The sequence below is a fragment of the Micromonospora taraxaci genome (genome assembly GCF_007830095.1).
Lineage (GTDB): Bacteria > Actinomycetota > Actinomycetes > Mycobacteriales > Micromonosporaceae > Micromonospora > Micromonospora taraxaci.
This window is the reverse complement of the sequence record NZ_VIWZ01000002.1, coordinates 400,313-455,058: the sequence shown is the minus strand read 5'-3', so window position 1 is coordinate 455,058 and position 54,746 is coordinate 400,313. Positions and strand designations below refer to the sequence as shown.

The window sequence follows — 54,746 nt, the reverse complement described above, 5'->3', positions numbered from 1 at the left end:
CACCGGCGCACCGGTGGACGCGGTACCGCGTCGGGTGCCCGTCCGGCAGCAGAGCCGCCGGCACCGGGGCCGACGGGCCGACGCTGACGCGCCAGACGGTGACGACGCCGTCTGGGCGCCGATCGAGGAGGTGCACTGGGACGGCACCCCGGTCCGGGAGGATCCGGCGCCGGACCGGGACCTGGACTTCCGCCCGATACGACGCCAGCCGCCGAGCCGGACGCCCCCGCCGCCCGATCCGCTGCCCGGCCTCGCCGCGTTGGTGGCGCTGAGCCTGGTCGCGGCCTTCTTCGCCTGGGTCAGCGCCGGTCCGTTCTGGCTCGCGGTCGGGCACGCCCGGGCGGGCACCGTGGTGATCGACGGCTGCACCGGCGACGGGCTCACCCAACGGTGCCGGGGGACGTTCACGGCACAGGACGGACGGTTCATCGCCCACGGTGTACGGGTGAGCGGCGTGCCCGCCGTCGCGAACGCGAGCGGTACACGGCTGTCGGCGCGGATGACCGGCCCGGACGCCACCACCGCGTACGCGGACACCGGCGTCGGCCGGCACCTGCGCTGGCTGCCCGGTCTGCTGGTGGTGCTGGGCTGCACCGCCGGCATCGTCCGGTGGACCGGGTCGGCCCGGTTGCCGGGCCGTCGGAGCCGCCGTTGGTCCGTGACCGCCGCCGTCGCCGGCCCCGTGCTGATCACCGTCGGGTTCCTGGTCGCCGCCTGGTAGGCAGGCCGCCAGATTCGCGCGAGGCTCAGCTGTGCACGATCGTGTAGACGTCCCGGCGGCGCAGCGCGTACTCGGTGGCGACATCGGTGATGGCGTCCCGCCGGGACCGGCCGGCGGCCTCCCGCTCGGCAACCGCCGTGCGCAGGGTGTCGTCGTCCGGGCGTTCCGGGGCGGTCTCCGGCGCTCCGGCCACCACCAGCGTTATCTCGCCGCGCGGGTTCGCCTCGGCGGCCCATCGGGCCAGCTCGCCGAGCGGGCGGCGGAGCACCTCCTCGTAGGTCTTGGTCAGCTCACGGCAGAGCGCGGCGGGCCGGTCCGCGCCGAACGTGTCGGCGAGGTCGGTGAGAGCCGCGCCGATCCGGTGCGGGGCCTCGAAGAAGACGAGGGTGCGTTCCTCGGCGGCGAGCGCGCGCAGCCGGGACCGGCGGGCGCCGGAGGCGCGGGGCAGGAAGCCCTCGAAGCAGAACCGGTCGCAGGGCAGCCCGGAGACGGCCAACGCGGTGGTGACCGCGCTCGGCCCCGGGGCGACGGTGACCGGCGCCCCGACGTCCAGCGCGGCGCGGACCAGCCGGTAGCCGGGGTCGGAGACGCTCGGCATCCCCCCGTCGGTGACCAGCGCCACCACGTACCCGCCGAGGATGACCTCGACCAGCTCGGGGGTGCGTCGTTCCTCGTTGCCCTCGAAGTACGAGACGATGCGGCCACCGACGGTGATGTCGAGGTCGCGGGCCAGCCGGGTGAGCCGGCGGGTGTCCTCGGCGGCGACCACGTCGGCGCTGCTCAGCACCTCCCGGAAGCGGGTCGAGGCGTCGGCGGGGTTGCCGAGCGGGGCACCGAGCAGGACCAGGCGCCCAGTCTCGGACATTTCACCCACGGATTCGTCTCCTTCATCGACAGTGAATACCGGTATCAGGGACGACGGGCGCCACCGGACACCTTGGCAGCCTACGATCGCCGGGTGACGAGTGCGTCGACAGCGCAGAGCCCGAGCGCCGAGCCTGCCAAGATGGTCGAGGTGACGGGCGAGCCCAGCCCCAACCAGGAGCCGACGGCACCGAGTGCCGATGGCGGCGGCGTGTCCGCCGTGGTCAGGCGGAGGTTCGCCACCGTCGACACCAAACTGGACCGGTTCTCCTGGCTGGCCACGGCGGTGGTGGTGGCCATCGCGGCGATCCTGCGGTTCGTCGGGCTGTCCAGCCCGAAGGGCAAGATCTTCGACGAGACGTACTACGCCAAGGATGGCTACGGGTTGATCACCCGCGCCGTCGAGTGGAACTACAAGGACAACGTCCCGTCGTACGTGGTGCACCCACCGCTGGGCAAATGGTTGATCGGCCTCGGTGAGTGGGCCTTCGGCTACCAGGACGCCGAGTCGAAGGTCTCCGTGCCCGGCCACCTGATCACCACCGCGCCGGAGTTCGGCTGGCGGTTCTCGGCGGCCGTGATCGGCACGCTGTCGGTGCTGCTGCTGGTCCGCATCGGCCGACGGATGTTCCACTCGACGGTGCTCGGCTGCGCGGCCGGCCTGCTGCTCGCCCTGGACGGCTTCCACCTGGTGCTGTCCCGCGCGGCGCTGCTCGACATCTTCCTGCTCTTCTTCGTGCTGGCGGCGTTCGGCGCGTTGGTGCTCGACCGCGACGCCCGCCGTCGCCGCTGGGCCCGGGCCCTGGACGAGGGGCTCGATCCGAGTCAGCCGGGCCGGGCCGGCCGGCCGTCGACCGGGTGGCGCACCTGGCCGTGGTGGCGTCTGGCAGCCGGAGTCCTGATCGGTTGCGCCTGCGCGGTGAAGTGGAGCGCACTGTACTTCGTCCCGGCCTTCGCGCTGCTGGTGCTGCTGTGGGAGGTCGGCGTCCGCCGCTCGGCGGGGGTCCGCCGGCCCTGGCGGGACACCCTGCTCGACGAGCTGCCCTGGCTGGTGCTCGCCGGCGTGCTCATGGTGGGCACCTACCTCGCCACCTGGTCGGGCTGGTTGATCACCGACGACGGCTACTACCGGCTCGCGTCGGCCTACCCGAGCGCGCCGCTGAGCGACCGCCCGGTGATCGGCCCGCTGATCAACCTCTTCGAGTACCACCGCGCGGCCTACGGGTTCCACGCCCAACTCGACGACGCGCACAAGTACCAGTCCTGGCCGTGGCAGTGGCTGCTGCTCGGCCGCCCGGTGGCGTTCCACTACGCCAGCAACGGCACCTGCGGCGCTCCGACCTGCGCCTCCGAGATCCTGCTGCTCGGCACCCCGCTGCTCTGGTGGTCGTTCCTGCCCGCCCTGGTGGCGCTGGCCTGGCTGGGCCTGGCCCGTCGGGACTGGCGGGCCGGCGCGATCCTGCTGACCGTGGCGGCCGGGCTGCTGCCGTGGTTCTGGCTCGCCCTCGACGGCCGGACGATGTTCTCGTTCTACGCCGCGCCGGTGGTGCCGTTCCTGGTGCTCGCCGTGGTGTACGTGTTGGGCGCGCTGATCGCTCCCGCCGGAGGCGACGTGGGCGAGGTGGTGCCACTGGTGCCCGGCGACCCGAGTTACGAACGTCGACTGGTGGGCAGCATCGCGGCCGGGGCGTACGTGTTGCTGGTCGGGCTCTGCTTCGCGTACTTCTATCCGATCTTCGTCGGCAAGGTGATCCCGTACTCGGACTGGCTGTCCCGGATGTGGCTCGACGGTCGGTGGATATAAGCACCGACAGGCGACGCGCCGCACAGCGCGACGAGAAGGGCCCGCACGCCGAAGCGTGCGGGCCCTTCTGACAAAGACGCGCGCCCCGATCGCCTGCCACGGGGGAAGCGGGCGATTGGGGCGCGCATGAAGAGCTTAACCACCGCGCACCACCGGCACAACGGGTCGACTTGGGTCAGATTTCCGACGGACGATGACCGGACCGTCACCTACCCTTCGTCAGTTGACCGAGGGTGACCTGACGTGGACCCAGAGCGCCGAAACGCCCGGTCAGAGGCGGTAGCCGGCCTGGCCGGACGGCGCCTCGCGCCGATCGCCACCACCCAAACGATCATCCAAAGTGGATCTCACTACACTGCGGGCCGTGATCAACTTCAGACGATCGACGGCTGTCCTTCTCGGACTGCTGGCGACCACCGCGCTGGCCGGGCCCGCCCCGGCGTGGGCCGACGAGGAGCCGGCTCCCGAGCCACCCCGGGTCGAACTGGTACTGGACGTCAGCGGCTCGATGCGCGCCGCCGATATCGACGGACGCAGCCGGATCTCCGTCGCGCAGCAGGCCTTCAACGACGTGGTGGACGCGCTGCCGGAGGAGACCCAGCTCGGCATCCGCGTGCTCGGCGCGACCTACCGCGGCAAGGACAAGAAGGTCGGCTGCCAGGACACCCAGCAGATCGTGCCGGTCGGTCCGGTGGACCGAACCGCGGCGAAGGCTGCGGTGGCGACACTACGGCCGACCGGGTTCACACCCGTCGGCCTCGCACTGCGCTCCGCCGCACAGGACCTGGGCAGCGGGGCCACCACCCGTCGGATCGTGCTGATCACCGACGGCGAGGACACCTGCGCCCCGCCGGACCCGTGCGAGGTGGCCCGGGAGCTGGCCGCCCAGGGCACCAGCCTGGTCGTCGACACCCTCGGCCTGGCCCCCGACGAGAAGGTCCGCCGGCAGCTGCTCTGCATCGCCAGCGCGACCGGAGGCACCTACACCGCCGCGCAGAGCGCCGAGGAACTGACCGGCCGGATCAAACAGCTCGTCGAGCGGGCCGGCGACACGCACACCCGCGCCCCGACGGTGGTCGGCGGCGCGAACGCCTGCGACTCGGCCCCACTGCTCGCCCCCGGCGTCTACGCCGACCGGGAGGCATTCTCCGAGCACCGCTACTACCGGGTGCCGGTACGCCCCGGGCAGGAACTGCGGGCGTCGGTGAGCATCGCGCTGGACCGACCCGTGAACCGGGACTACGGGGTGCTGCTGCGGGCCACCGCGGCGGACGGTCGGGAACTGGTCCGGGGCGCGGACGCCGGCAGCGGACGCGCCGACGTGCTCTCCGCCGGGCTGCGCTGGTCGGCCACCGCCGACGACGAGGACGCCGCGGAGACAGCGGAGAGTTCCGCGCCGGTCGTCGAACCCACCACCGTCTGCCTGGTGGTGAGCAACTCGTTCGCCCCGCGCCCCGGCACCGCGGCCACCCCGGGCATGCCGGTGGAATTGACCATCGACGTGGTCGCCGCCGCGCCTGCTCCGGACGGCCCGGACCTCGGCCGGGGCTGGGTGCTGCTCGCCCTGCTCACCGTCGCCGGGCTGATCACCGGCCTGCTCGCCGGACTGCTCACCCGCTGGTGGGTCGCCACCTGGAGGGAGAACTGATGCGTAACGCGCTGTTCCGGTCACTGGCGGCGCTGGTCGCCGTCGGCGGGGCCGCTCTGGTCCCCGCCGCCGCCGTCGCCGCTCCGACCCCCTCACCGGGAGCCACGCCGGTGAACCGGGCCGGCACGTCGTTCCTCACCGCAACCCCGATCTCCGCCGGGCAGCCGGTGCGGGTGGATGCCTCGATCGGCGACCACCTCTACTGGGCGTTCTCGGCGACCGCCGGCCAGGTGCACGAGATCACCGCCACCGTCACCTTCCCGAAGGGACGCAGCGGCGCCTCCACCTGGACGGTCGACGTCTTCGACGGGCTGCGCCGCCGTCAGGCGTGCACGGCCGGGGCGCAGACCCCGACCGTGGACGCGAAGGCGTCCAGCGTGACACTCGGCTGTACGTTGCGCGAGGTGCGACCGTGGGCGGAGCCCTGGTCGGCGGACCCGCTGCCCGGCTCGTACGTCATCCGGCTCTCGGTGACCGACCTGCCGGAACCGGATCTCGGAGCACCTGTCGACGTGGACCTGCTGGTCGGCGAAGTCGCCGACCGGGGCGCGTCGGCCGACGACGGTGAGTTGGCCGCACCTCTGGTGCCGAACACCAAGGCGGGCACGGTGCTCAACGCCGTACCCGTGGCGGAGCCGGAGGCCGACGACGCCGACTCGCTCACGGACTGGTTGCCGGACCTCGGGTCGCGCTGGGTCTGGACCGGCATCGGCGGCGTGCTCGCCGCGGTGGCCGGCGTGTTCGGCTTCGCGGTGACCCGGCGGTCCCGGCGTCGCTGAACCAACCTGGACCGCTGGTGGCCCCGCCCGTAGCGGGGCCACCAGCAGTTCAGGCGCGTCGGGAACCGCGTGGCAACCAGCCGATGAACCGGTCCTGGAGCGACATCACCGGCGCGGCTCGCAAATCCTCAGTGGCAGCGGCGAGACAGGAGCCCAGGTAGACGCTGAGCATCGCCCGGTCACCCCCGTACTCCGCCAGCAGCCGGCTGCGCTTCGTCGCGCACGGCCACTCGTCACCGCAGGAGCCGCAGCTCCAGCAGGGGGTCTTCGGGGCATGATCGTCGACCCGCACCCCCGACCGTTCCGCACCATCGGTCATCGCACGTCCTTCCAGATGTCCACGGGGCTGGGCGACTACCGTGCCCGGCACGTTGTTGATGGTGGTCCCCCCGGAGCCATCAGAGAGGGCGCTGCACGTCCCTCCGGTGTTACATCTTTGCGGTACCTTCTCCGGTCGTGGGAGTCGGAAATTTGACGCTTGACCGCATGCTCCACTACTACCAATCAGTAGGCCGGCACCGTGCGTGACATTTTTCCGTCCGTCGTCGCGGTCGCCGTCGCCGGGCCGGACGACTGGCTCGGCGAGCTCCTCCCCGTCGAGCAGGCGTGCCTCGGAGAACGGGCCGTGGAGACCCGTCGGCGGGACTTTGCCGCCGGCCGGTCCTGCGCCCGCCGGGCCATGACCGATCTCGGCCTGCCAGCGGCCGCCGTGCCGGCCGCCGCCGACCGCTCGCCCGTCTGGCCCGCCGGGGTGGTCGGCACCATCACCCACACCACCGGCTACTGCGCCGCGGCGACCGCGCTCACCACCGACGTCCGGTCCGTCGGAATGGACGCCGAGCAACACCAGGAGATCAATCCGGGGGTACGCAGGATCGTGCTGCTGCCCGAGGAGGAGGCCCTCTGCGCGGGACTGCCCGGCGGCACGTCCTGGCCGGTCGTCATGTTCAGCGCGAAGGAGACCGTCTACAAGGTCTGGTATCCGGTAGTCGGAACGTGGTTGGGCTTCCGCGACGCCCAGCTCGACATCGACCCGGACGCCGGTACGTTCACCGCCCGGATCGCACCGGCCCGGCTGGACCAGGCGACGGTCGAGGATCCACCGGCCACCATCGCCGGCCGGTTCGTCGTCGCGGACGGGCTGGTCCGCACCTCGGCCGTGCTGCTGTTGCGCTGATTCCCCGCGTCCACGGTGGCCGAAAACGATCCGCCGACGGTCGTCCAGGTTGTCCGGACCAACGGAACACGGGCCGTGGGACGGGTTTGGCGCGACGACCGGGCGGTCCACCACGCACGGTAGCGTCGACAGGTTCCCCGAACCACACGTACCGAGGCGTCAAGGAGCACGGTGACCCACCCCCAGCCCTCCGCCGGGCCGCAGGACCCCCACCAGCCGATCCAGGAACCGCCGACGCAGCCGTCCTCGATGACACCGCCGCAGCCAGCCGCTGATCCGGCGGTCCCGCAGACACCGCTGCCACCCAACCCGTGGTCGGCAGCGTGGAGCGCGTCGCAGCCGCCGTTCTCGGGTGCCGCGTACCCGGCGGCTGGCGGAGGTCACCCGGTGGCCGGTGGACCCGGCTATCCCCTCGCCGTACCCCCACCGATGCCTGCGCAGGGGTCGAAGAAGACAGTCGTGGTCGTCGCTGTCACCGCGGCGGTACTCACCCTGCTCGCCTGCGCCGGCGGCATCGTGGCCGTCGTCATCGGCGCCAACCGGGCCGCGACCAGCGTGACCGAGGCAGGCCCCACCCCCAGGGCCAGCCGGGGCGTGGCCCAGCCGCCAGCGAAGATGCCCTCGTCGGTGGCGCCGGCCGGCGACACTCACAACATGTCGCCCGGCGACACCCTGGTCGTCGACGGCGACGAGGGCACCATCGAGATCACCGTGACGAAGTTCAGCACCGCCACCAAGCCCTGCAAGGCCTACGGTCTCAAGCCCGACGAGGGCATGTACGTGATCGCCGACGTGACGCTCACCGTCACCAAGGGCACCGCCTCGGCGAACCCCCTCTTCTTCAACTGGGTCGCCGCCGACGGCAGCCAGGCCAACGCGGTCGCCGGTGCCTTCTCCGGCTGCGGCAAGCCGATGCCGTCCGCGGAGGAGCTGACCGCCGGCACCAGGCGCACCGGCAGTGTCGTCTTCGACGTCCACGACACCTCGGGAGTGCTGGAGTACCAGCCGATGTTCGAGACCGCGGGCTCCTGGAAGCCGTGATCCGTTGACGCGGTGTGGGGCCGACCCCGACGGGCCGGCCCCACACCGTTGCGCCTGTCGGAGTGTCAGCAGCCCGTCCAGCGAACCGGGGTCACCCGGTCGGCAAGAACGTTGCGGAACCCGACGATGGTCCCCGTGTCGGAGATGGACCGGGCACCGACGGCCACCCCTTCGCCGCCGCCGGGCAGGACCCGGGAGGTGGTACCCCTGGCGACGCGGTCACCACCGACCACGACCCCCTTGGCGTTGACGTCCGTCAGTGCGGAAATCTTCTGGTCGAGCACAGTGTGCGAGCCGTGGCGGAGGTCCCACAGAACCTTCGCACTGTTGCCGTCGAGCCAGACCAGGCCGATCGCCCAGCGGCCCGCCGCCGCGCTGGCCGTGCTCCAGTCGGCGCCCGGGAACGTGAGCGCGTCGATCCGGCCGTTCGGCCGGCGGACCCAGCTGTTCCAGTCCCCGAAGGGCCCGGCACTACCGACGATGGTCCCGTTGTCGGTGATCCCGCTCGCCTGGGCGTTGGCCGGGGCCTTGAGCACCTCGACAGTGCCCGGACGGGCAGCCGGCCAGCGCAGCGCGACGGACTCCCCGGGGACGATGTCCGAGCCGTAACCGACGATGTCGCCGGAGTCGTTGATGGCGCTGACGAAGATGCCGGTGGACGGCAGCACCGGCAACTGCTCGAGCTTGCCGTCGCGGTAGATCCACGGTTGCCCGATGCCGGTGCCCGGTGCCGAACCGTTGCCGATCACGACGCCGTCGGCGTTGACGTCGACCGGGTCGGCCATTCCCGGCACCTCGACCTCGGTGACCTGCTGCCCGTCCCAGAACAACAGCAGGTACTGGTTGTCGACCTCGCCGACCCGCAGAGCCGTGCCGGCGACGTAACGACCCGTCGGGTCGATGACGCTCGCGTCGGCGCGGTAGGTGTCGGTCGGGTACGGCAGCGTACTGATCTTGCAGGTACGCAGTGCCGCGCCGCCGGGCGCGGCGCTCGCCGGCCCGGAGACAGCCACGCCGAGTGAGGTGGCCAGCAGTGCGGTGGCGGCGGCGCCGGCGACCATCCTGCGTCGAGTGCTTCGATTCATCCTTGCTCCCCGTGTCGGCCCGGTGCTCCGGGCGTCGGTCGATACGGGAACCACCCGCGAGTCGACCTCGCGGTTGCGGTATGTCGGGGAAGGGACAGAAGCGGGGCTACCTCGCCCAGGCCTCGGCGGTGGTGGTGACCGCCCGGCCGGTGCGTACGGACTCTCCGATGGCGAGGCTGATCAGGTGGTCCTGGCAGGCTTCGGCGAGCGGATACGGTGCCGGGCCCTCCTCCCGAGCCCAGGCACCGGCCCGGACGAGGATGTCGGCGACAGCGATGTCGTCGTCGGACATTCCACTGCCGACGAACGGGTTGCGATAGACCACGTCGCCGTCGAAGCTGATGTGCTTCAGGTCGAGCCCTTCCAGGTTGAGGTCGAGGCCGGTCTGCCGACGCACCAGCGACGACTCGACGGGCGTGGTCGGGTCGACCAGCCGGACGACCCGGTCGTCCACCAGCTCACCGCGCGACCCCCGCACCACCAACCGGCGTCCGCGCAGCGGGTTCCACCACTGGTTGTCGGTGAAGTCGTACAGACCCATCCGCCCACCGAAGTCGATGGTCGCCAGCGTGGTGGAGAGCTGCCGCGGGGTGTCGTCACCACTCCAGCCGGCCGGTGACAACGGGTCGGCCAGCGGCGCGGCGAAGGCACGCGCACTCACCTCGGCGGCGTCGAACCCGACCCCGAGCAGGCCACGGATCAGCGAGACCGCGTGGTAGAGGTGCGTCGAGGAGATCTGCACCGAGGTCGGCTCGCCGAGCACCCCCGCGCGGACCAACGCCAGACGGGCCGCGTGCCCGGGCATCAGCAGATACTGCTCGGCGACCTGCACCAGACCACTGCCGCCGACGTCGGCCCAGAGCGCGCGCAGCCCCGCCAGGTCCGGCGCGGGCGGCGTCTCGGCGAGCACGGGTACGCCGGCCGCGACCAGCTCACGAGTCACGTCGGGGGTCACCGGCCAGGGCACCGACACGATGACGAAGTCCGGTCGCTCGTGAGCGAGCAGTTCGGCCGTCGTGCGGAAGGCCGGCACGTCCCACGCGGCAGCGACCTCGGCACCACGTGATTCGGTACGCGTCACCACCCCGGTCGCCCGCAGCCGCTCCGGCAGGAGTCGTGCCAGACGGAGGAAGAACTCACCCCGCCAGCCACTGCCGACGAGGCCGAACCGGGTCTGCGCGGTGGAATCCATGTGCACTCCTCACGTCGAGACCCGGATGCTAACCGCTCCGGGGGTGGCGCTCCTCGCTACGGTTGCGGTCGTGACCGCCGATCCGCTCCGCGCAGTGCCCGTCGAGGTGGCCGCACAGCGACCGCCCCTGGACTACTACCTGGTCCTGGCCCGACGCGGGCACTCCGAGTCGACAGGCGTCGCGGAGGGGATCGTCGTCGAGGAGTTCACCCGCCACCGCGACTTCTCCACCTCGGGACTGGACAGCGTGGGATGGACGCCCAAGGCCGGCTGGTGGAGTTCCGCCTCGCTGAGCCGTGGCCTGCGTACCGATCCGGAGCTGCTGGCCTGTGTGGTTCCCGTCCCGCGCGGCGAGGCGGAGGACGTCTACCGGAGGCTGGGCGGCGGCCGGTTGCCCGACGAGGCAGCTCTGCGCGCGTCCTTCGGCGTGCACCAACCGTTCGCGACCGCCGCGCCGCTGCGGCTCGGACCCGCACAGGCACCCGCCGGGTTCTCCGAACGACGCGTCTACCGTGTCCTGTTCGCCAAGGACCTCCGGGAGGACCAGGTGGAAGATCTCCGGACAATCTGGTGGACGGCCGAACTCGACACCGGTCCGCGTGCGCCGGGTTCGGTCGCAGCCGGTCACCTGGAGCGGGGCGGTGATCTCTTCACCTGGGACCTGCGTCGGGTCGGCAACGGGCTCGCCTGGTGCCTCGACGTGACGGCCCTGTTGACGACGGACGCCTCTCCGGAGGTCGGACCGACCCTGTACGAGCTGACGAAGGCCGTACGGCAGCGCGGCCTGATACCCGTCACGACCGAAAGGTTCGCCTGAACTCGGTGATCGCCGGCAGCCGTACCCGTTCCCAAGTTGATCGACACTGACTAGCCTCGATCCCGTGCAGATCGGCGTGAACGTACCCAACTTCGCCCCCGGTACCGATCCCCAGGTGCTGCGGCAGTGGGCCCAGACAGTCGAGGGTCTCGGCTTCGGCCTGCTGATGGTCTCCGACCACATCGCGGTGACCCCGGACGTGGCCGAGCAGTATCCAGCGCCGTTCTACGAGCCGTTCACCACGCTGTCCTGGTTGGCAGGGGTGACCCACCGGGTCCGGCTCGGCACCACAGTGCTCATCGTCCCGTACCGGCATCCGCTGCTCACCGCCCGGATGGCGGCGAACCTCAACCGCCTCAGCGGGGGCCGGCTCGTCCTCGGCGTCGGCGTCGGCTGGGCCCGGCAGGAATTCGAGGCGCTCGGGGTTCCGTACCAACGGCGCGGCGCCCTCACCGACGAGTACCTACAAGCCATGCGCGACGCCTGGCGCAACACCGACGACTACGACACCGACCCCATCCCGCTCTGGGTCGGCGGCAACAGCGACGCCGGCATGCGTCGCGCCGTACGACTCGGAGACGCCTGGCACCCGCTACGACTCACGCCCGACAAGCTCACGGACGCGGCCGGACGCCTCGACGTCATCGCCGCCGAGCTGGGCCTTCCCAAGCCCGCGTTGATGCCGCGCATCGCCCTTCAGGAGACCCGCGAACCGGTCACCGACCCGGGCCGGCTCGCCGGTGTCGGCACCATCGAGCAGATCACCGCCGACCTCGACCGGATCCGCCTGCTCGGCGCGGAGACGGTGGTGCTCGACCCGTTCAACGACGACCTGACCGAGATCCGCCAGCCCGAACGCGCCTGGCGAACCCTCGCGGCCGTGGCCGCGTACGCCAAGAACCAGGAGGACCGATGACGCCCGACGACGAACGACTTCTCCGCCGTGCCGTGCAGATCGCCGGCGAGGCCGGCGCATCCGGCGAACGGCCGTTCGGCTCGTTGCTCGCCGCCGCGGACGGCACCGTCCTGATCGAGGACCACAACACAGTGGTCTCCGACTCGGACATCACCGCCCACCCGGAACTGAAGCTGGCCCGGTGGGCCGCCCGGGAACTCGCCCCGGACGTGGCCGCCGGCACGACCATGTACACCAGCTGCCAGCCCTGCCCGATGTGCGCCACCGCGATCGACCGCTCCGGCCTCGGCCGGGTGGTGTACGCCCTGTCCTCGGAGCAGTTCGAGGAGGTCAAGCCAGCCACCCCGCCACTACCTCCGGTGCGCTACGAGGGCCCGGCGCTGTTCGACGAGGCACGCCGCCCGATCGACGACCACTACTGATCCCGTTGCGCGAGCTTCCAGGTCAGGTACGGGTGGTCGAGCCGCCGGAAGTTGTCGATGCCGCCGAGTGGCCCAGACGGTCGGGCGTCGAAGAGGGCGGGTAGGTCGTCCTCCCGCCCCGCCGCTACGGCCTCGTCGAGGCGCATGTAGTGCGCGAGCAGGGCGTCGAAGGTAGGGACCACACCCTCCGACAACTCCTGGACGAGCGCGGCTCCGCACGCCTCGGCTTCCCCTGTCGACCGGATCGCCCACCGGTCGAAGTCGTCGGAGTACGCCGGATCGGCATTCAGCCGCGTCCACCACTGGGCGATCGACGCAGTGGGCCGGTCGCGGTGCTTCCTCCCGAGCACCTCCTGACGCCAGTCAAGCCAGGAGGTGGTCGCGACACCGAGGTTGACGTAGAAGATCGAGGTGTCGCCCCAACTGCCCGTGGACCCCTGGAACTCGATGATCGCGGCATGGCCGGATTCGGAGATCCGGCGGAAGGTCCCGTGCGACCGTTTGAAACCGTGCCCTCGCAGCGCCGGCCCGACCTGCTTGGCGATCATGTTCAGGTATGCCTGCCGGACCGGACGCTCCATGCCGAAGATCATATTGACGGGTACGACAACAAGCCCGTGCCGTGCGGACCTGCCGTACCGAAAAAGGCCGTCTCCGACTAGCGGAAACGGCCTTTGACCTGGGGTGGAGCTGAGGGGATTTGAACCCCTGACCCCCTCGATGCGAACGAGGTGCGCTACCAGTCTGCGCCACAGCCCCCCACCGGCGAACCGGCTTCGGTCCCACCCGGCTTACACCGGGCGGGCCGGCAGCAAGGCTAACAGGTCCCCGGCCCCCACCGCGAATCCGCCCCCGGTGCGGCGCTGCACCCCGCCCAGAGATCCACTCCAGCTCGCCGACCTGGGGGTGTCCGGCCGGGGTGATACCGCCACATCGGCGAGCTGGAGTGGATCAACGTGCGCTTGGTCGCGCTCCGCGCGGAGATCCACTCGGGTTGCTGCGAATCGGGGCATCCAGGACGCCCCGACAACCCGACTTCCAGGAACCCGAGTCGATCAACCCGCCGACGCCCGCGAGCGCCGTCGACGCCCGGCAGCGCCGTCGACGCCCGACAGCGCCGTCGACGCCCGACAGCGCCGTCGAGGCAGCCCGTCAGGCGCCTCGGCCGGCCTCGTAGGGGCGGCCGCGTAGCCCACCCGACCGCCGGTACGAGACCGACCCGCCGTTGACCGCCGCTGGCAGGTCGCCCGGCCGGTCCAGGCCCATCGCGGCGCGGCGTACCCCCTCGCGTTGGGCGGCGAGGCGGCGCTGCGCCTCACGGCGGGCCGCTGCCCGGCGGGCCTGCTCCCGGCGCACCTCGGCCTGCCGGTCGGCGAGCCAGGCGGCTTCCCGGGCCCGGGCGCGGCGACGGCGGCGGCCGGCCAGGGCCCGGCGGCGGAGGTGGACGACGTACACGGCCAGGAGTAGGAAGGTGACCCCGAAGCTGACCCAGAAGCCGGGGCTGACGAACACCACGCCGATCAGCTCGACGACGTTGAGGAGCAGCAGGGCGGCGAGCACCCGACGCCGCCGGTACACGGCGGGGGTGTGTTGTCGTTGAGGCGGCGGGCGACGGCGCGACTTCTTCGGCGCTGGCGGCACGGCGCGTAGCCGCCCGGAGCGGCGGGCGACAGGCGGCGCGGAGACCGGCGGACCCAACGTTCCCGTAGCCACGTCTTCACTGAGGGTGACCACCAGTGAGCGCGGGGGGTGGACGGGTCGCCGTCCCGGCACAGTGCGGCGCCGCCGGCGGCGCTGGAGCACCCGCGCCGTCGACTGCGCCCGCTCCGCCACCAACCGCTCGGTGGCGTCGTACCGGCGAACCAGCGCCGGGGCCAGGGCGAGCAGGCCGGCGGCGGCGAGGACGGCGAGGAGCACCGAGGTCGGCACCCTCACCCCTCCCGTCACCGAATTCGAAGCAACCGCTCTCCGACCGCAGGATCTTCCACAGATCCCGCCTGGGTACGTGGATCGTCCGGTCGGGGAGCGCTTGCCGCAGCTTGCAGTTACTTGAGGTTACGGCGCGTCGACCGGGTTGCCACCGCGCCGCGCCGATCCCGTCCGTGGGACGGCTCACCGCGCGTTAGCGCGTACCCGCTGCCAGCGGGCCAGCAGGCCACCCTCGGCGGCGATCTCCTCGCTCGTCATCGCGTATCCGATGTGGTCCCGCCAAGCGCCGTCGATGTGCATGTAGCGCACGTGGTACGACTCCTCACGGAAGCCCAGCTTTCCACCACCCGCCGCGACGGCCGGTTCTCCGGCCGGATGTTGACCTCCACTCGGTGCAGCCCGCCCGGGCCGAACGCGTGGTCCACGGCGAGCGCGAGCGCCGTCGGGATCACCCCTCGCCCGGCGACCCGAGCGTCCACCCAGTAGCCGACGTAGCCGGAGCAGAGAGCGCGCCGAACGATGCTGCCCACGTTGATGTGACCGACCAACCGGTCCCGGTCGGCCTCGCGCAGACACACAGCGAACGGCATGCCCTCGCCCTCGCGGGCCGAACGCCGCTGGTCACGGTGCACCCAACGGAACGCGGCCGGCGAGTTCATGTCGTCCCAGGCGCCGGGCAACGACGACTCCCAGGGTGCCAGCCAGGCCCGGTTGGCCCGCCGGATCTCCGACCACGCCGCGGCGTCGGTGCGCCGGTACGGCCGCAGCAGCACCGGGCCGTCCGCCAACTCCACCGGCCAGCCCGGTGCCCGCGGGGGTCCGAAGAGACTCACACGCACAGTCTCCCGCGTGGGACCGTGTCGCGCGCAAGTGGACCCACCGCGACGACCCGACGGCCGCGCGACTCCCGAGTGGATCGCCCGCGGCTCGACCGGGAGACCGTCACCGACGACGGTCCAGCAGCAGGACGTCCACTGTGGATCCGGCGGCGGCCGTGGTGACCCGCTCGCCGAGCACCAGCAGCCCGTTCGCCTCGGCCAGCCCGGAGAGGGTGAACGGCCCACCGCGCAGCGGCTGGACCGTGTATCCGCCGCCACGGCGTTCGGCGACGTGCGCCGGCCGGAACTCACGCAGCCCCGCCGGCGACGACACGGTCTCCAGCAGGTGCGCCCGCACGCTGGGTCGGAACACCGGCTCGGCGCCGGCGAGCAGTTGGATGGCGGGGCGGGCCAACACCTCGAAGCCGATCAACGCGGCGCCGGGGTCGCCGGGCAGGCAGACCACCGGCACCTCCTCGGCGCCGACCGTGCCGAACCCGAGCGCCGTGCCGGGATAGAGCGCCACATCGGTGAACGTGACCGGTCCGGCCCGGCCACCCTCGCGGCGGGACAGGATCCGGCGCACCATGTCGCCGGGGCCGGTGCCGGTGCCCCCGGTAGTGATGATCAGGTCGGCGCGCAGGGTCTGGTCCTCCAGCAGCCCGCGCAGCCCCTCCGGATCGTCGTCGCAGATCCCCACCCGGTACGCCAGGGCGCCCACCTCGGCCGCGGCGGCGGTCAACGCGTGCGAGTTCGCGTCCACCACCTGCCCCGGCTGACTCCCCCGGCCCACGTCGACGAGTTCGTCGCCGGTGGCCACGATGACCACCCGAGGGCTGGGCCGGACGACCACGTGCCCAATGCCGGTGGCCGCGAAGACCGCGACCAGTGCCGGGGAGACGTACGTGCCGGCGCGGGCGAGCAGGGTGCCGGCGGGCAGTTCCTCACCGGCGCGGCGCACCCCGTACCCCCGCTTGGGGGTGCGGAAGATCTCCACCGCGGCCATGCCCTGGTCGGTCCACTCCACCGGGACGACCACGTCCGCGGCGACCGGCAGCGGCGCCCCGGCGGCCACCGAGAAGCACGAACCCGGGGTGAGCCGGACCGGCCGCCAGCTCGCGGCGCCCAGATCGCCCACCACGTTGAGCCGGATCGTCCGCCCACCGGGCATGCCGGAGGGGGCCGGGACGTAGCTCGGGCCCCGGCCCCCTCCGGAGATGTCCTCCCAGCGGGCGGCGTAACCGTCCACGGCCGCCTGGTCGAAGGCCGGGAAGGCGTGCGGCGCGACGACGTCCTCGGCGAGGACGTTGCCGTGCGCCTGGGTGAGGTCGAGGTCGAGTGGCGGCAGCGCGCGTAACCTGCGCAGCACGCTGCCCAGGTAGTCGGCGAGCGGCGTCAACTCGTTCGCGGCCGCCTCGGCGTCGGCCGTCGCGGTCATGTACCAGATCCGCCTGCCGCGTCGGCCTTGACGAAGTCGGCCAGCCAGGATCGGAACTCGCCACCCAGGTCGTCGCGCTCGGCGGCGATCTGCACCACCGTCTGGAGGTAGCCCAGCGGCATGCCGGTGTCGTAGCGGGTGCCCCGGTAGACGATCGCGTGCACCGGGACGCCCTCGGTGCGCAGCAACTCCATCGCGTCGGTCAGTTGGATCTCGCCGCCGCTGCCCGGCTTGGTCCGCCGGATCGCGTCGAAGATCTTGCCGGGGAGCACGTAACGGCCGAGCACCGCGAGGTTGCTCGGCGCGTCCTCCGGTTGCGGCTTCTCCACCATCCCGGTCACCTTGACGACCTCGCCGATGTCGGTCAGCTCGGATTCGGCGGGTTCGACGGAGGCGATCCCGTACCGCTTGGTCTCGGCCGGGTCGACCTCGAAGAAGGCGAGCACCACACCACCGGTGCGGGCCTGCAGCTCCAGCATCGCCGGCAGCAGAGGCTCCGACGGCTTGACGAACTCGTCGCCGAGCAGCACCGCGAAGGGCTGGTCGCCGACGTGCGACTCGGCGTACCCGACGGCGTGGCCGAGCCCGAGCTGCTCGGGCTGCCGCACGGTGTAGATCTCGGCCAGCTCGCTGGGCCCCCGCACGGCGGCCAGCCGCTCGGTGTCGCCCTTCTCCTCCAGCCTGGTCTCCAGGTCGGGGCGACGGTCGAAGTGGTCCACCATCGACGTCTTACCCCGACCGGTGATCAGCAACACGTCGCCGATGCCGGCCTGGGTGGCCTCCTCGACGATGTACTGCAGAACCGGCCGGTCCACCACCGGCAGCAGCTCCTTGGGCACCGCCTTCGTGGCCGGCAGGAACCGGGTGGCCAGTCCGGCGGCCGGGATGACGGCCTTGACCGCCAGGGGACGGCCGGTTGCGGCGGCCGTCGATGAGGGGTTCGCTGAGTGCTCCGACATGCCGCGAGACTATCGGCCACGGCTCTGCCGCGGCGGGTGTGGCCCAGAAGACGCGCCGCCACCCGACCCCGGCCGCGCGGCGTCCGGGCCGGCTCCCGCGCTGTCCGGTGGGTCGCCGTCCGCGTCCGGCCGGGCGTGCGTCGGGCCGGCCGGCGACGATTCGGGTACGCACACCGCCGACTCCGACCGGGCGGAGCCGCCCGGCTCCCGGCTGACCTGCACGTGCTGGCCGGCGCGCGGCAGCCCGTCGGACGGGGTCACCGCCGCGGCGAGCACCGGTAGCTCCCGGGTCGCCACGTCCGGGCGTACCTCGGCCACCCGGTACGTGTCGCGGCCGGCCGCCTTCGCGGCGTAGAGCGCGTCGTCGGCGGCCTCCAGCACCTCGCGTCCGGTGCTGCCGTTGTCCGGATAGACGGCGATGCCCACCGACACGGTCACCAGGACCGGTCCGGCGTCCGCCTCGACGGCGATCGGGGTCTCGCGCACCACGGCGCCGAGTCGCTCGGCCACGATCGCCGCGCCCCGCGCGTCGGTCTCCGGCAGCAGCAGTACGAACTCCTCGCCGCCCTGCCGGAAGGCCAGATCGACCTCGCGGATCTCGCCGCGTACCCGCCTGGCGAACTCGGCCAGCACGGTGTCCCCCGCCGCGTGCCCGTACGTGTCGTTGACGTCCTTGAACCGGTCGAGGTCGAGCGCGAGGATGCTCAGCATCCGCCCGAACCGGCTGGCCCGTTCCACCTCCCGCCGAATCGACTCGCGCAGGTAGCGGTAGTTCCACAACCCGGTGAGCGGGTCGGTGAGCGAGAGCCGCTGCGCCTCCTCGTGCACCCGGACGTTGTCCACGGCCACCGCCGCGTGACCGGCGAAGGTGCGCAGGGTGACCAGGTCGTCGTCGTCGAACTCGTCGGCGCCCAGCCGGTCGTAGAGGGCCAGCACCCCGAGTGCCGCCGCCGCGTTGGCGTCGTCGGTCGGCGTCGAGGACGCGGAAGGAGCCGCCGCTGCGCCGCCACCCGGGGCGGCGAACGGGACTGCGACATAGGTACGGCAGCGCGGCTCACCCGACGGTGCCTCAGCGGGCTCGACCCTTCCCCGCTGTGGTTCCCCGGTGGCGGCGACAGCCCCGACCACGCCGACACCGACCGGCACCCGAAGCGTCGACGGCCCGTCCGGGTCATCCTCCGGCCACCGTCCGTCCAACCCCTCGGTGCACTGTGCGACGAGCACCCCGCCCGCCTCCACCAGCAACACGGCGCCGGCGCGCGCGCCGGTGGCCCCGATGGCGCTGTGCAGGATCACCCGGAGGATGCGTTGCAGATCGTGCGTGCTGGCCAGGGTGTCACCGAGCACCCCGAGGTGCCCGCGCAGCTGGTCCCGGTTGCTGGTCAACGCCGCGACGTAGGAGCCGGTCTCCCGGGTCATCCGGTTGAAGGCGGCGGCCAGCCGGCCCAGCTCGTCGCGGCTGCGGACCGGCACCCGGGCGGTCAGGTCGCCCTGGGCCACCCGGTCGACGGCGCCGGCCAGCTCGACGAGCGGTCGGGTGGTGACCCGGGCCAACCGCCAGGCGCTCAGTACGGCGAGGAGCGCGGCCAGGACGACCACACCCACAAGCGTGGCGTGCAGCCCGGGCGGCCGCTCGCTGGGTACGGAGAGCACCAGGGGCAGCGGCTGCGCGTCGGACGGCCCGATCCTCCGCACGTACCGGCCGTCGGTCGTCTCGGTGACCCGCTCGCCGTCGACGGTGCTGGCGGCGGCCAGCACCGCGTCGCGTACCTCGCGGGACTCGGTCGTGTGGGTGACCCGCGCGGCGCTCGCGCCGCTGTCGAGCAGGGTGACCGCCACCCCGGTCACAGCCGCCAGCCGGGCCACGAAGGCCGGATCGACCAGGTGCGCGGCGGTCACCGTGCCCAGCAAGGTTCCGGAGCGGTCGCGGAGGTCGACCTGGGCGGCCAGCGCACGGACCGGGCTGACCGAGCCATTGGTCTCGCCGTTGGCCGGGCCGTTGATGTCGCCGTTGGTCGGGCCGGAGCAGTCCCGCCAGGGGGCCGTCGGAGCGCCGGGCGACACGTAGCTGACCTTGCCGGTCACGTCGGTGATCAATACAGCGGAGGCCAGGCCACGGCCGACCAGTTGGGCTGCCGCGACGGCCGGATCGGCGGTGAGGGCCACCGCGTCGGCGGTGGCCCGCAACTGCTGGCAGAGCGCGTCGACGGAGGTACGCACGGCGGATGCCGCCACCGCCAGCCGCTCGGTGGAGCGGCTGCGGTCCACGGCTGCGACCGTCGAGGCGACGAAGAGCGCGCCGAGCAGGACCGGCCCGAGCACCACCACGAGGAAGGCTGCCGTCAACCGCCCGCGTAGCGTCACTCGGTCCCCCCGGAAGTTCCGCCTCCGTTGCTTGCGATGCTGACACAGAGCAACCGTGGGAGAGGCGTTGCGTCAGGAGTGTTGCGTGCCGGAATTTTCTGATGAAGCGGAAGTGACGCGTGCGGCGAAGCGGGACGCGCGCGTGGACCTACTCGCCCGCCGCCGGTCGCTGCCCGATCCCACCCGGGCCGCCGCCGCCGGGCGCGTGCAGGCTGAGCTGGTCACACTGGTACGCAGACTGCGCCCGCGCAGGATGACGGCGTACGTGCCGATCGGCTCCGAACCGGGCGGCGCCGACCTGCCGGAGGTGCTGCGGGCGGCGCTGCCAGCCGACGCCGAGTTGCTGCTGCCGGTGCTCCTCGCCGACCTCGATCTGGACTGGGCGGCGTATACCGGGCCGGCGGACGTGATCGCCACCGGTCGGGGTATCCGTGAGCCGACCGGTGCCCGCCTCGGAGTGGACGCCGTTGCGGACGCGGAGCTGGTGGTCGTACCGGCCCTCGCGGTCGACCACCACGGTCGGCGGCTCGGGCGGGGCGGCGGCTCCTACGACAGAGCCCTCGCCCGGGTGCCCGAGGCGACGCTGACAGTGGTGCCTCTGCACGACGGCGAGCTGGTCGACGCGCTTCCGGCGGAGCCGCACGACCGGCTCGTCCGCGCGGTCGTCACTCCCGCCGACGGGGTGCGTACGCTTGACGGCGGCCCGGGTGCGGCGCACGGTGTCGCGCCCCACACGTCCGCTGGACGAACCCGGGGCGAATGACGCACCATTGGCACTCGAATACGTCGAGTGCCAACTGGCTGAGCCCAGATCCGGAGGAGAACGTGCCCACGTACCAGTACGCCTGCACCACGTGCGGTCACCAGCTCGAGGCGGTGCAGTCCTTCTCTGACGAGCCGCTGACCGAGTGCCCGGCGTGTCAGGGGCGGCTGCGCAAGGTCTTCAACTCGGTCGGAATCGTCTTCAAGGGCTCGGGCTTCTACCGCACCGACTCGCGGGCGTCCGGCTCCGAGACGACGGCAGGCGGCACGGCCAGCAAGCCGGCGAAGTCCGAGTCGTCGTCCGGCGACAAGTCCGGGTCGTCCTCGTCCTCGTCGTCCGGTTCCTCGTCCGGGTCGTCCTCGTCCTCGGGGTCGTCGGCGGGCGGATCGTCCTCCGGCGGATCGTCCTCGGGTGGGTCCAGCGGCGGCAAGGCCCCGGCGGCCAGCTCCGCCTCCTGAAGCCCGGCGGCCCCCGGCAGAAGATCGATACCCGGCGGGCCGTCGGCCACCCGGCCTGATCCCGACGGACTCCTCGCCCACCCGGCTTGATCGACTCGGGTTCACGGAAGGCGGCCTGTCCTGGTCACCCTGACAGCCCGACTTCCGTGACTTCGAGTCGATCACGGCTGCGGCCGTAGCACATCTGGCCGACCGGCGGGCGTTGTCCACAGGCCGGCCGGTTATCCACAGGTGCCCGCCGACGGCCGGCGGACCACGGTGGGAACGACCTAGCCTGCCGCCGAGGGTGTCGCTGCGACGTCCTCGGACGGGAGGCGACAGAGGCGATGGGCGACCCAGACTCCGACTCCGTGCGGGCGCTGCGTCCTCTGCGCCGGCTCATGATGCCCGGCGGGCGCACCCTACTCCGGGCCGTTCTGGTCGCCGCGCTGCTCGGCCTTGCCGCCGCCGTCCTGCACGCCCCGCCCAGTTGCCCGCCGAGTGCCTCGTCCTCCCCTGATTCGGCACGGACAGACGGCACCGCCGGCCAGGTCGACGGAGGCGGCTCACCCGGTCCCGACGCACGCGACACCGGCGGGCCACCGTCAGCCGGCCCCACCGGAGGAGGCGGCACAGCCACCGGCGACGGCTCGGTCAGACCGCTGCCGCTGCCCAGCGGCGCTGTCGGGGTGCCGATCCGGCTGGCCGAGCCGGCCGCTCTCGCGGTGGCTCGTCCCGGCACCCGGGTCGATCTGCTCGCCGCGACGCCCGACAGGGCGGGCGCCGAAGCTGCGCTGCTCGCACAGGCAGCTCTGGTACTGGACGTCCTGGGTGCCGACGCGACCGACGGGTCCACCGCGCTCTACCTGGCCCTTCGCCCGGACCAGGCCCAACGCGCCGTCGGGCTCCCCGAGGGCACCCGGTTCGCCGTCGTCGTCCGCAGCTGAGCAGCCGCTGCCTCGCGGGGGGGGGTCAGTCCCAGTGTGGGGGGCGTTCGGCGAGCAGCCAGTCGTCGTTGCCGCCGGACCGCTCACCCCAACCACGGTCGGTGTCGTCGGAGGTCTGCTCGGGCAGCACCACGAAGTCTTCGCTCAGGTCGACGGTCCGGTCATCGTCGCCGCGTACGCCCTGCTCGCCGGGGTCCTCGGTGCTCACGACCGGCAAGACTAGCGCAACAGGGCACCTCCACCGCGCCGACGCGGGTCGGTTCCGTGACCACGTCGGCACGGTCGCGGGAGACTCCTCCGACGGTGCCGCGCCGGCAAGAGGCGACCGAGCCGCGCCCGCGTTGGTAGCGTCGGACGGCGTGACGACCCCCAGCGGTGGCAGCACCCCGGACGACTACTGGCGACGGCCCGACGCCGACGCGGCGGCGAACGAGCCTCCCACCGCGCCCACAGCCACACCCGCGAGCGGGTACGCCGGCCCACCGCCGAGCGTGCCGCCACCAACGGGCTGGCGTCCACCCGTACACCTGCAACCGGCGCCACCTCGGCGGCTGCCGCCGCAGGACATGGCCGGCCTGGATGCGGCGGAGCAGCGCTCGCAGCGGGTCACCTACGGCTTCGGCGCGGCGGCGGGAGTGGTGCTGGTGTTCCTGGTCTGTCTGCTCTGCTCGCGGATCATCTTCTGACTTCCGGGCAGCGCAGGTCAGAGGGTGGTGCCCCAGACCGCCTCTGCGCCGGTGTGGCCGGTCAGGTAGACGTAGACCAGTGCGGCGATGGACAGCGCCACTGTCGCCACCGCCAGCAGCGGGGTCACCAGCCCCGGCAGTTGCGGCACCCGGGGGTGCCCACTGGTCGCCACCAGCAGCAGGATGGCCACGATCCCGAGCGGCACCACGATGCGGAACAGGATGTCGCCGTAGCGGGAGTGCTCGAAGATCTGGTCGAGGATCTGTCCCTGGAAGCCCCGGGCCACCAGCGCGTCGGTGAACACCTCACCCGACTTGACGGCCACGAAGGCGGTCACCGGTGCGACCACGGCGAGGAGACCCACGGCCCAGTCCAGACGGTGTCGCCACCGGGGCAGACCCACGTACGCGATGGCCAGCACCGCCAAGAGCGGTACGAACACGACGACCGCGTGGACCACCAGGACGTGTACCGGTAGGCCCAGGATCTCCTCGAACATCGAACCCTCCAGGTGGATCACGGTCAGGGGGTGGTCAGCGTACGGTCCGCCGGTCGTCCCCCGGCTCTCGACCGGACACACGCGTAACTCAACGATCGGGTTCACCGTCTCGGGCGCGGTCCCGATCTTCCCGGGGCTGTGTCGGTGGCCACCCGGACCCGGCGACGGTTGTCGATGCTGGTCGCGCGTGCTGTCATTGGCCAGTGTCCGGTGCCGAGGAGCTGCTGCGATCGAAGGGTCTGCGTGTCACGCGGCCCCGCCTCGCGGTGCTCGACGTGCTCGGCGGTGGCGGCCACCTGGAGGTCGACGAGATCGCCCGGCGGGTCCGTGAACGCCTCGACTCGGTCTCCACGCAGGCGGTCTACGACGTGCTGGGCGCGCTGTCCCGGGCCGGACTGTCCCGCCGGATCGAACCGGCCGGTGGTCCCGCCCGCTACGAGGCACGGGTCGGCGACAACCACCACCACGTGGTCTGCCGGGGCTGCGGCGAGATCGCCGACATCGACTGTGCGGTCGGCAGTGCGCCGTGCCTGGAGCCGAACGTGACGCACGGCTTCGAGGTGGACGAGGCGGAGGTGACCTTCTGGGGTCTCTGCCCGGACTGCCGGGCTCGCCGCTCCGCCGACGTCTGATCCGGCGGCAGCGACTGACGTGTCCGGCGAGGTCGGGCAGACCGTGGCACTCTTGGGCGGTGGACTCCGATGACCTCGGCCTCTTCGGTCCGGGTTCGGTCACGTGGAAGGTGCACGAGGAGCCGATCCTGATCGTCGCCGGCCTGCGCTCGCTCTACCTCCAGGCGTTGCATCCCCGCGCGATGGCCGGGGTCGCGCAGAACAGCAACTACCGCACCGACGCCTGGGGCCGTCTGGTCCGCACCGCCACCTACGTGGCGACCACCGTCTACGGGACCACCGCCGAGGCGGAGGCGGCCGGTGCGCGGTTGCGCCGACTGCACGACCGACTGCGGGCCACCGACCCGGTGACCGGGGAGTCGTTCCGGGTCGACGAACCGGACCTGCTGCGCTGGGTGCACGTCACCGAGGTCGAGTCGTTCCTCAGCACGGCCCGGCGGGCCGGGCTGCCGCTGACCGACGACGAGGTGGACGGCTACTACACGGAGCAACGCCGGTCCGCCGCTCTGGTCGGCCTGGACCCGGCCACCGTGCCCGGCACCGCGAACGAGGTCGCGGAGTACTACCGAGCCGTACGGCCGGAGCTGCGGATGACCCGTGAGGCTGCCGAGACGGCGGTCTTCCTGACCGCTCCGCCGTTGCCGTGGAAGCTCAGCCTGCCGGCCCGGTTGGGCCTCACCCTCGGCCCGCCGCGCTGGGCGTACCTGGGGATCGCCGGCACCGCGTTCGGACTGCTCCCGGCGTGGGCGCGCCGGATGTACGGCGGGCTCGGTCTGCCCACCACGTCACTGTCGGCGGATCTGACGGTGCGGGCCCTGCGCCTCGGGTTCGCCGCCGTGCCCCGTCGCTACCTGGAGGGGCCGTTGATACAGGCCGCCAAGGAGCGGGCCGCGCGCCACGCCGCCACCTCGCTGGCCGGCTGACCCGACTGCCCGCGCCGGAGGTCAGCCGTCGGCGTGCCGGTCCACGGCTGCCCACGGTTCCTTGCCCGGCACCTGCGCCCCCGTCGGGCAGTGCCGGCGGAAGTCACACCAGCCACAGCGCGGGCTGGGCGCCACCGGGAACGCCTCGTCCGCGTCGGCCCCGTCGGCGACCGCCCGTTCGGCGGCCATGATGTCGCGGGCTGTCTCCTCCGCACGGGTCAACTGCCGGGCCAGCGACTCGACGGTGTGGTCGTGGCCGGCGACCGTGCCGGTAGGCAGGTGGTGCAGCTCCACTCGGCGACACGGTCGGCGGAACACCCGCTCGGCCGCGTACGCGTAGAGCGCCAACGCCTGCGAACCCCGCGCGTCGTCCGTGTCCAACCCGCTGCGACCGGTCTTGTAGTCGACGATGACCAGCTCCGGCCCCTCCGGACCGGGCCGCGAGTCGATCCGGTCGGCCCGACCGTTGAACGCCAGCACGGCGGTCTTGACCGCCACCACCCGCTCCACGCCGAGCGGGTCGGAGTCGGCCTCCAGCGTCTCGACGTACGCCTCCAGCCAGCCCAACGCCCGCCGGTAGGCGGCCCGCTCCTGCTCGTCGTCGCGGTAGCCCTCGCGGACCCAGGTGCCCTTGAGGAGGGTGGCCAACGCCTCGGGGCGACGACGGTCGGCGGGCAGCGCGTACCAGTTCTTCAGGGCGGTGTGCACGCTGGCACCGAGCGAGTTGTGCGCCCACGGCGGACCCTTGGGCGGTGTCGGCCGGTCGACGTACGAGTAGCGGTAGCGGCGCGGGCAGTCGGCGAACGCGCCGAGTTTGCTCGGTGTGCAGACGAACAGGCGCTCCGGCATGCCCTCGAAGCCGAGTTGCTCGGCACCGCCGTCGCGTTGTCGGGGGGCCCGGCCACCGGCCGCTGGCCGTCCCGCTGATGAGGATCGTCGCACCCTGCGATCCTGCCATCCACCTCCGACAGCGTGGGTGTGCCGGTCAGGTCATGTTCACGTAGTGCGTGACGAAGGCGAACACGGCGTCGGCGATGAGCTGCACGGCGATCGCGGCCAGCAGCAGGCCGGCGATCCTGGTCAGCACCTCGATGCCACCGGGCCGCAGGATCTTCACGATGCCGCCGGAGAAGCGCAGGACGATCCAGACGGCGACCATCACGGCGAGGATCGCCACGGCGATGGCGGTGTAGTCGCCCAGGCCGTCGGCCTGCTGGACGAAGAGCATGGTGGCCACGATGGCCCCCGGACCGGCCAGCAGCGGGGTGCCCAGCGGCACCAGGGCGATGTTCGAGGTGGCGTCCGTGCTGGGGCCGTCGGTCTTGCCGGTGAGCAACTCCAGGGCGACGAGTACGAGCAGCAGCCCACCGGCCGCCTGCAACGCCGGCAGGTCCACGTGCAGGTAGTCCAGCAGGGTCTGACCCGCCACCGCGAAGATCACGATCACGCCCAACGCCAACGCGACGGCCTGCCAGGCCGCCCGGTTGCGGTCGCGGGCGGGTAGCGGACCGGTCAACGCCAGGAAGATCGGCATCATGCCCGGGGGGTCAGTGATCACCAGCAGGGTCACGAAAACCTCGCCGAACAGCTTCAGATCCACGTGATCAACCTAGCCGCGCCGTATTCCGCCGAAACGCAGATCAGCCGGAAGCGACCTCGGTCACCCCTTCGGCGACGATCCGCTCGTACGCCTCGACGCCTGTGCTGAACGCACCGAGCTGCACGGTCTTGTGCGTGCCGTGGAAATCCGAGGAGCCGGTGACGAGCAGGCCCAGGTCGGCGGCGAGCGCCCGGACGTGCGCACGCTCGGCGGGGCTGTGGTCCTCGTGGTCGGCCTCGAGCCCGGCAAGTCCGGCGGCGGCCAACTCGGTGATCAACTCGTCGGGCACCACCCGGCCACGGCGGGTGGCCCGGGGATGGGCGAAGACCGGCACACCGCCGGCCGATCGCACCAGCCGGACCGCCTGGAACACGTCGATGTCGTCCTTGGGTAGCCGGTACCGTTCGCCCAGCCAGTCCGAGCCGAACGCCTCCCGGGTGCTGCCGACCAGACCGGCCCGGATCAGCGCCTGCGCGATGTGCGGCCGTCCCACGGTCCCTCCGTCCGCACCGGCCAGGATCTCCGGCCAGCTCACGTCGATGCCGTCGGCGCGCAACAGCGCGACGATCCGTTCGCCGCGATCTTCCCGGGCGGCCCGCACCCGGGCCAGCTCGGCCACCAGTTCGGGGTGGTCCGGGTCGAACAGGTACGCCAGCAGGTGCAGCGGCACCGCGGGTTCGGTGCCGGACCAGCGACAGGAGAGCTCCGCACCTCGGATCAGGCGCAGTCCGGGCGGCAACGCGCCGACGGCCGCCGCCCAGCCGGCGGTGGTGTCGTGGTCGGTGATCGCCAACACGTCCAGCCCTGCCGTGCCTGCGGCCCGGACCAGCTCGACCGGGGTCAACGTGCCGTCGCTGGCTGTCGAGTGGGTGTGCAGGTCGATCCGCGGGGCACCGGTACGCGAGGTCACCTCATGACGCTACCGAGGGAGCACCGAGCCTGCCTCGCGGAGGTCGTTCCGACCGGTGGATCAGAAGCTGCTGACCAGTACGGGTCGGTCCCCGGCTGGCACGTCGGGCACCGGCGCGGGAGTCGCCGGTTTCCCGGCCCGTACCCGGCCGACGTCGACCCGGACCAGGTCACCACCGTCGTCGAGGTACACGGCCTGGGTGTCGTTGCTCCAGACGATCGCGCCGGTCATCGGCGGCCCGGCCGGAACGGCGGTCGGCGCGGGCCCGAGTCGTCGCAGGTCGATCAGGAGCGCACGGCTGGCCTTGCCCACCCGTCCGTTCACCAGCAGCCACCGCCCGTCGGTGGAGACCCCGCCCACGCCGTCCCGGGTCAGGTCCGCATCACAGCTGGACTCCACCGGCTGCAGGTGGCGCGTCGGGTCGAGTACGGCCAGGCAGGTCCCGCCGGGGTCGGTCGCGACGGTCTGGCCGACCAGTCGCCCGTCGGGCAGTTCTCCGTAGACGTTGAGGGTCTGCCGGTCGACGGCTGCGGGCAACTGCCCGGCGCCCGGCCGCCAGAGGGTGTGACCGGCACTCGCGGTGTCGAGCCGGACCAGCACGCTGTCACCGACGAACCGGATGGGCTCCGCGGCTGCCGGCACCGGGGTGCGCGCCGCGCCGATGAGCTGGGTGCCGACCACCCCCGCCACGAACAGGTCACCGCCGTCGCGCCAGGCGACCTGTCGGCTGTCCGGTGCCAGGACGATCGAGCCTGCACCGGCGAGCAGCACCTGCACCAGGCCGTCGTCCTGCACGACCCAGAGGGTGCGGCCGGCGGTGGTCGGCGTGCTGACCACCAACCAACCGTCTCCACCGGGCAGGAGTTGGGCGTGTTCGGCCGGCCCGATGTCGCGCAGCACCAGCCGCTGCCCGTCGGGGTTGACCAGGGTCTCGCTCACGATCAGGGAGGCGGACGTCCCGGACGAGGATTCGGCACCGGGAACGCTGGCCGTGGGGACCGGCCGGTTGGACCGGTCCGGATCACCGATCACCACGATGGGCGTGCCGTCCCGCCCGGTTCCCGCACCGAGTTGGACCATGCCGGCGCCCAGCAGCACGGTGACGGCTGCCGCGAGCGCGAGCCCGACCCCGGTACGCCGCCGCCGGATCCGGTTCGCACGTCGAATCGCCTGGCCGGCGGGGTCGGCGCTCAGCGGGCGGGCAAGGGTCACCTGGTGCGAGAGGCTCTCCCGCACCGCCCCTTCCAGCTCGTCAGGCCGCACCTCGTATGAACGCTTCAACCCGGCCGTCAGGTTGTCGGCCCGGCCTGGCAATCCGCTCACTGCTGCTCCCCGGAGCCCGTGCCGACGGGCACGGCCGCCGGGGCGGTGGGCAACACGACCTGCGGGACGACCGGACGCGGTGTGGCCGGGCGGAGAGCGGCCCGACCGGCTGTCTGCCGGGGGCGCGGCGGTGCGGCGGCGCCGGTGGTCGGGAGCTGCCCGTTCGGGGCGCCCGCGGCGGTCGGGCGGACGACACCGGCTGCGGCCGGCCGACCGGCAGCACCGGCTGCGGCGGGAAGCTCCGCCGCGTCGGCTCCCATCCGCCGGCGCAGCGTGGCCAGGGCTCGGGACGTCTGGCTCTTCACCGTGCCCGGTGAGATGTCCAGCATCGCGGCGGTCTGCGCCTCCGACATGTCCTCGTAGTAGCGCAGCACCAACACCGCCCGCTGCCGGTTGGGCAACTGCCTCAGATGCCGCCAGAGCAGGTCACGGTCGAGCTGCTGCTCGATCTCGTCGACACCGGCCCGTTCCGGCAGCACCTCGGTCGGGCGTTCACCGTGCCAACGCCGCCGCCACCAGCTCGTGGATGTGTTGACCATCACACGCCGGGCGTACGGTTCGACGGCCTCGATCCCGCCGAGCCGCTTCCACGCGAGGTAGGTCTTCGTCAGTGCCGTCTGGAGCAGATCCTCGGCCGTGGCCCAGTCGCCGGTGAGCAGATAAGCGGTGCGCAGGAGCGCGGCGGAGCGCGCCGCGACGAACTCGCGGAACTGCTCCTCCAACGAGTCCCTGCTCGCCACCGCCCACCTCCACACCCCAGTCGTCCTGGCAGAGTGCCACGTCAGAGGCGTTCCGGTCCATGACGAAAGGTGCGCACTTACTCCGATGTTCGGTCGAAAAGCTTCACGCCCCGTCGTCGGCCTTGGCTTCGTCGGCCTCCTTGCCGAGCCGCGCCTCGACTGCCTGCGGCTCGTACATCTCCTCGACGACGCGCAGGTAGAGCTCGTTCGGGTTGGGCAGGTTCTTGATTTCGCGGAGGGCCTGCTCCTGGCCGGCGGACTCCAGCACGAAGGTGCCGTAGTTGAGCGCTCGACCGGTCGGGGTCTGTTCGTACTTCATGTCGGTGACCCGGACCAGCGGCATCATGGCCACCTTGCGGGTGACGATGCCGTTGACCACCATGACCCGCTTGTTGGTCAGGATGAAACGGTCATACCACCAGTCCGCGACCTTCCACGCCACCCAGCCCATCACGGCGAACCAGAGCAGCACGGCGATGGTGGTCAGCGCGCCCACGTCCTGCCCGGCGAGGAAGCCGGAGAGGTAGCCGAGCACGAAGGTCGCCGCGATGCCGATCAACAGCGGGTTGGTGAGGTGGATCCAGTGCCGCTTCCACTCACCCCGGTAGCGCTCGGTGGGGAAGAGGTAGCGAGCCACCAGCGAGCTGGGCTCGTCCTCCAGAGGCAGCACCCGACGAGGTGTCGAGCCGGCCGCGTCGGCGCGCAACCCGGCCAGCTCGTCCTCGGAGATCTGGGGTGGCTGATAGCCGGCCTCCGGATCACGGATCCACCCACGACCGGAACGCCCCTGGCCGGCATAGCCGGGCCCGTCGCCGTAGCCGACGTCGTCCGAAAGGGACGGACCATCGGACAGGCCGGGACCGGCACCGTAGCCCGGGCCGTCATCGGGCCCGATCCGCGGGATCGGCTCAGTGTCGCGCTCGCGGCGCTCCCGGTCAGGGTCGTCCGGGTCGAAGGGTGGACCGGAGGGGCTACCCATCGGCGGCTAGGCGACGAGACTGGTGAAGAAGTCGCCGAACCCCTGGGCAATATCCATGATCCCGCCGCCGAGCGACTTGAACACGTCAGCCGCAGAGTTTGGCCGGTAGGCGACGAAGAAGATCAAGAATGCGATTCCGGCCCAGGTGAGGACCTTCTTGACCATGGCGGGCCATCCTCTCGCGCGGCGCCGGGTCCCATTACCGCAGCGGCACCCAGAGTATCAGTGTGGTGTCGTACAGTGAATATCTGCGTCCGTTCTCCGTCAAACCGAGAGACTTGTCAAGGTCTCCCGGGTAAGTACGGGGACGGTGCGCCGTACACGAGCTCGGGTGGAGTCCACTCGGTCAGGTCGTGTAGCACGACATCTTCCGCGAGCAGGTGACCCGCACTCGCGGGCCAGGCTATCGCATGGAGCCACATTCCCCGAGCTTCGCCCGCGTACGCGCTTCGATCCGTCGGAGAATTCACCAACCACAGTGGAGTGGGATGCCCGGCGACCCTGATCCTGGCCTGCCCGACGTGGTCGGGATGACCAGGCCCAGGGTCGGTCAACGCGTCGGCCAGCTCCGGGCCCGGGTCCGGCCCGGCCAGTCCGGCGAGCCGGGTGCCCAGGCCGACGCCCGGCTCCTCGGCCACGAAGACCAGGTCCGCCGGACCGCCGCCGAGGGGCGCCGGGCCCGCGCAGGCCACGGCTGTCGCGCGCACTCCGGTCCGGTCGTCCCCGGCGTACGCCACGCCGGTGAGCGTCCAGCCGGTCGGCAGCGGCCACGGGCACCAGAGCGGCGTCACCGGCGGATCCGCGGTCGCGGTGATCCGCTCCACCACGCTCGCCACGATGTCCGCTCCGATGTGCTCGGGCACGTGCAGCGGCGGCACCGGGCCGCAGCGCAGGCATCTCGAGTCGGTGTGCATCAGATCCGGCGCCCGTACCGGGCCCCCGCATCTCGGACAACTCACCGCGACACTCACATCCCCACCGTCACCCCGTACCGTCGGCACGTCAAGTGGGAACGTCCAATTCGGCGTCCGGGCGCGGATCAGTCCGGCGGCGGACCGGCGTGGGCGCGAATCCAGGCGTGCATCGCGATGCCGCTGGCCACACCCGCGTTGATCGACCTCGTCGAGCCGTACTGGGCGATGGAGTAGAGCTGGGCGCACGCCGCTCGGGCCGGCGCGGAGAGCCCGGGGCCCTCCTGACCGAACAGCAGTACGCAGTCCCGGGGCAGGGTGCCGGTCTCCAGCGGACGCGACCCGGGCAGGTTGTCGATGCCGAACACCGGCAGCCGGCGCTCGTCCGCCCAGGCCACGAACTCCTCGATCGTCTCGTGGTGTCGCACGTGCTGGTACCGATCGGTGACCATCGCGCCGCGCCGGTTCCACCGTCGCCGTCCGACGATGTGCACCTCGGCGGCGTTGAACGCGTTGGCGTTGCGGACCACAGTGCCGATGTTGAAGTCGTGCTGCCAGTTCTCAATGGCGACGTGGAAACCGTGTCGGTGCTGGTCCAGGTCGGCGACGATCGCCTCGTGCCGCCAGTAGCGGTAGCGGTCGACGACGTTGCGCCGGTCCCCCTCGGCCAGCAACTGCCTGTCGTAACGCGGGTCGTCCGGCAGGTCCCCCGGCCAGGGGCCCACACCCACCTCGAGCTGGTCTTCGGTCACGGTCATCAGAGGGTACGGACCACGTCGGCGCTCACTGCGACGGCCTGCCGGGTCACCGCAGCCCAAGGGCGGCGCCGAGCCGGTCCAGGAAGCGCCGGTCCGCCGGGGTGGCCAGGTGGTCCACCCGACGTTCGCCGGGGCTGGGCACCGCGCGGCACACCCGGGCCGCGACCGACTGCACCCACTGGCGGTACGCGGCAGAGTCGGCGGGGTCGGCGCGCCGCCGCAGAACCCGGTTCGCCGCCCGGCAGGCGGCCAACAGGTCCACCAGATCGGTGAGCTGCTCGGTGGGGTGCGGGGTGCCGTCGTGCCGGGCGTAGATCGCGGCGACCACCGCACGGACGAGATCGCTGTCGAAGGCGCGGCCCGCGGCCACGGCGTCCAGACCGGCGAGACCGGCCATGACCCCCCGCTCGGCGCGGCCCGGGCCGGAGGCGGCAGCAGCCACGAGAACCCGGCCGGGCAGACCGGTGAGCAGGTCCCACTCGGCGGCGGAATAGGCAGCCGTGGTCGACGGTGCGGCTCGACGGCCGGCAGAGGGCGGCTCTCCGGCGACGGAGTGGCTCATCGGAACCTCCGGCGTCAGCATATGCCCCGCGCACGGGAGCGGGGCCTCTTCCACAGCAAACGCGCTGCGGGAAAGGCCCCGGAGTCCGTCGGCGGTCAGCCCGCCGTGCCGCTCACCGCGGCTCGGGGAAGCTGGGCCGTTCGGGATCCACCCCGTCGGGGACGGCGCTCGCCGCGTACTCCCGTTTGGGGACCATGACCTTGCGCCGGAAGACGCAGACCATGGTGCCGTCCTGGTTGTAGCCGCGGGTCTCCACCGACACCACGCCCCGGTCGGGCTTGGAGCCGGACTCACGCTTGTCGAGCACCGTGGTCTCGCCGTAGATGGTGTCGCCGTGGAAGGTCGGCGCGACGTGCCGCAGCGACTCGACCTCCAGGTTGGCGATGGCCTTCCCACTCACGTCGGGCACCGACATGCCGAGCAGCAGCGAGTAGATGTAGTTGCCGACCACCACGTTGCGCTTGAACTGGCTGGCCGTCTCGGCGTAGTGCGCGTCCATGTGCAGCGGGTGGTGGTTCATGGTGAGCAGGCAGAAGAGGTGGTCGTCGTACTCGGTGACGGTCTTGCCCGGCCAGTGCCGGTAGACCGCGCCGACCTCGAACTCCTCGTAGTAGCGGCCGAACTGCATCCTGGTCCCCTTCGACGGGCGGCGATGGAGTTCGGCACAGCATGCCTTACCGAAGGTTAAGGCGACTGGCGGGGCGCGTCGGCGGTGGAAAAGTCACACCGGCCACTGGCACCCGGGGGGAGACGCAATGAGCGGCGGGGCCCTCCCCGGCACCCGCCGCCCACGCTCTGATGCCGAGAAGTCTGCCCTACGACAGCGTAGGTTCGACAGAGATCGGCGTCACATTTATCTTTTTGTAACACTACTCTCGGTGACGATTCGGAGGTTGATCAGCGATCTCCGCAGGCCGGATACCTCCTTGTCACGGCCCAAGTTACCGATTCGTAGAGCTCAATCGGGTGGATCTCCTTGGAAACGCTCCCATTACCGCAGGTCACGCAAGTGCGTCATGCATTTGCGTTCCGCAGGTCGGGGAGAAACAGACGTAAGTCGATGGTCCCCGGCCCCCTGGCTGGACCTGCCACGTTTCGTGACCCACCCCCCGGGAATTCGATACGGTCAGCCCGGGTTCTACGGGTCGTAGACAAACCGCGGTGATCGGAGAGTGCAATGGCAACCGTTGAGCTGACCTCGGCGAACTTCGACGAGGTGACCGGCAACGACGGCATCGTCCTGGTCGACTTCTGGGCCGACTGGTGTGGTCCGTGCAAGCGGTTCGCCCCGGTCTACGAGCGCTCCTCGGAAAAGCACCAGAACATCGTGTTCGGCAAGGTCGACACCGAGGCCCAGCAGGAGTTGGGCGCCAAGTTCGACATCCGGTCGATCCCCACGATCATGGCGATCCGCGACGGCGTCATCGTCTTCGCCCAGCCGGGCGCCCTCCCCGAGTCGGCGCTGGAAAACCTGATCGAGCAGGTCGAGGCCCTGGACATGGACGACGTCCGCAAGCAGCTGGCCGAGCACAACCACTGAGTCGTCCGAACGACACGAAAGGCCGGGCCCGGTGCGGGCCCGGCCTTCGTCGTACTCCCGGAAGCATTTGCATGATCACCTACCCGGGCAGGCCGAACTGACCGTCGGTGGGACCCGGCACGGCCGGTACATCCCGTATCGTCACGACCCGATGGAGACCCTGACCACCCGCGGGCGCGTGACCCGGCTCGGCGCGACCGCCCTCGGCCTCGCCCTGCTACTGGTCGGCACCTTCTGGGGCAGCGACGACGACTTCCCGTTCGGCCCGTTCCGGATGTACTCCACCTCCAACCCGCCGAACGCGCCCGCCCCCGACACCCGCGTCGAGGGAGTGAACAGCGCCGGGACGGTGATCGACCTCGACCAGGATGCGACCGGCATCCGCCGCGCCGAGATCGAGGGTCAGCAGGCCCGGTACGCCGCCGACCCGACGCTGCTCACCGAGGTCGCCGACGCGTACGCCGAACGCCACCCGGACGCCCCCGAGCTGGTCGAGGTCCGCATCGTCATCCGCTGGCACGGCATCCGCGCCGGTCGGCCGACCGGGCAGCACACCGACCAGACAGTCGTCAGCTGGCAGGCACCCCGATGACCCGCTGGCTGACCGAGGCCGTCCCCCGAGGTCGGGTGGCCGCGTTCCGGACGCTGATCTACCTCTTCGTCGCCGCCGACCTGGTGATCTTCACCCCCTGGGTGCGCACCCGCGTCAGCGTGCCCGGCGACCTGTACCAGCCGTTGCTGATCGGCCGCGCGCTCCCCCTGCCGACGCCGACCGAGACGCTGGTGACGGTGATCTTCTGGTCGTTGCTGGCGCTCGCCCTCCTCGCCGCGACCGGACGAGCACCCCGCCTGCTCGGTTGGGCGGTCTGCGCGCTGTACCTGGAGTGGATGATCATCGCGATGAGCTACGGAAAGGTCGACCACGACCGGTTCGGGCTACTCGTCGCGCTGGCTGTGCTCCCGACCGCCGGGCGGGCCCGGCACGGCGACACCACCCGCACCGAGGCCGGCGGCTGGGCTCTGCGAGTCACCCAGATCGCGGTGATCTGCACGTACTTCCTGGCCGCCTTCGCCAAGCTGCGCTTCGGCGGCCTGGACTGGCTGACCGGCTCGGTGCTGGCCCGCGCGATCATCCGGCGCGGCACCGACCTGGCCGACCTCATCGCCCAGGTGCCGTACCTGCTGATCGTCGCCCAGTTCGGCATCGTGGCGTTCGAGCTGCTCAGCCCGTTGGTCTTCTTCCTGCCACCCCGCTGGCGACACGCCATGGTCGGCTTCTTCTACTCGTTCCACGCGGTCACCATCGCGACCATCACGATCTCGTTCGCGCCGCACCTGGCCGCGATGACCAGCTTCCTGCCGCTGGAACGGGTCCGCCCGCTGGTCTGGGCCCGCCGGCTCGTCGGCCGCGGCACCGCCGCGCCCCTGCCGACACCGCCAGAACAGATCCGGGCGGATGCCGGTGCGGAGTCGCCGCCGCTCGGCGATCAGGCCTCGGTGGTCGGGCGTCCAGCCGGGCCGTAGAGCCGTTCGCGGGCTTCCTGCGGAAGGGAACAGGCCGCCGTGCCGCCGGGCAGGCGGTGCCGGTTGCGTGCCACCCAGCGGTACACCGGCCAGGCCGCGACGCGTACCAGCGGGAACCGCAGGCCCGCACCGGCCACCCGCCAGACCGGGCCGCTGCCGGCCAGCAGCTTCGCGATGGCATCCGGGCCGGCGGCGCGTACGCCGTCCGAACCGACCCACTGCACGGCCTCCTCACACTCGGCCACTGTGAGGCCGAGCGCGTCCAGGTCGGCGAACTGCCAGGGCACCACCCGCGCGCCGGTCGGAATGCGGCGGGCAATGAAATCCGCGCACTGCGTGCAGAACGCGCAGTCCCCGTCGTAGACGAAGGTCGACGTCTCCATGGGTCCATCCTCCCCTCACCAACCACCCGAACACCCACCGGTGTACGGCGGGTCACTTGCGCCGGGCTCGTACACGTGTTCGAATAGTGCCCATGCGCTGGGACAACCTCACCGCTCCCCCGGTTGAGGGAGACCCCGAGCGGGCAGCGCCAGCGACGCCACCCCTGCCGCTGGCGCTGCCCGGCGCCGTCGCCCGCACCTTCGACACCCCCGAGTTCGCCGGGATGACCTTCTACGAGGTGCAGGCCAAGTCCATCCTCAACCGGGTTCCCGGGCAGTCCCGCGTCCCCTTCGAGTGGACCATCAACCCGTACCGTGGATGCACTCATGCATGTGTCTACTGCGTATCGGGCGACACCCCCATTTTGATGGCGGACGGACGCACGAAGCCGATCAGCGAACTGACGCCCGGCGACCGCATCTATGGCACCGAGCGCCGCGGCGCCTACCGCCGATATGTGGTCACCACCGTCCTCGACAAGTGGTCCACAGTGAAACCCGCATACCGAGTGACCCTGACGGACGGCACCACGCTCATCGCGAGCGGAGACCACCGGTTCCTCTCTGACCGCGGCTGGAAGTACGTCACCGGTGCCATGCAGGGCGAAGGCCAACGCCCCTACCTGACCACCAACAATCGCCTCATCGGCACGGGCCGTTTCGCAGCGGGGCCCAAGGAATCACTTGACTACCGGCGGGGCTACCTCTGCGGGATGGTGCGGGGCGACGCTCACCTCGGCACCTTCTCGTACTCCTACGGGGTAGTGCATCGGTTCCGTCTGGCGCTGATCGATGACGAGGCGTTGAGTAGAAGTGAGCGCTACCTTGCCCAGGAGGGCGTCGAGACAAGGCGTTTCTCGTTCACACCGGCCAGCGCCACACGCCGAGCCGTGTCGGCCATCCGCACCTCCAAGAGAGGGGATATCGAGAGGATCACCGGGCTGATCCAATGGCCGGTCAGTCCCAGCGACGAGTGGCGGCTCGGCTTCCTGGCAGGCATCTTCGACGCCGAGGGCAGTTGCAGCGGGGGCATCCTGCGCATCAGCAACAGCGACGACGCGATCCTCGACCAGGCGACGGACGCGCTTCGACGGTTCGGGTTCTCGTACGTCCGAGAAGATCACGGCCGCCCCAACCGGGTGCGGCAGATCCGGCTGACCGGAGGTCTCGCCGCCCGGCTCCGGTTCTTCCACCTGACCGACCCGGCGATCACCCGCAAACGGTCGATCGCGGGTGCCGCCCTGAAGTGCAAGGCCGCACTCAAGGTCGTCGACATTCAAGCTCTCGGGCTGGAGTTGCCGCTGTGGGACATCACCACCGGCACCGGCGACTTCATCGCCAACGGAGTGGTCAGCCACAACTGCTTTGCCAGAAACACCCACACCTACCTCGACCTCGATGCCGGTGCGGACTTCGACCGGAAGGTGATCGTCAAGGTCAACGCCGGTGAGCTGGTACGGCGGGAGCTGGCCGCGCCGAAGTGGCGGGGTGCGCACGTGGCGATGGGCACCAACGTCGACTGCTACCAGCGGGCCGAGGGCCGCTACCGGTTGATGCCGCAGATCATCGCGGCCCTACGGGACTTCGCCAACCCGTTCTCGATCCTGACCAAGGGCACGCTGATCCTGCGTGACCTGCCCCTGCTGCGCCAGGCCGCCGAGGTCACCAGCGTGGGCATCTCGTTCTCCGTGGGGTTCGTCGACGAGCAGCTCTGGCGTTCCGTCGAGCCGGGCACGCCACACCCACGCCGCCGGTTGGACGCAGTGCGGGCACTCGCCGACGCCGGCTTCTCCGTCGGGGTGCTGATGGCCCCGATCCTGCCCGGCCTCAGCGACGACGACGCGTCGATCGACGCCACCGTGTCGGCGATCGCGGCGGCCGGGGCGACCAGCGTGACCGCGCTGCCTCTGCACCTGCGCCCCGGCGCACGGGAGTGGTACGCGCCCTGGCTCGCCCGTGAGCACCCACACCTGGTGCCCCGCTACCGCGAGCTGTACCGGGCCGGTGCGTACGCCCCGCAGGCGTACCAGCGGGAGGTGACCGCACGGGTGCGGATCGCCGCCCGCCGGCACGGGATGCACCGCGGCGAGCGAGGCGACAACCGCAACCTGCCCGAGCCACCGCCACCGTCGGCAGCCGAACAACTGACCTTGCTGTAGTCGGGCTCGGAGCTACAGTCGGCGGGTGCGTACCGCTCAGCAGATCCTCGCCGACTCCGCCGTGATCGCCGTCGTGGGTGCGTCCCGCGACCCCTTGAAGGCCGCGCACTCCGTGCCGTTGCAGATGCAGCGGTACGGCTGGCGCATCATCCCGGTCAACCCCACTGTCGACGAGCTGTTCGGAGAGCGGGCGTACCCGACGCTGGCCGACATCCCGCACCCGGTCGACCTGGTGGACGTGTTCCGGCCGGCAGCCGACGCCGTGCAGGTGGTCCGGGACGCGGCGGCGATCGGCGCCCCGGCGGTCTGGCTGCAACTGGGCATCGTCTCGGCCGAGGCGCGGCGGATCGCCGAGGAGGCCGGCATGGAGTACGTCGAGGACCGGTGCCTCATCGTCGAACGCGCCGCCGGCGACCTGACCCGCCTCGCCTGATCCCGCCCGCCCCCTGCCCTACCCCGTCGATCGTGGGGTCGTGGTGCCGGACTTGCGGTTGTAGGCCGCTTTTGTGCCCACCACAACTCCATGATCGACGAGGCAAGGGCGGGCGGTCAGAGCTTGTATTCCTTCAGGAGACCGCGGGAGATGATGGTCTTCTGGATCTCCGAGGTGCCCTCGCCGATGAGCAGGAACGGGGCCTCCCGCATCAGCCGCTCGATCTCGTACTCCTTGGAGTAGCCGTAGCCGCCGTGGATGCGGAACGCCTCCTGGACGACCTCTGCGCAGTATTCCGAGGCGAGCAGCTTGGCCATCCCGGCCTCGACGTCGTTGCGCTGGCCGGCGTCCTTGAGGCGGGCGGCGTTGACCATGAGGGCGTGCGCCGCCTCGATCTTCGTGCCCATCTCGGCGAGCTTGAAGGCGATGGCCTGGTGCTTGGCGAGGGGCTGGCCGAAGGTCTTGCGCTGCTGGGCGTAACCGACCGCCAGCTCGAACGCGCGGATGGAGATGCCGCAGGCGCGGGCGGCCACGTTGACCCGGCCCACCTCGATGCCGTCCATCATCTGGTAGAAGCCCCGGCCCACCTGGTCGGCACCGCCGAGGATCGCCGAGTCGGGCACCGTCACCCCGTCGAGCACCATCTCGGTGGTCTCGACGCCCTTGTAACCCATCTTCTCGATCTTGCCGGGGATGGTGAGGCCGGGGGCGGTCTCGCCGAAGCCCGGCTCCTTCTCCAGCAGGAAGGTGCTCATGTTGCCGTAGACGGACTCCGCGCCGGTGTCGGTCTTGACCAGGGTGGCCACCACCGAGGAGTAGGCACCGTTGGTGAGCCACATCTTCTGCCCGTTGAGCACGTAGTTGTCGCCGTCACGGACGGCCCGGGACTTGATCGCCGAGACGTCGGAGCCGGTCTCCGGCTCGGACATGGAGAACGCTCCGCGCACCTCGCCGGTGGCCATCTTCGGCAGGAGGCGGGCTTTCTGCTCGGCGGAGCCGTGCTGGGAGATCAGGTACGCCACGATGAAGTGGGTGTTGACGATGCCGGAGATCGACATCCAGCCCCGGGACAGCTGCTCCACCACCAGCGCGTACGTGAGCAGCGACTCGCCCAGGCCGCCGTACTCCTCGTCGATGGTGAGGCCGAACAGCCCCATCTCGCGCATGCCGTCGAGGATGTCGTTGGGGTACTCGTCGGCGTGCTCCAGCCGCTGCGCGTGCGGGATGATCTCCTTGTCGGCGAAGTCCCGAACGGTCTCCAGGATCGACTGTTGCACATCGGTCAGGCCGGGCGTCTGGGCGAGTCGAGCCATCTCAGCCTCCGGGGATCCGCGCACTACTCATGGGTAACTGAACGCTGGGTAAGTATCGACCTCGGGGGTCGGCGAGGCCAAGGTGACCAGTCCACACAACCGCTGTGAAAAGGTTCACCGCTGCGGGTAGCGTCCGGCAAGAGGGACTTTTCCGGCACCGGCAGGAGGAGTGCAGCAGTGAGCTACCCGCCGCCGTCGGGACCACCAGGGGACGAGCCGCCACCGTCGCCCTACGAGCCACCACGGGACCAGTCGCCGTACGCGCCGCCGCCACCCGGGCAGCCACCATCGGACCAGCCGGCGTTCGAGCTACCGGCGGAACGCTCACCGTACGGGCCACCAGCGGACGACCCGTCGCCGTACGCGCACCAGGGCCCGCAGCAGCCGCCGTACCCCCCGCAGGGCCCCTACGGTCAGTACGGCCCGCCACCCGGCGGCCCGGGCCGGGGCACCAACGTGCTCGCGATCCTGTCGCTGGTGTTCGCGTTCGTGTTCCCGCCGGCCGGCGCCGTCCTCGGCCACGTGGCCAAGCGGCAGATCCGCACCAGCGGTGAGGACGGCGACCAGCTCGCCACCTGGGGCCTGATCCTCGGTTACGTCTTCACCGGGCTCACGGTGCTGGCCTGCTGCGGCTGGCTGGCGCTCGTCGCCCTGGGCAACAACGGTGACGGCAGCGGCTACTGACCGACGGGCCGTCGTGGGCCGCCGAGGTCAGCGGAACCGGGCCTCGCGGACGCTGTTGCCGCCGTCCACCACCAGCATCTGACCCGTGATGTACGAGGCTGCCGGCGAGCAGAGGAAGCTGATCGCCGCGGCGACCTCGTCCGGGGTGCCCGGTCGACCCACCGGAGTGCCCAACCCCTGCTTGATCTCGGCCATCGTGGACGCGGCGGTGTAGATCGTGCCCGGCGCCACCGCGTTCACTGTCACGCCGTCGGCGATCATCTCCATGGCCAACGCCCGGGTCAGCCCGACGACCCCTGCCTTCGCCGCCGCGTACGCGGCCTCGGTGGGCAGGGCGTTGACCGGGCCGGCCGTGGCGGCGAGGTTGACGATCCGACCCCAGCCCCGCTCGGCCATGCCTCCGATGAACGCGCGGCTGCACAGGAACGCTGTGGACAGGTTGCGGTCGATCTCACCGCGCCACTCGTCGTAGGTCAGCTGGGCGACCGGCCGCAGCACTCCCTGGCTGGCGCGGCTGGCCAGACCGGCGTTGTTGACCAGCACCTCGACGTCGCCCAACTGCTCGGCGACCGCGTCGGCGAGCGCACCGACCTCGGACTCGTCGGTCAGGTCCGCTACGAAACCGGTCACCCCCAGCTCACCGGCCCGCTCGTGGATGCGCCGGGTGGTGGAGACGATGGCCACCCGGGCGCCCAGGTCGGCGAGACGGCGGGCGGTGGCGTACCCGATGCCGTCCGGGCTGCCCGCCCCGGTCACCAGGGCGACCCGACCGTCGAGCCGCATGGTCACCGGATCGCCGAGCGCGACCGGCTCGTCGGAACCGGAACTGCCCGTCGGCGCTGCCGTACGGGCACGCCGGGCGACGCCTGGGCGGCTGACGTCCCGTCTGGGTCGGCTGCCGGAACGGTCCGCGGCGCGCGCGTCGAATGCCATGCCAGGATCCTGCCCGCTAGGACCTGCCCGAGCAACGCGGCACCCGGTAGTGGGGGCGTCGGGTTTGGGCGGTGCTGGCTACCCTGATGCCGCAACCGACCTGACGGAGAGTTCGTATGACAAATCCCCCGCCGCCCGGCGGCTGGAGCGACCCCACGTGGTCGGCTCAGCCGTCGAGCCCCGCACCGGACCCGACCCTGGTGGCCGGTCAGCCGGTACCCACCCAGCCCGGCCCCGCCAATCCGTACGCGCCGGGCGACCCGTACGCGCCCGTGGATCCGTACACGCCGGGCGACCCGTACGCGGGTGCGAAGATGCCGCCGGGGCAGCCGGTGGCGTACGGGCCGCCCGGCTACCCGCCGCAGCACCCCGGATACGGCTACCCGGCGCAGCCGAAGACCAACGGGCTGGCCATCGCCTCGCTGGTGCTGGCCCTGGTTGGCGTCACCACCTGCGGCATCACCGCGCCGATCGGGGCGATCCTCGGCCACGTGGCGCAGAAGCAGATCCGGGTCAGCGGCGAGGGCGGTGAGGGAATGGCGAAGGCCGGCATCATCGTCGGCTGGATCATCACCGCGCTGATGGTGCTGGGCATCGCCTTCTACGTCGCCGCGATCATCTTCGCGGTCACGACGGGCAACAGCAGCGGCAGCAGCAGCAGCTACTGAGAGCGGCGGCCGGGTCGGCGTACCACCCGGGCCGGGTCGACGGCCGGTGGCTGTCGATCCGGCCCGGCGCGCGTCACTCCGCCGGCGGGGTGAACGACGAGGTACGGCTCATGCCGGCGGCCCGGCCCTTCGCGGAGATGACGAGCGCCATCTTGCGGGACGCCTCGTCGATCATCTCGTCGCCGAGCATCACCGCGCCCAGCTTGCCACCGGCCTCGGAGGTGTAGTGCTCGTACGCGTCGAGGATCAGCTCGGCGTGGTCGTAGTCGGCCTGCGCCGGCTGGTACACCTCGTTGGCGGCGTCGATCTGGCCCGGGTGCAGCACCCACTTGCCGTCGAAGCCCAGCGCCGCCGAGCGCTTGGCCACCTCGCGGAACGCGTCGACGTCCCGGATCTGCAGGAACGGGCCGTCGATGGCCTGCTTGTCGTGCATCCGGGCGGCCATCAGGATCCGCATGAGGATGTAGTGGTACGGGTCGCCCGGGTAGTCCGGGATCAACGCGCCGACCACCAGGGACTTCATGTTGATCGACGCCATGAAGTCGGCCGGGCCGAAGATGATGGTCTCCACGCGTGGCGAGGCGGCGGCGATCGCGTCCACGTTGACCAGCCCGGCGGCGTTCTCGATCTGCGCCTCGATGCCGATCCGGCCGACCTCCAGGCCGAGCGTCTTCTCGATCTGGGTGAGCAGCAGGTCCAGCCAGTGCACCTGCTCGGCGGTCTGCACCTTCGGCAGCATGACGCAGTCCAGGTTGGCTCCGGCGCCCTCGACGACCTCGATGACGTCCCGGTAGGTCCACGGGGTGGTCAGGTCGTTGACGCGGACCACGCGGGTCTTCCCGGCCCAGTCGCCCTCGTTGAGGGCGGCCACGATGTTCTTACGCGCGTCCGGCTTGGCCAGCGGGGCGACGGCGTCCTCCAGGTCGAGGAAGACCTGGTCGGCCGGGAGACCCTGGGCCTTGCCCAGCATCTTCACGCTGGAGCCCGGCACGGCGAGGCAGGACCTGCGGGGGCGACCGACTACGGCCATGGATGCGCTCCTTCCAGCGTCCGGCGGGCATGCCGACGCCACCTGACGACAGATCCGAGAACTTAACGATCCCAAAGGGCGTTGTGACGCCACGGTAACCTCGCGCCATGACCGGGGTGAATGGACCTGTGGAAGATCTCACTGGGCGTCGGCTGGTGGTGGTGACCGGGGCCAGCTCCGGCATCGGGCTGGCAGCCGCCGTGGGGCTGGCCTGCCGGGGTGACCAGGTGGCGCTGGTCGGGCGGGACCCGGCGCGACTCCAGGCCGCAGCGGAACGGGTACGCGAGAACTCCGGTGAGCGGCCGGAGTTGTTCCGGGCCGACTTCGCGATCCTCGACGACGTACGCCGGCTCGCCGAGCAGCTACGGGCGACGTACGACCGGATCGACGTGCTCGCCAACAACGCCGGGGCGATCGCGTTGCAACCGCTCACCACCGTCGACGGCTTCGAGATGTCCATCCAGGCCAACCACCTGGCTCCGTTCCTGCTGACCAACCTGCTCGCCGACCGGGTGGGGCGGGTCGTGGTGACCGCCTCCGGCGCGCACCGCTTCGGCACGCTCGACCCGGACGACCTGAACGCGCCACTGCGCGGCTACCGCTCGACGAGCGCGTACGGCACCAGCAAACAGGCCAACATCCTGTTCACCGTCGAGGCGGCCCGGCGCTGGCCGAGGATGTCCGTGTACAGCTTCCACCCCGGGGTGGTACGTACCCGGTTCGGCAACGACAGCAGGCTGGTGGCCATCGGTATGCGGTTCATGCCCTTCCGCAGCCCAGAGAAGGGGGCCGAGACCCTGGTGTGGTTGGCCAACCAGGACCGCTCCCGGCTGGTCGACGGGGGCTACTACGTCGACCGTCGGCTGCGTCGGCCGTACCGGAAGGCCACCAACCGGCACCTCGCGGCCCGGCTCTGGGAGGCCAGCGCCAAGGCTGTGGGCATCGATGACTAGCACCGCCGGGCTGACACTCGTCGCGATCGTCGAGTTCGCCGCCGGTGCCGAGACGGCCGGACAGCGTTACGAGGACGCCGTGCTGTCCCTGCTCGAACGACACGGCGGCCACCTCGACCGGCGGTTGCGCGGCACCGACGGCCAGACCGAGGTGCACGTGATCCGGTTCGACTCCCGGGCCGGATACGAGTCGTTCCTCGCCGACCCGGACCGGGCGGCCCTGCGCGGGGCGCTCGGCGAATCCGCGCCGACGACCCGGGTAATCGAGGTGCACGAGGCCTAGGGGCGGAGCCGTCGCCGGTCGCGCCAGCGTCGCAGCCGCGACAGCACGGGCAGCGCGACCAGGACCGCCAGGACGAACCCCACAGCGAGCGCCCAGAACGGCGGCGGCCCGTAGTGGGGGCGGCCGGACTCGCGTACCGCCCCGCTGATCGCGAGGTCGGCGGCGACCGACAGGTCGGTGATGCCCTCCGGGGTGCGGAAGAGCACGTCCGGGGCTGTCGCGCCCCGGCGGAGCACCACGAGTTCCACGGCCTCCGTGCCGACCTCGTGATACGGCCCCCACGCGATGTCGTGCTCCTCCGGGAGGTCCTCCGCCTCCGGCCCCGGCACACCGACCAACGCGACAGCCTCGTCCGCCGAGCGCCAACCGAGCAGTTGCACGAACGAGCGGGAGCGCAACGGCGGAAACGCCGTACCGGCCGTCGGGGTGCCGTCGACGGTGGACCGCAGGGTCAGTGTCCAGGTGCGCCGGTAGGACGGCACCGGGCAGTCGGTGCAGGTGGACCGGCCCAGGACCGCCACCGACCGGCCGTCCGGCAGCCAGGAACCGGCACCGGCGAGCCGCCCGCCGGCCAGCGGCAGCTTCCGGTACGGCACGGCGAGCCGATCCGCGCCCGCGTCGCCCACCCGGGTCAGCCAGACCTCGTCGCGGACCTGGAGGGCGAGGTCACCGCCGTCCGGCGACAGCGCGGCCGTACGCCCCGGCGGGATCCAGCCGCTGCCGACCGGCACCCGCAGCACATCCGTCCCGCGATCCCGGTCGTAGACCCCGACGGACGGGGTGGAATAGGTGTTCGGGGACGTGAACGTGGTGTCCGGGTCGGCGTAGACCAGGCGTTTCCCGTTCGGCGCGAAGGCGAGCGGGTAGCCGTCCGGACGGTCCGGGATGGTCTTGCCGGACTTCAGGTCGATGAGGGAATCGCCCACCCAGGCGTACCGACCGTCCGGGGAGAGCAACGCCTCGAAACCCGCCACGGCCGGATCGCCGTCCAGCACGCGGTAGCGGTCGTCGTCCGCGGCCACCACACCCATTCGGGTCTCGAACCAGTTGGTGCGCACGGCGGGACCACCGAAGAGCATCGCCGCCACGCCAGGTGCCGAGTAACCCACCGAGGCGGTCCGCAGCGGCGGGTCGACCAGCTTGGTAGGCAGGCCGGGGGTGTCGTGACGCGGGCCGGCGGGCAGGGGCAGGGCCACCGGGTGCAGCGCGTACCCGGTGCCGAGAAGGAGGACCAGGACGGCGAGCGCGCCGGCGACGGCGGCCCGGCGACGACGGTGCCGGGTCCGCGCCGCGTCGAAGAGCCCGTCCGGTACGCGCGCAGGCGGCACGTCGGCGGCGAGGCGGCGCAGCGCCTCGGAGAGTCGGGCGGTCATCGGGAGGTCACCTCCTGCGGGCTCCGGCCGACGAGTTCGGCCAACTCGGGGGCGAGCACCCGCAGCCGGCGAAGGGCGTGCCGGGTCTGGCTCTTCACAGTGCCGACGCGGCATCCGAGCAGTGCTGCCGTCTCGGTCTCGGTGCGGTCCTCGTAGTAGCGCAACACGAGGACCGCGCGCTGCCGCACGGTCAGTCGGGCCAGCGCTGCCCACAGCACCAGCCGGACCTCGGCGTCGTCACCCGGGTCGGGACGTTCCGGCACGACACCGTCCAGCCGCTCGGGCGGGCGGGCCCGTCGCCAGCGCCACCAACTGGCCGCCTGCGTGCAGAGCACCCGACGCAGGTAGGCGTGCGGGTCAGCGACCCTCTCCCACCGCACCGCGACCCGAGCCAGTGCCACCTGGACCAGATCCTCGGCATGGTGCCGGTCACCGGTCAACAGGTACGCGAGCCGGGTCAGCCCGGCGGTCTCGGCCCGGACGAAGTCGGCGAAGCCGTCCCGGGTGCGGTCCTCAGTCGTCAACGGATCGCCCTCCTCACCGGGATAGACGCGCGGCGGGTCCGCCACGGAGGGAACCAGCGGGCGATCAGTCGTCGAGCGGGGTCGGGTCGGTGGGCAGCGCGGTGGGTGCGGCGCGACGGCCACCGAGCACCACCACCGCCACACCGGCCAGCAGCAACGCCATCCCCAGCAGCGCGTACGGGCGGGGAACCTGACCCAGCCAGGCCCACCCGAGCAGTGCCGCGCCGGGCGCCTCCAGCAGGATCAGCACGCTGACAGTGGTCGCCGGGATCTTCTGCAGGGCGTAGTTGAACATCGAGTGCCCGAGCAGTTGGGCACCGACCACCAGGGCCAGGATGGCCAGCCAGGTGCGCCCGTCGAACCCGGTCAGCCGTACGCCGCCGACCAGGCACATGGCCAGCAGGATCAGCGCGCAGATCCCGTAGCAGATGGTGGTGTACGTGGTGGTGCTGATGCTGGTCCGGGCCCGTTCGCCGAAGGCGGTGTAGACGGCGGCGAACATGGCACCGGCCAGCGCCAGCACGTCGCCGAGGACGGCCCGGCCGGAGACCCCCACGTCCACGCCGGTGGCGACCGCCGCGCCGCCGACCGCCACCGCGATGCCGATCCACACGATCCGGGGCAGCCGACGCCCCTGGGCGCGGGCGATCAGCCCCTGCCAGACCGGCTGGGTGGCCACCAGCGCGGTGGACGTGGCGACGGTGGTGAGCTGGGCGCTCGGCACCCAGGTGGCGAAGTGACCGGCCAGCGCGACACCGGACAGGACGCAGAACAGCCCCTCCCGCCGGCCCACGCCGGTAGCAAGCCGACGGAACTCGGCACGGCGTCGGGCCAGCGAGAACGGGCCCAGTACGGCGACCGCGAGCAGGTTGCGCCAGAACGCGATGGCCAGCGCGGGCGCGGCGGCGTACGCGATCAGCGGCGCGGACGACGACACTGCGACCACGGCCAGGCCGACCGCGCCGGTGGTCAGCGGGTCCAGTGACGGCCGGTGTGAAGGTGGGGGCATGGGACGTAATCCTCACACGTATGACGGACAGCACGGAGGGTCATCACTCCGTTACGATCACGCGCGTCCGCGCCGGCGACCCTCGACCGCCCGGAGGCGCTCCCCCATGCCCACCTACCAGGCGGTGCTGTTCGACTTCTTCGGCACCCTGACCCGCTCGGTGCAGCGCGGTGTCGCGCACGCCGGCACGGCTGAACTGCTCGGCTGTCACGCCGACACGTTGACCGAGGTGTTGGACCGTACCTACTACGAACGGGCCACCGGCCTGCTCGGCAACGCGGAGGCGACCCTTCGCTGGGTGTGCGCCCAGGCCGGCGTACACCCCAGTGACCATGCGGTACGGGCGGCCGTGGCGTCCCGACACCGGGCGGTCCGCGCGGACACCTGGCTACGGGCCGACGCCGTGCCGGTGCTCGCCGCCCTACGCCAGCGTGGCCTGCGCACCGGCGTGATCAGCGACTGCACGCACGAACTGCCGGCCTTCCTGCCACAGCTCGCCATCGCCCCCCTGCTCGACGTGCGGGTCTTCTCAGTGCAGGTCGGACGGTGCAAACCGGATCCGGCGCTCTACCTGACCGCCTGCCAGCGACTCGGGCTGGCACCCGGCGACTGCCTGTACGTCGGCGACGGCGGCAGCCAGGAGTTGACCGGCGCCGAGCGGGCCGGGATGACAGCCGTCCGGCTCGCCGCGCCGGACCTGGCCACGCACATGGTGTTCAACGCCGACCTGGACTGGCGCGGCCCGACGCTCGCCGCCCTGGGCGAGGTGCTGGCCCTCGTCGACAGCGACGCCGAGGTGGTGGGGGTCGGCGGCCGGGCGGGGTGACGAGCCGATCAGCGGCGACGGACCCGATGCAGGCGGAACGGCTTGCGCGTGGCCCGGACCGCCGGGGTGGCCCGCGGTGGCTCGGCCTGCGCGTCGGCCGGCAGCTCCGTGCCGGCCAGCGGCGTTCCCGCCGGGGCCAGCCGGTTCACCGCGCACCCCTCGGCAGCCCAGCGGGCCACCAGGTCGGCGGTCGGCCCGGAAGCGTTGAGACGCTTCGCCGCCACCAGCGGCGCGATGGTGTCCCACTCCTCGGTGCCCGGCTGCACCCGGCTCACCCTCGCCGGCCAGGTGACGATCCGACCACCGTGGTCGCCACGCAGGGAGACCTGCGCCTCGGTCGCGTCGGCCAGGCCCGGCGCCGCCTGCTCGCCCGGCCCGCTGACCACCAGGAGCGCGCCCTCGAGAGGGGCGCACCAGAGCGCGAGCGCCGGCCCGCCCGACACGCTCACCCAGGCCACCGCGGCCTTCTTCATCGCCTCGTCGACCAGCGGCGTCGACCCGTGCGTGTCGTCAGTCACCCTCGCATCCTCCCGCATCGACGTCCGGCCTCAACCGACGAACGGAGGGACCGCGATCTCACCCCGGGCCACCGGCATGACCTGGCCGGCGACCGTAGCGCCGACCGCCACGCCGTTCGCCGCGGTGACCGTGCAGGCCAACGCCGACGGACGGTTCATCTCGACACCCTGACGGACGGCGTAACGGGACAGCCCCTCGCCCGGCAGCAGGCCCGTCGCCACCAGCCAGACACCCAGGCCGAGCGCCGCCGAACCGGTCGCCGGGTCCTCCGGAATGCCGATCCCCGGCACGAAGACCCGGGCGTGCGCGGTTTGCGTTGCCCCGTCCCAGGAGAAGACGCTGACGTGCGAAACCCCGTACCGCTGCGCCGCGGCCGCGTTCACAGTGGCGCGGGCCACCGACTCCGGACGCACCGGCAGGTACGGGAACTCCAACCCACAGCCGGCGACGCGTGGCGCTGGGCCGACGTGGTCGTCCGCGGTCAGCCCGGCGATCTCCAGCAACGGCTCCGGATCCAACTCCGGCCCGAGGGTCGGTGTGCCACCGGTCAGCGTCGCCCCGGAGGCGGTCACCTCGATCGGCAGCACCCCGGCGTGGCACTCCTGGGTGACAGACCCCACACCGAAAATGCCCCGCCGGCTCGCGGTGACCGCCGCGCCGACACTCGGGTGCCCGGCGAACGGCAACTCCTCCACCGGAGTGAAGATCCGGGCCCGGTAGGTGACGCCGACCTGGGTCGGAGGCAGCACGAACACCGTCTCGGAGAGGTTGAACTCCAACGCGAGTGCCTGCATCTGCTCGGTGGCCAGCCCCTCCGCGCCGAACACCACGGCCAGCGGGTTGCCGGCGAAGGGGCGGTCGGTGAAGACGTCCACGATCTCGTAGGCCAAGGTCGACATGTTGATAAACACTAGGCGCTTAGGCTGGTGCCCGTGAGCACGCCGACCCGGATCTACATCGCCCGTCTCGCCGGAGTCGCCGTCTTCGATCCGAACGGTGACCAGGTGGGCCGGGTTCGTGACGCCGTGGCGCGGCTCCGGGCGACGAAACGTCCGCCGGAGGTGGTGGGCCTGGTCGCCGAGATGCCGATGCGTCGTCGGATCTTCCTGTCCATCAACCGGATCACCTCCATCGACGCGGACGCCGTCGTGCTGGGCTCCGGCACCCTCAACCTCCGCCGGTTCGAGAAGCGCCCGAACGAGCTGCTGGTGCTCCAGGAACTGCTGGACCGGCGGGTGCAACTCGACCCCGGCGGCCAGCCCGGCGCGGTCGTGGACGTCGCCATGGAGTGCTCCCGGGGCGGCGAGTGGTCGCTGACCCGGGTCGCCGTCCGGGAGCAGACCGGTCGGCTCAGCCGCCGCGGTCACCTGCACCAGGTCGAATGGGACCGGGTGCGCGGGCTCAGCGGCATCGCCGACAACCGGGGTACGGCGAACCTGCTCGCCGTCCTGGAGGACATGCGCCCCGCCGACCTGGCCAACGCCCTGCAGGACCTGCCCGACGCGCGACGCAACGAGGTAGCGGCGGCGCTGGACGACGAGCGGCTGGCCGACGTGCTCAGCGAGCTGCCCGAGCACGACCAGGTGGAGATCCTCGCCGCCCTGGACCGGGAACGGGCCGCCGACGTCCTGGAGGAGATGGACCCGGACGACGCCGCGGACCTCCTCAACGAACTGCCCCCACCGGAACAGGACGTCCTGCTGGACCTGATGGAGCCGGACGAGGCCGACCCGGTGCGTCAGCTGCTGAAGTACACGCCGGGCACGGCAGGCAGCGTGATGACCTCGGAGCCGGTCATCCTGCCGCCGGACGCCACCGTCGCCGAGGCGCTGGCCCGGATCCGGGAGCCGCAGCTCTCCCCCGCCGTCGCCGCGCAGGTCTTCGTGACCCGGGCACCGCAGAACACACCGACCGGCCGCTACCTGGGCATGGTGCACTTCCAGGCGCTGCTGCGGGAACCACCCGCCGACCTGCTCGGCAAGGTGGTGGTCAACGACATCGACCCGCTGCGCCCCACCACACCGCTGCCGGAGATCACCCGCCGGATGGCCACCTACGACCTGGTCGCCATGCCGGTGATCGACCGGAACAACCGGCTGGTCGGCGCCGTGACGGTGGACGACGTGCTGGACCACTCGCTACCCCGGGACTGGCGGGACCGGGACGCCCTGCCCGCCCCGGGCGCCACCGAAGCGGTGCTGGATGGCGCGGATGGCTGAGCAGCGGCGAACCGAACGGCTGGACCAGCCCCGCGAGCCCCGGGGCATCAAACTGCCCCGCTTCGACGCCGAAGCGTTCGGCAGGTGGTCGGAGGGCATCGCACGGGGCATGGGGACCGCGAACTTCATCGTCGTCATGACGGTGGTGATCACGGTCTGGTTCCTCTGGAACACGTTGGCCCCGGCGGGCCTGCGCTTCGACCCGTACACGTTCACGTTCCTGACCCTGGTGCTGTCGTTGCAGGCCAGCTACGCCGCGCCACTGATCCTGCTGGCCCAGAACCGGCAGGCCGACCGGGACCGGTTGGCAGCTGAGGAGGACCGGCGGCGAGCCACCGCGCAGAAGGCGGACACCGAGTACCTGGCCCGGGAGATCGCCGCGCTGCGGATCGCGTTGGGCGAGGTGGCGACCCGCGACTTCCTCCGCTCCGAGCTGGCCCGGCTGGCCGAGGAGCTGGACGAGGTGGGGCAGCGCCGGCAGCGGCTGGAGCGCCGCCAGCAGGAGAAGGAGAGCCGGCAGGAGCGGCGTGGGCAGCGGCCGACCGACGGTGTCGGCCTGGACGAACCCCGCGACGACCTGGACGGTGACTTCGCCCGCGACGCCCGTCCGGACGGCACCGGGCCACGCCGGTCGGAGGGCTGACCAGCGGGGCATCGATTGGCTCACACCGCCCCGGGCAGCGGCGGCAGGGGATGCCCCGCGACGTAGCATTGCGGGCATGTCAGCACCCGTGAGCACCGTCGAGGACGCGATCCAGGCCGCCCTGGCCACCGTCAACGACCCGGAGATCCGCCGGCCCATCACCGAGCTGGGCATGGTCCGCTCCGCCACCATCGGTGCCAGCGGCGTCGTACGCGTCGAGCTGCTGCTCACCGTCGCCGGATGCCCGCTCAAGGACAAGCTGCGTAACGACATCACCGCCGCCGTCGCCGCGGTGCCCGGCGTCACCGGCGTGGAGATCGACTTCGGGGTGATGACGCCGGAGCAGCGGCAGTCGTTGCAGTCCCAGCTGCGCGGCGGTGGTGCCACCGAGGAGCCGGTCATCCCGTTCGCCCAGCCCGGCTCGCGTACCCGGGTCTACGCGGTGGCCAGCGGCAAGGGTGGTGTCGGCAAGTCCAGCGTGACTGTCAACCTGGCGGCGGCGCTCGCCGCACGCGGGCTCGCCGTCGGCGTGGTCGACGCCGACATCTACGGCCACTCGGTGCCCCGCATGCTCGGCGCGGACGGCCGTCCCACCCGTGTGGAAGACATGATCATGCCGCCGCAGTCGCACGGCGTGAAGGTCATTTCGATCGGCATGTTCACCGCCGGCAACGCCGCAGTGGTGTGGCGTGGCCCGATGCTGCACCGGGCGTTGCAGCAGTTCCTGGCCGACGTCTACTGGGGCGACCTGGACGTACTCCTGCTGGACCTGCCTCCGGGCACGGGTGACGTGGCCATCTCGCTGGCCCAGCTGCTGCCCAACTCGGAGATCCTGGTGGTCACCACCCCGCAGGCCGCCGCCGCCGAGGTGGCGGAGCGGGCCGGTGCGATCGCCCTGCAGACCCACCAGCGCGTGGTCGGCGTCATCGAGAACATGTCCTGGCTGGAACTGCCGGACGGCTCCCGGATGGAGATCTTCGGCGCCGGCGGTGGCACTGCCGTCGCCGAGTCGCTGAGCCGGACCATCGGCGCCCAGGTGCCGCTGCTCGGGCAGATCCCGCTGGACACCCGGGTCCGCGAGGCCGGCGACGCGGGCAACCCGATCGTGCTGGCCGAGCCGGAGTCCCCAGCCGCGACGGCGCTCGGCGCGATCGCCGACCGGCTCGCGGTACGCCGTGAGTCGCTGCTCGGCAAGCCGCTCGGCCTGAAGCCCGCTGGGCGCTGACCGCCACGAACACCGTCAGCCCGTCGGCCGCCCAACGGCCGGCGGGCTGAGCCGTCTCGTGATCGACCCGACTTTCAGCATGTCGGGGCATCCGGCGCTGGTTGACAGGCCCACTTCCTGAAATCCGAGTCGACCACCGCCCGGCAGAGGCTCAAGCGGTGCCGGGCGGTACGGCGGTCGGTCAGGTGGCGTCGTCGTAGCTGACGCGGGGGGCTGGCGCCGATGGGCTGCTGGTGGCCGTGCTGGACCGGGAACCGCCCGAGCGCAGGTCCGCGGCGTTGGCGACGTCCTTCAGGTCGTCGTGCACGTTGCTGACGTCGGCGCGGAGGTTGTCGTAGACGCCCTGCAACGGCTTGCGGATCGCCGCCTCGTCCTCCTCGCTGAGGAGGTGCTTGCGGATGAACGCCTTCGGGTGCAGATCCTCCAGCTGGATGTCGGTGCCCAGCTCGCGACTCAGGTCGCCGGTGGCGTTGCGGGCCATGTTGCGCAGGTTGCGCACCAACCGCAGGCCGTCGGTGATGACCGCGGGCAGCCGGTCGCCGAAGATCAGCAGCGCCAGGAGCAGCAGCGCTCCGATCTCCCACCAGTTCAGGTTGTCGAGCATCCCGTTGGCCCCCTCTCGGCGTCAGCAGCAAGACTACGCACGCCGGACGGCCTTCGGGCAAGGGGTGAGCCGCTGTTCACTTCGCGTCCGCGGCGAGTCTCACCGACGTGTTCTGCCGGGCGGAGCCTCGCCGGAACTCGACGGTCACCACCGAGCCCGGCGCGTACTTGCGCACCAGCGCGGTCAGGTCGGTCGGCTCGGTCATCGGCCGTCCATTGATCTTCAGGATCACGTCGCCGACCTTCAACCCGGCGCCGTCCGCCGGGCCGGAGGGCTGCACCTCCGCCAGGCGTAGGCCGCCCCCGACGACTCCGGCCGGGCCGTCCACCCGGGCGCCGATCACCGTACGCCGGGCCTTGCCGGTGCCGATGATGTCCTGGGTCACCCGCTTGGCCTGGTTGATCGGAATGGCGAAGGCGAGTCCGATGTTGCCCGCCTCCTGCCCTTCGGCGACCAAGGACTTGATGGTGGAATTCACGCCGACCACGCGCCCGGCGCCGTCGACCAGCGGGCCGCCGGAGTTGCCGTGGTTGACCGCGGCGTCGGTCTGGATGGCCGCGTAGTAGCGCACCGGCCCGCCCGGCTCGCCCGCCTGCATCGTCCGGTCCAGGGCACTGACGATGCCGGCGGTGACCGTGTTGGCCAGTGACAACGGCGAACCCATGGCGAGCACCGGGTCGCCGACGGCCAGCGCGTCCGAGTCCCCGAATTCCACCGCCCGCAGCCCGGGACGACTCACCTTGATCACGGCGATGTCCGACTCCGGGTCCTGCCCGACGATGGTCGCCGGCGCGCTGCTGCCGTCGTTGAAGACCACCGAGGCCTTGCCGGTGCCGCCGGCCACCACATGGTCGTTGGTGATCACATGGCCGTCGGCGGTGGCGATGAAGCCGGAGCCCTCGCTGGTCCCGCCGAGGCTGCTGACCCGGACGGTGACCACGCTGGGCAGGACACGTTCGGCGACACCGGCCAGTGACTCCGGTTTGCGCTGGGCCAGCGCCGGCGGATCTACCGGCGCACTGCCCAGCACCGCACCACCCGCACTGCCGCGAACCGCGAACGCGTAGCCCAGCGCGCCACCGAGCGTGCCGGCCAGCAGGGCGGTGATCACGGGAATGAGCAGCAGGTGACGCAGCGTCGGTCGGCCTGGCGCGTCCGGATCGGTGACCGCCTCGGGTTCGATGCCGGCCACCACCGCCCCGGGCACCACCACCGCGGTCGGCGCGGTCGGGTCCCGCCACGGATCGGCGAGCGCG

At 71.8% G+C, this 54,746-nt stretch carries 61 protein-coding genes, 1 tRNA gene and 2 pseudogenes (2 of these 64 running past the window's edge); 28 read left to right on the top strand and 36 right to left on the bottom strand.

The window, feature by feature from the left end; genetic code table 11:
• Positions 1–721, top strand: partial view of a hypothetical protein gene (locus FHU34_RS31275; RefSeq protein WP_425280595.1) — the 3' portion only. 407 nt of this gene lie to the left of the window's left edge; only the last 721 of its 1,128 coding nucleotides appear in the window; the start codon falls outside the window, past its left edge; it ends in the stop codon at positions 719–721.
• Between the two features lie 25 nt (positions 722–746).
• On the opposite strand, the gene rsmI is transcribed toward FHU34_RS31275, so the two are convergent.
• Positions 747–1,586 carry a 16S rRNA (cytidine(1402)-2'-O)-methyltransferase gene (gene rsmI / locus FHU34_RS31270; RefSeq protein ID WP_425280601.1) on the bottom strand — a complete coding sequence of 280 codons (840 nt, stop codon included), beginning with the start codon at positions 1,584–1,586 and terminating at the stop codon, positions 747–749.
• A 141-nt stretch (positions 1,587–1,727) separates the two neighbouring features.
• On the opposite strand from rsmI, the gene FHU34_RS31265 reads away from it, so the two are divergent.
• The 3 genes from FHU34_RS31265 to FHU34_RS31255 all read left to right on the top strand — a co-directional run bounded on the left by FHU34_RS31265 (position 1,728) and on the right by FHU34_RS31255 (position 5,816).
• Positions 1,728–3,389, top strand: coding sequence for a dolichyl-phosphate-mannose--protein mannosyltransferase (locus FHU34_RS31265; RefSeq protein ID WP_244312082.1), 1,662 nt, complete (start codon positions 1,728–1,730; stop codon positions 3,387–3,389).
• Positions 3,390–3,753: 364 nt separating this feature from the next.
• Complete coding sequence (locus tag FHU34_RS31260) at positions 3,754–5,037, top strand: VWA domain-containing protein (RefSeq protein WP_145786214.1); 1,284 nt, start codon at positions 3,754–3,756, stop codon at positions 5,035–5,037.
• Positions 5,037–5,816: a peptidase gene (locus tag FHU34_RS31255; protein WP_145786213.1), complete on the top strand. Its 780-nt coding sequence runs from the start codon at positions 5,037–5,039 to the stop codon at positions 5,814–5,816. The genes FHU34_RS31260 and FHU34_RS31255 overlap by 1 nt, the downstream gene beginning before the upstream one ends.
• A 49-nt stretch (positions 5,817–5,865) precedes the next feature.
• Here the strand turns inward: FHU34_RS31255 and FHU34_RS31250 are convergent, their stop codons facing one another.
• A complete protein-coding gene (locus FHU34_RS31250) occupies positions 5,866–6,135 on the bottom strand; it encodes a hypothetical protein (RefSeq protein WP_145786212.1) in 270 nt (89 codons plus the stop codon).
• 201 nt (positions 6,136–6,336) lie between these two features.
• On the opposite strand from FHU34_RS31250, the gene FHU34_RS31245 reads away from it, so the two are divergent.
• Together FHU34_RS31245 and FHU34_RS31240 are read left to right on the top strand one after the other, a co-directional pair.
• Complete coding sequence (locus FHU34_RS31245) at positions 6,337–6,993, top strand: 4'-phosphopantetheinyl transferase family protein (RefSeq protein ID WP_145786211.1); 657 nt, start codon at positions 6,337–6,339, stop codon at positions 6,991–6,993.
• Between the two features lie 171 nt (positions 6,994–7,164).
• Positions 7,165–8,034: a DUF4352 domain-containing protein gene (locus FHU34_RS31240; RefSeq protein ID WP_145786210.1), complete on the top strand. Its 870-nt coding sequence runs from the start codon at positions 7,165–7,167 to the stop codon at positions 8,032–8,034.
• A 65-nt stretch (positions 8,035–8,099) separates the two neighbouring features.
• Here the strand turns inward: FHU34_RS31240 and FHU34_RS31235 are convergent, their stop codons facing one another.
• Both FHU34_RS31235 and FHU34_RS31230 read right to left on the bottom strand, forming a co-directional pair.
• Positions 8,100–9,119: a hypothetical protein gene (locus FHU34_RS31235; RefSeq protein ID WP_145786209.1), complete on the bottom strand. Its 1,020-nt coding sequence runs from the start codon at positions 9,117–9,119 to the stop codon at positions 8,100–8,102.
• A gap of 106 nt (positions 9,120–9,225) precedes the next feature.
• Entirely contained in the window at positions 9,226–10,311 is a 1,086-nt protein-coding gene (locus FHU34_RS31230; RefSeq protein ID WP_145786208.1) for a Gfo/Idh/MocA family protein, read from the bottom strand.
• A gap of 70 nt (positions 10,312–10,381) precedes the next feature.
• Between FHU34_RS31230 and FHU34_RS31225 the strand changes: the two genes are divergently transcribed.
• The 3 genes from FHU34_RS31225 (at position 10,382) to FHU34_RS31215 (ending at position 12,466) form a co-directional block, all read left to right on the top strand.
• Positions 10,382–11,128: a hypothetical protein gene (locus FHU34_RS31225; protein WP_145786207.1), complete on the top strand. Its 747-nt coding sequence runs from the start codon at positions 10,382–10,384 to the stop codon at positions 11,126–11,128.
• Positions 11,129–11,192: 64 nt separating this feature from the next.
• A complete protein-coding gene (locus FHU34_RS31220; protein WP_145786206.1) occupies positions 11,193–12,044 on the top strand; it encodes an LLM class flavin-dependent oxidoreductase in 852 nt (283 codons plus the stop codon).
• Positions 12,041–12,466 (top strand): nucleoside deaminase, encoded by a 426-nt coding sequence (locus tag FHU34_RS31215; RefSeq protein WP_145786205.1) that lies wholly within the window; start codon positions 12,041–12,043, stop codon positions 12,464–12,466. Before FHU34_RS31220 ends, FHU34_RS31215 begins: the two co-directional genes overlap by 4 nt.
• On the opposite strand, the gene FHU34_RS31210 is transcribed toward FHU34_RS31215, so the two are convergent.
• The 7 genes and pseudogenes from FHU34_RS31210 to FHU34_RS31180 form a co-directional block, all read right to left on the bottom strand.
• Complete coding sequence (locus FHU34_RS31210; protein ID WP_167524989.1) at positions 12,460–13,047, bottom strand: DUF4304 domain-containing protein; 588 nt, start codon at positions 13,045–13,047, stop codon at positions 12,460–12,462. The two genes, FHU34_RS31215 and FHU34_RS31210, sit on opposite strands and share 7 nt — an antisense overlap.
• A 104-nt stretch (positions 13,048–13,151) precedes the next feature.
• Positions 13,152–13,225: transfer RNA gene (locus tag FHU34_RS31205), tRNA-Ala, on the bottom strand.
• 393 nt (positions 13,226–13,618) lie between these two features.
• Positions 13,619–14,401: a divisome protein SepX/GlpR gene (gene sepX / locus FHU34_RS31200; protein ID WP_208745228.1), complete on the bottom strand. Its 783-nt coding sequence runs from the start codon at positions 14,399–14,401 to the stop codon at positions 13,619–13,621.
• A gap of 177 nt (positions 14,402–14,578) precedes the next feature.
• Positions 14,579–15,228, bottom strand: a pseudogene (locus FHU34_RS31195) (GNAT family N-acetyltransferase).
• Between the two features lie 109 nt (positions 15,229–15,337).
• On the bottom strand, positions 15,338–16,651 hold the full coding sequence (locus FHU34_RS31190; protein WP_145786202.1) for a molybdopterin molybdotransferase MoeA: 1,314 nt from the start codon (positions 16,649–16,651) through the stop codon (positions 15,338–15,340).
• On the bottom strand, positions 16,648–17,610 hold the full coding sequence (locus FHU34_RS31185) for a UTP--glucose-1-phosphate uridylyltransferase (RefSeq protein WP_145786201.1): 963 nt from the start codon (positions 17,608–17,610) through the stop codon (positions 16,648–16,650). The genes FHU34_RS31190 and FHU34_RS31185 overlap by 4 nt, the downstream gene beginning before the upstream one ends.
• Positions 17,611–17,619: 9 nt before the next feature.
• Positions 17,620–19,974 carry a GGDEF domain-containing protein gene (locus FHU34_RS31180; protein ID WP_208745227.1) on the bottom strand — a complete coding sequence of 785 codons (2,355 nt, stop codon included), beginning with the start codon at positions 19,972–19,974 and terminating at the stop codon, positions 17,620–17,622.
• Between the two features lie 85 nt (positions 19,975–20,059).
• On the opposite strand from FHU34_RS31180, the gene FHU34_RS31175 reads away from it, so the two are divergent.
• Positions 20,060–20,737: a 5-formyltetrahydrofolate cyclo-ligase gene (locus tag FHU34_RS31175; protein ID WP_145786200.1), complete on the top strand. Its 678-nt coding sequence runs from the start codon at positions 20,060–20,062 to the stop codon at positions 20,735–20,737.
• Positions 20,734–20,940: pseudogene (locus FHU34_RS33970) on the top strand (FmdB family zinc ribbon protein); the annotation flags it as partial. The gene FHU34_RS31175 and the pseudogene FHU34_RS33970, both read left to right, overlap by 4 nt.
• Positions 20,941–20,954: 14 nt before the next feature.
• On the opposite strand, the gene FHU34_RS33965 reads toward FHU34_RS33970, so the two are convergent.
• The gene (locus FHU34_RS33965) at positions 20,955–21,245 is read right to left on the bottom strand and encodes a hypothetical protein (RefSeq protein WP_244312086.1); all 291 of its coding nucleotides are present in this window, start codon (positions 21,243–21,245) and stop codon (positions 20,955–20,957) included.
• A 276-nt stretch (positions 21,246–21,521) separates the two neighbouring features.
• Here FHU34_RS33965 and FHU34_RS31165 point away from each other — a divergent pair, with 276 nt between their 5' ends.
• Positions 21,522–22,121 carry a flagellar biosynthesis protein FlgA gene (locus FHU34_RS31165; RefSeq protein ID WP_244312063.1) on the top strand — a complete coding sequence of 200 codons (600 nt, stop codon included), beginning with the start codon at positions 21,522–21,524 and terminating at the stop codon, positions 22,119–22,121.
• A 25-nt stretch (positions 22,122–22,146) separates the two neighbouring features.
• On the opposite strand, the gene FHU34_RS31160 is transcribed toward FHU34_RS31165, so the two are convergent.
• Positions 22,147–22,329: a hypothetical protein gene (locus FHU34_RS31160; protein ID WP_145786198.1), complete on the bottom strand. Its 183-nt coding sequence runs from the start codon at positions 22,327–22,329 to the stop codon at positions 22,147–22,149.
• Positions 22,330–22,480: 151 nt separating this feature from the next.
• Between FHU34_RS31160 and FHU34_RS31155 the strand changes: the two genes are divergently transcribed.
• Positions 22,481–22,807, top strand: a complete 327-nt coding sequence (locus tag FHU34_RS31155) for a hypothetical protein (protein WP_145786197.1) — start codon at positions 22,481–22,483, stop codon at positions 22,805–22,807.
• 17 nt (positions 22,808–22,824) lie between these two features.
• On the opposite strand, the gene FHU34_RS31150 is transcribed toward FHU34_RS31155, so the two are convergent.
• On the bottom strand, positions 22,825–23,307 hold the full coding sequence (locus tag FHU34_RS31150; RefSeq protein WP_145786486.1) for a DUF2231 domain-containing protein: 483 nt from the start codon (positions 23,305–23,307) through the stop codon (positions 22,825–22,827).
• A gap of 203 nt (positions 23,308–23,510) precedes the next feature.
• Here FHU34_RS31150 and FHU34_RS31145 point away from each other — a divergent pair, with 203 nt between their 5' ends.
• Both FHU34_RS31145 and FHU34_RS31140 read left to right on the top strand, forming a co-directional pair.
• A complete protein-coding gene (locus tag FHU34_RS31145) occupies positions 23,511–23,939 on the top strand; it encodes a Fur family transcriptional regulator (protein WP_145786196.1) in 429 nt (142 codons plus the stop codon).
• Between the two features lie 59 nt (positions 23,940–23,998).
• Positions 23,999–24,862 (top strand): oxygenase MpaB family protein, encoded by an 864-nt coding sequence (locus FHU34_RS31140; RefSeq protein WP_145786195.1) that lies wholly within the window; start codon positions 23,999–24,001, stop codon positions 24,860–24,862.
• A 21-nt stretch (positions 24,863–24,883) separates the two neighbouring features.
• Here FHU34_RS31140 and FHU34_RS31135 read toward each other — a convergent pair whose 3' ends face one another.
• The 11 genes from FHU34_RS31135 to FHU34_RS31090 form a co-directional block, all read right to left on the bottom strand.
• The gene (locus FHU34_RS31135; protein WP_208745241.1) at positions 24,884–25,711 is read right to left on the bottom strand and encodes a RecB family exonuclease; all 828 of its coding nucleotides are present in this window, start codon (positions 25,709–25,711) and stop codon (positions 24,884–24,886) included.
• Positions 25,712–25,847: 136 nt separating this feature from the next.
• Positions 25,848–26,462, bottom strand: a complete 615-nt coding sequence (locus FHU34_RS31130) for a MarC family protein (RefSeq protein WP_145786193.1) — start codon at positions 26,460–26,462, stop codon at positions 25,848–25,850.
• A 40-nt stretch (positions 26,463–26,502) separates the two neighbouring features.
• Positions 26,503–27,372, bottom strand: coding sequence for a PHP domain-containing protein (locus tag FHU34_RS31125; RefSeq protein WP_145786192.1), 870 nt, complete (start codon positions 27,370–27,372; stop codon positions 26,503–26,505).
• Positions 27,373–27,432: 60 nt separating this feature from the next.
• The gene (locus FHU34_RS31120) at positions 27,433–28,695 is read right to left on the bottom strand and encodes a hypothetical protein (RefSeq protein ID WP_145786191.1); all 1,263 of its coding nucleotides are present in this window, start codon (positions 28,693–28,695) and stop codon (positions 27,433–27,435) included.
• Positions 28,692–29,435 (bottom strand): SigE family RNA polymerase sigma factor, encoded by a 744-nt coding sequence (locus FHU34_RS31115; protein WP_145786190.1) that lies wholly within the window; start codon positions 29,433–29,435, stop codon positions 28,692–28,694. Before FHU34_RS31115 ends, FHU34_RS31120 begins: the two co-directional genes overlap by 4 nt.
• Before the next feature lie 103 nt (positions 29,436–29,538).
• Positions 29,539–30,414: a PH domain-containing protein gene (locus FHU34_RS31110; protein ID WP_145786189.1), complete on the bottom strand. Its 876-nt coding sequence runs from the start codon at positions 30,412–30,414 to the stop codon at positions 29,539–29,541.
• Between the two features lie 6 nt (positions 30,415–30,420).
• The gene (locus FHU34_RS33175; protein ID WP_007455302.1) at positions 30,421–30,579 is read right to left on the bottom strand and encodes a hypothetical protein; all 159 of its coding nucleotides are present in this window, start codon (positions 30,577–30,579) and stop codon (positions 30,421–30,423) included.
• A gap of 116 nt (positions 30,580–30,695) precedes the next feature.
• On the bottom strand, positions 30,696–31,373 hold the full coding sequence (locus FHU34_RS31105) for a DUF6758 family protein (RefSeq protein WP_341874463.1): 678 nt from the start codon (positions 31,371–31,373) through the stop codon (positions 30,696–30,698).
• An 80-nt stretch (positions 31,374–31,453) separates the two neighbouring features.
• Positions 31,454–32,077 carry a TrmH family RNA methyltransferase gene (locus tag FHU34_RS31100; RefSeq protein ID WP_145786485.1) on the bottom strand — a complete coding sequence of 208 codons (624 nt, stop codon included), beginning with the start codon at positions 32,075–32,077 and terminating at the stop codon, positions 31,454–31,456.
• 52 nt (positions 32,078–32,129) lie between these two features.
• Entirely contained in the window at positions 32,130–32,645 is a 516-nt protein-coding gene (locus FHU34_RS31095) for a hypothetical protein (RefSeq protein ID WP_145786187.1), read from the bottom strand.
• A gap of 112 nt (positions 32,646–32,757) precedes the next feature.
• On the bottom strand, positions 32,758–33,273 hold the full coding sequence (locus FHU34_RS31090) for a MaoC family dehydratase (RefSeq protein ID WP_145786186.1): 516 nt from the start codon (positions 33,271–33,273) through the stop codon (positions 32,758–32,760).
• Between the two features lie 549 nt (positions 33,274–33,822).
• Between FHU34_RS31090 and trxA the strand changes: the two genes are divergently transcribed.
• The 3 genes from trxA to FHU34_RS31075 all read left to right on the top strand — a co-directional run bounded on the left by trxA (position 33,823) and on the right by FHU34_RS31075 (position 35,709).
• On the top strand, positions 33,823–34,185 hold the full coding sequence (trxA, locus tag FHU34_RS31085; RefSeq protein WP_030329190.1) for a thioredoxin: 363 nt from the start codon (positions 33,823–33,825) through the stop codon (positions 34,183–34,185).
• A 151-nt stretch (positions 34,186–34,336) separates the two neighbouring features.
• On the top strand, positions 34,337–34,777 hold the full coding sequence (locus FHU34_RS31080) for a hypothetical protein (protein WP_145786185.1): 441 nt from the start codon (positions 34,337–34,339) through the stop codon (positions 34,775–34,777).
• Positions 34,774–35,709: an HTTM domain-containing protein gene (locus FHU34_RS31075; RefSeq protein ID WP_145786184.1), complete on the top strand. Its 936-nt coding sequence runs from the start codon at positions 34,774–34,776 to the stop codon at positions 35,707–35,709. Before FHU34_RS31080 ends, FHU34_RS31075 begins: the two co-directional genes overlap by 4 nt.
• Here FHU34_RS31075 and FHU34_RS31070 read toward each other — a convergent pair.
• The gene (locus tag FHU34_RS31070; RefSeq protein ID WP_145786183.1) at positions 35,673–36,092 is read right to left on the bottom strand and encodes a thiol-disulfide oxidoreductase DCC family protein; all 420 of its coding nucleotides are present in this window, start codon (positions 36,090–36,092) and stop codon (positions 35,673–35,675) included. The genes FHU34_RS31075 and FHU34_RS31070 overlap by 37 nt on opposite strands.
• A gap of 92 nt (positions 36,093–36,184) precedes the next feature.
• Between FHU34_RS31070 and FHU34_RS31065 the strand changes: the two genes are divergently transcribed.
• Both FHU34_RS31065 and FHU34_RS31060 read left to right on the top strand, forming a co-directional pair.
• Entirely contained in the window at positions 36,185–38,251 is a 2,067-nt protein-coding gene (locus FHU34_RS31065) for an intein-containing Rv2578c family radical SAM protein (protein ID WP_145786182.1), read from the top strand.
• Between the two features lie 25 nt (positions 38,252–38,276).
• Complete coding sequence (locus FHU34_RS31060) at positions 38,277–38,684, top strand: CoA-binding protein (protein ID WP_145786181.1); 408 nt, start codon at positions 38,277–38,279, stop codon at positions 38,682–38,684.
• Positions 38,685–38,800: 116 nt separating this feature from the next.
• On the opposite strand, the gene FHU34_RS31055 is transcribed toward FHU34_RS31060, so the two are convergent.
• Positions 38,801–39,997 (bottom strand): acyl-CoA dehydrogenase family protein, encoded by a 1,197-nt coding sequence (locus tag FHU34_RS31055; RefSeq protein WP_145786180.1) that lies wholly within the window; start codon positions 39,995–39,997, stop codon positions 38,801–38,803.
• 177 nt (positions 39,998–40,174) lie between these two features.
• On the opposite strand from FHU34_RS31055, the gene FHU34_RS31050 reads away from it, so the two are divergent.
• Positions 40,175–40,681 (top strand): DUF4190 domain-containing protein, encoded by a 507-nt coding sequence (locus tag FHU34_RS31050; RefSeq protein ID WP_145786179.1) that lies wholly within the window; start codon positions 40,175–40,177, stop codon positions 40,679–40,681.
• Positions 40,682–40,708: 27 nt separating this feature from the next.
• Here the strand turns inward: FHU34_RS31050 and FHU34_RS31045 are convergent, their stop codons facing one another.
• Positions 40,709–41,614: an SDR family NAD(P)-dependent oxidoreductase gene (locus FHU34_RS31045; protein WP_145786178.1), complete on the bottom strand. Its 906-nt coding sequence runs from the start codon at positions 41,612–41,614 to the stop codon at positions 40,709–40,711.
• A gap of 116 nt (positions 41,615–41,730) precedes the next feature.
• On the opposite strand from FHU34_RS31045, the gene FHU34_RS31040 reads away from it, so the two are divergent.
• Positions 41,731–42,282: a DUF4190 domain-containing protein gene (locus tag FHU34_RS31040; RefSeq protein ID WP_145786177.1), complete on the top strand. Its 552-nt coding sequence runs from the start codon at positions 41,731–41,733 to the stop codon at positions 42,280–42,282.
• Between the two features lie 73 nt (positions 42,283–42,355).
• Here the strand turns inward: FHU34_RS31040 and FHU34_RS31035 are convergent, their stop codons facing one another.
• The gene (locus FHU34_RS31035; RefSeq protein WP_145786176.1) at positions 42,356–43,312 is read right to left on the bottom strand and encodes an HpcH/HpaI aldolase/citrate lyase family protein; all 957 of its coding nucleotides are present in this window, start codon (positions 43,310–43,312) and stop codon (positions 42,356–42,358) included.
• Between the two features lie 128 nt (positions 43,313–43,440).
• On the opposite strand from FHU34_RS31035, the gene FHU34_RS31030 reads away from it, so the two are divergent.
• Entirely contained in the window at positions 43,441–44,265 is an 825-nt protein-coding gene (locus FHU34_RS31030) for an SDR family NAD(P)-dependent oxidoreductase (RefSeq protein WP_145786484.1), read from the top strand.
• Positions 44,258–44,548 (top strand): putative antibiotic biosynthesis monooxygenase, encoded by a 291-nt coding sequence (locus FHU34_RS31025; RefSeq protein WP_145786175.1) that lies wholly within the window; start codon positions 44,258–44,260, stop codon positions 44,546–44,548. Before FHU34_RS31030 ends, FHU34_RS31025 begins: the two co-directional genes overlap by 8 nt.
• Here the strand turns inward: FHU34_RS31025 and FHU34_RS31020 are convergent.
• From FHU34_RS31020 to FHU34_RS31010, 3 genes are all read right to left on the bottom strand, one after another.
• Positions 44,545–45,921, bottom strand: a complete 1,377-nt coding sequence (locus FHU34_RS31020) for a WD40 repeat domain-containing protein (protein WP_145786174.1) — start codon at positions 45,919–45,921, stop codon at positions 44,545–44,547. The genes FHU34_RS31025 and FHU34_RS31020 overlap by 4 nt on opposite strands.
• On the bottom strand, positions 45,918–46,445 hold the full coding sequence (locus FHU34_RS31015; RefSeq protein WP_145786173.1) for a SigE family RNA polymerase sigma factor: 528 nt from the start codon (positions 46,443–46,445) through the stop codon (positions 45,918–45,920). The genes FHU34_RS31020 and FHU34_RS31015 overlap by 4 nt, the downstream gene beginning before the upstream one ends.
• A 64-nt stretch (positions 46,446–46,509) precedes the next feature.
• Positions 46,510–47,454, bottom strand: a complete 945-nt coding sequence (locus FHU34_RS31010; protein ID WP_145786172.1) for a DMT family transporter — start codon at positions 47,452–47,454, stop codon at positions 46,510–46,512.
• 106 nt (positions 47,455–47,560) lie between these two features.
• Here FHU34_RS31010 and FHU34_RS31005 point away from each other — a divergent pair, with 106 nt between their 5' ends.
• Positions 47,561–48,280 (top strand): HAD family hydrolase, encoded by a 720-nt coding sequence (locus FHU34_RS31005; protein WP_145786171.1) that lies wholly within the window; start codon positions 47,561–47,563, stop codon positions 48,278–48,280.
• An 8-nt stretch (positions 48,281–48,288) separates the two neighbouring features.
• Here FHU34_RS31005 and FHU34_RS31000 read toward each other — a convergent pair whose 3' ends face one another.
• A complete protein-coding gene (locus FHU34_RS31000) occupies positions 48,289–48,816 on the bottom strand; it encodes a hypothetical protein (RefSeq protein WP_145786170.1) in 528 nt (175 codons plus the stop codon).
• Between the two features lie 12 nt (positions 48,817–48,828).
• The gene (locus tag FHU34_RS30995) at positions 48,829–49,698 is read right to left on the bottom strand and encodes a PhzF family phenazine biosynthesis protein (protein ID WP_145786169.1); all 870 of its coding nucleotides are present in this window, start codon (positions 49,696–49,698) and stop codon (positions 48,829–48,831) included.
• Positions 49,699–49,731: 33 nt separating this feature from the next.
• Here FHU34_RS30995 and FHU34_RS30990 point away from each other — a divergent pair, with 33 nt between their 5' ends.
• The 3 genes from FHU34_RS30990 to FHU34_RS30980 all read left to right on the top strand — a co-directional run bounded on the left by FHU34_RS30990 (position 49,732) and on the right by FHU34_RS30980 (position 52,886).
• The gene (locus tag FHU34_RS30990; protein ID WP_145786168.1) at positions 49,732–51,018 is read left to right on the top strand and encodes a magnesium transporter MgtE N-terminal domain-containing protein; all 1,287 of its coding nucleotides are present in this window, start codon (positions 49,732–49,734) and stop codon (positions 51,016–51,018) included.
• Complete coding sequence (locus FHU34_RS30985; RefSeq protein WP_145786167.1) at positions 51,011–51,661, top strand: DUF1003 domain-containing protein; 651 nt, start codon at positions 51,011–51,013, stop codon at positions 51,659–51,661. Before FHU34_RS30990 ends, FHU34_RS30985 begins: the two co-directional genes overlap by 8 nt.
• 76 nt (positions 51,662–51,737) lie before the next feature.
• Complete coding sequence (locus tag FHU34_RS30980; protein ID WP_145786166.1) at positions 51,738–52,886, top strand: Mrp/NBP35 family ATP-binding protein; 1,149 nt, start codon at positions 51,738–51,740, stop codon at positions 52,884–52,886.
• A 181-nt stretch (positions 52,887–53,067) separates the two neighbouring features.
• On the opposite strand, the gene FHU34_RS30975 is transcribed toward FHU34_RS30980, so the two are convergent.
• Together FHU34_RS30975 and FHU34_RS30970 are read right to left on the bottom strand one after the other, a co-directional pair.
• A complete protein-coding gene (locus FHU34_RS30975; RefSeq protein ID WP_145786165.1) occupies positions 53,068–53,490 on the bottom strand; it encodes a twin-arginine translocase TatA/TatE family subunit in 423 nt (140 codons plus the stop codon).
• A gap of 76 nt (positions 53,491–53,566) precedes the next feature.
• Positions 53,567–54,746, bottom strand: the 3' portion of a protein-coding gene (locus tag FHU34_RS30970) for a S1C family serine protease (RefSeq protein WP_208745240.1). It continues 200 nt past the right edge of the window; 1,180 of the gene's 1,380 nt are visible here — the last part of the coding sequence; its start codon lies off the right edge, out of view; the stop codon is at positions 53,567–53,569.

Coding starts and splice junctions, on each gene's coding strand:
- FHU34_RS31055 (WP_145786180.1), bottom strand. CDS start 39,997: ATGGCTCGACTCGCCCAGACGCCCGGCCTGACCGATGTGCAACAGTCG.
- FHU34_RS31020 (WP_145786174.1), bottom strand. CDS start 45,921: ATGACCGCCCGACTCTCCGAGGCGCTGCGCCGCCTCGCCGCCGACGTG.
- FHU34_RS31190 (WP_145786202.1), bottom strand. CDS start 16,651: ATGACCGCGACGGCCGACGCCGAGGCGGCCGCGAACGAGTTGACGCCG.
- FHU34_RS31165 (WP_244312063.1), top strand. CDS start 21,522: ATGGGCGACCCAGACTCCGACTCCGTGCGGGCGCTGCGTCCTCTGCGC.
- FHU34_RS31070 (WP_145786183.1), bottom strand. CDS start 36,092: ATGGAGACGTCGACCTTCGTCTACGACGGGGACTGCGCGTTCTGCACG.
- FHU34_RS30980 (WP_145786166.1), top strand. CDS start 51,738: ATGTCAGCACCCGTGAGCACCGTCGAGGACGCGATCCAGGCCGCCCTG.
- FHU34_RS30975 (WP_145786165.1), bottom strand. CDS start 53,490: ATGCTCGACAACCTGAACTGGTGGGAGATCGGAGCGCTGCTGCTCCTG.
- trxA (WP_030329190.1), top strand. CDS start 33,823: ATGGCAACCGTTGAGCTGACCTCGGCGAACTTCGACGAGGTGACCGGC.
- FHU34_RS31110 (WP_145786189.1), bottom strand. CDS start 30,414: ATGGGTAGCCCCTCCGGTCCACCCTTCGACCCGGACGACCCTGACCGG.
- FHU34_RS33175 (WP_007455302.1), bottom strand. CDS start 30,579: ATGGTCAAGAAGGTCCTCACCTGGGCCGGAATCGCATTCTTGATCTTC.
- FHU34_RS31000 (WP_145786170.1), bottom strand. CDS start 48,816: ATGCGGGAGGATGCGAGGGTGACTGACGACACGCACGGGTCGACGCCG.
- FHU34_RS31065 (WP_145786182.1), top strand. CDS start 36,185: ATGCGCTGGGACAACCTCACCGCTCCCCCGGTTGAGGGAGACCCCGAG.
- FHU34_RS31095 (WP_145786187.1), bottom strand. CDS start 32,645: ATGAGCCACTCCGTCGCCGGAGAGCCGCCCTCTGCCGGCCGTCGAGCC.
- FHU34_RS31005 (WP_145786171.1), top strand. CDS start 47,561: ATGCCCACCTACCAGGCGGTGCTGTTCGACTTCTTCGGCACCCTGACC.
- FHU34_RS31235 (WP_145786209.1), bottom strand. CDS start 9,119: ATGAATCGAAGCACTCGACGCAGGATGGTCGCCGGCGCCGCCGCCACC.
- FHU34_RS30995 (WP_145786169.1), bottom strand. CDS start 49,698: ATGTCGACCTTGGCCTACGAGATCGTGGACGTCTTCACCGACCGCCCC.
- FHU34_RS30985 (WP_145786167.1), top strand. CDS start 51,011: ATGGCTGAGCAGCGGCGAACCGAACGGCTGGACCAGCCCCGCGAGCCC.
- FHU34_RS31150 (WP_145786486.1), bottom strand. CDS start 23,307: ATGTTCGAGGAGATCCTGGGCCTACCGGTACACGTCCTGGTGGTCCAC.
- FHU34_RS31215 (WP_145786205.1), top strand. CDS start 12,041: ATGACGCCCGACGACGAACGACTTCTCCGCCGTGCCGTGCAGATCGCC.
- FHU34_RS31025 (WP_145786175.1), top strand. CDS start 44,258: ATGACTAGCACCGCCGGGCTGACACTCGTCGCGATCGTCGAGTTCGCC.
- FHU34_RS31250 (WP_145786212.1), bottom strand. CDS start 6,135: ATGACCGATGGTGCGGAACGGTCGGGGGTGCGGGTCGACGATCATGCC.
- FHU34_RS31035 (WP_145786176.1), bottom strand. CDS start 43,312: ATGGCCGTAGTCGGTCGCCCCCGCAGGTCCTGCCTCGCCGTGCCGGGC.
- FHU34_RS31210 (WP_167524989.1), bottom strand. CDS start 13,047: ATGGAGCGTCCGGTCCGGCAGGCATACCTGAACATGATCGCCAAGCAG.
- FHU34_RS31040 (WP_145786177.1), top strand. CDS start 41,731: ATGACAAATCCCCCGCCGCCCGGCGGCTGGAGCGACCCCACGTGGTCG.
- FHU34_RS31045 (WP_145786178.1), bottom strand. CDS start 41,614: ATGGCATTCGACGCGCGCGCCGCGGACCGTTCCGGCAGCCGACCCAGA.
- rsmI (WP_425280601.1), bottom strand. CDS start 1,586: ATGTCCGAGACTGGGCGCCTGGTCCTGCTCGGTGCCCCGCTCGGCAAC.
- FHU34_RS31080 (WP_145786185.1), top strand. CDS start 34,337: ATGGAGACCCTGACCACCCGCGGGCGCGTGACCCGGCTCGGCGCGACC.
- FHU34_RS31185 (WP_145786201.1), bottom strand. CDS start 17,610: ATGTCGGAGCACTCAGCGAACCCCTCATCGACGGCCGCCGCAACCGGC.
- FHU34_RS31010 (WP_145786172.1), bottom strand. CDS start 47,454: ATGCCCCCACCTTCACACCGGCCGTCACTGGACCCGCTGACCACCGGC.
- FHU34_RS31090 (WP_145786186.1), bottom strand. CDS start 33,273: ATGCAGTTCGGCCGCTACTACGAGGAGTTCGAGGTCGGCGCGGTCTAC.
- FHU34_RS31135 (WP_208745241.1), bottom strand. CDS start 25,711: ATGCCGGAGCGCCTGTTCGTCTGCACACCGAGCAAACTCGGCGCGTTC.
- FHU34_RS31255 (WP_145786213.1), top strand. CDS start 5,037: ATGCGTAACGCGCTGTTCCGGTCACTGGCGGCGCTGGTCGCCGTCGGC.
- FHU34_RS31230 (WP_145786208.1), bottom strand. CDS start 10,311: ATGGATTCCACCGCGCAGACCCGGTTCGGCCTCGTCGGCAGTGGCTGG.
- FHU34_RS31265 (WP_244312082.1), top strand. CDS start 1,728: ATGGTCGAGGTGACGGGCGAGCCCAGCCCCAACCAGGAGCCGACGGCA.
- FHU34_RS31075 (WP_145786184.1), top strand. CDS start 34,774: ATGACCCGCTGGCTGACCGAGGCCGTCCCCCGAGGTCGGGTGGCCGCG.